This window comes from Streptomyces sp. SID12488, from assembly GCF_010548275.1.
GTDB lineage: Bacteria > Actinomycetota > Actinomycetes > Streptomycetales > Streptomycetaceae > Streptomyces.
The window spans coordinates 1-57671 of record NZ_JAAGLT010000024.1 but is presented as its reverse complement, the minus strand read 5'-3'; the positions used below and the strand labels follow the sequence as shown (position 1 = coordinate 57671).

General features: G+C 70.0%; 50 protein-coding genes and 1 riboswitch. Of the genes, 39 read left to right on the top strand and 11 right to left on the bottom strand.

What is annotated here, in order from left to right:
• Positions 1-101: 101 nt before the first annotated feature.
• Positions 102-1223: a glycine cleavage system aminomethyltransferase GcvT gene (gene gcvT, locus G3I56_RS30190; protein WP_164414462.1), complete on the bottom strand. Its 1122-nt coding sequence runs from the start codon at positions 1221-1223 to the stop codon at positions 102-104.
• 162 nt (positions 1224-1385) lie between these two features.
• Positions 1386-1486, bottom strand: a riboswitch (glycine riboswitch).
• Between the two features lie 213 nt (positions 1487-1699).
• On the opposite strand from gcvT, the gene G3I56_RS30185 reads away from it, so the two are divergent.
• The 10 genes from G3I56_RS30185 to G3I56_RS30140 all read left to right on the top strand — a co-directional run bounded on the left by G3I56_RS30185 (position 1700) and on the right by G3I56_RS30140 (position 13164).
• Complete coding sequence (locus G3I56_RS30185) at positions 1700-2386, top strand: AAA family ATPase (RefSeq protein ID WP_164414566.1); 687 nt, start codon at positions 1700-1702, stop codon at positions 2384-2386.
• Between the two features lie 93 nt (positions 2387-2479).
• A complete protein-coding gene (locus G3I56_RS30180) occupies positions 2480-3286 on the top strand; it encodes an enhanced serine sensitivity protein SseB (RefSeq protein ID WP_164414460.1) in 807 nt (268 codons plus the stop codon).
• A 193-nt stretch (positions 3287-3479) separates the two neighbouring features.
• Positions 3480-4292 (top strand): enhanced serine sensitivity protein SseB C-terminal domain-containing protein, encoded by an 813-nt coding sequence (locus G3I56_RS30175; protein ID WP_164414564.1) that lies wholly within the window; start codon positions 3480-3482, stop codon positions 4290-4292.
• Between the two features lie 421 nt (positions 4293-4713).
• Positions 4714-5712, top strand: coding sequence for an ABC transporter permease (locus tag G3I56_RS30170; protein WP_164414458.1), 999 nt, complete (start codon positions 4714-4716; stop codon positions 5710-5712).
• A 56-nt stretch (positions 5713-5768) separates the two neighbouring features.
• On the top strand, positions 5769-7520 hold the full coding sequence (locus G3I56_RS30165) for an ABC transporter substrate-binding protein (protein ID WP_239135192.1): 1752 nt from the start codon (positions 5769-5771) through the stop codon (positions 7518-7520).
• 71 nt (positions 7521-7591) lie between these two features.
• A complete protein-coding gene (locus tag G3I56_RS30160; protein WP_164414454.1) occupies positions 7592-8599 on the top strand; it encodes an ABC transporter permease in 1008 nt (335 codons plus the stop codon).
• 5 nt (positions 8600-8604) lie between these two features.
• A complete protein-coding gene (locus G3I56_RS30155; protein WP_164414562.1) occupies positions 8605-9696 on the top strand; it encodes an ABC transporter ATP-binding protein in 1092 nt (363 codons plus the stop codon).
• A complete protein-coding gene (locus G3I56_RS30150; RefSeq protein ID WP_164414452.1) occupies positions 9693-10931 on the top strand; it encodes a dipeptide ABC transporter ATP-binding protein in 1239 nt (412 codons plus the stop codon). The genes G3I56_RS30155 and G3I56_RS30150 overlap by 4 nt, the downstream gene beginning before the upstream one ends.
• A 101-nt stretch (positions 10932-11032) precedes the next feature.
• Positions 11033-12424 (top strand): M1 family metallopeptidase, encoded by a 1392-nt coding sequence (locus G3I56_RS30145; RefSeq protein WP_164414450.1) that lies wholly within the window; start codon positions 11033-11035, stop codon positions 12422-12424.
• 71 nt (positions 12425-12495) lie between these two features.
• Positions 12496-13164, top strand: a complete 669-nt coding sequence (locus G3I56_RS30140) for a trimeric intracellular cation channel family protein (protein ID WP_164414448.1) — start codon at positions 12496-12498, stop codon at positions 13162-13164.
• On the opposite strand, the gene G3I56_RS30135 is transcribed toward G3I56_RS30140, so the two are convergent.
• Positions 13061-14320 (bottom strand): alpha/beta hydrolase-fold protein, encoded by a 1260-nt coding sequence (locus G3I56_RS30135; RefSeq protein ID WP_164414446.1) that lies wholly within the window; start codon positions 14318-14320, stop codon positions 13061-13063. The genes G3I56_RS30140 and G3I56_RS30135 overlap by 104 nt on opposite strands.
• Positions 14321-14464: 144 nt before the next feature.
• On the opposite strand from G3I56_RS30135, the gene G3I56_RS30130 reads away from it, so the two are divergent.
• Entirely contained in the window at positions 14465-15325 is an 861-nt protein-coding gene (locus G3I56_RS30130) for a thioesterase family protein (RefSeq protein ID WP_164414444.1), read from the top strand.
• A 200-nt stretch (positions 15326-15525) separates the two neighbouring features.
• Positions 15526-15912: a hypothetical protein gene (locus tag G3I56_RS30125; protein ID WP_164414442.1), complete on the top strand. Its 387-nt coding sequence runs from the start codon at positions 15526-15528 to the stop codon at positions 15910-15912.
• Between the two features lie 95 nt (positions 15913-16007).
• Here G3I56_RS30125 and G3I56_RS30120 read toward each other — a convergent pair whose 3' ends face one another.
• Entirely contained in the window at positions 16008-16634 is a 627-nt protein-coding gene (locus G3I56_RS30120) for a TetR family transcriptional regulator (RefSeq protein ID WP_164414440.1), read from the bottom strand.
• 125 nt (positions 16635-16759) lie between these two features.
• On the opposite strand from G3I56_RS30120, the gene G3I56_RS43330 reads away from it, so the two are divergent.
• The 3 genes from G3I56_RS43330 (at position 16760) to G3I56_RS30110 (ending at position 18483) form a co-directional block, all read left to right on the top strand.
• Complete coding sequence (locus G3I56_RS43330) at positions 16760-16912, top strand: hypothetical protein (protein WP_203690980.1); 153 nt, start codon at positions 16760-16762, stop codon at positions 16910-16912.
• A 5-nt stretch (positions 16913-16917) separates the two neighbouring features.
• Positions 16918-17193, top strand: a complete 276-nt coding sequence (locus G3I56_RS30115) for a DUF4190 domain-containing protein (RefSeq protein WP_164315573.1) — start codon at positions 16918-16920, stop codon at positions 17191-17193.
• A gap of 126 nt (positions 17194-17319) precedes the next feature.
• Positions 17320-18483: a cysteine desulfurase family protein gene (locus tag G3I56_RS30110; RefSeq protein ID WP_164414438.1), complete on the top strand. Its 1164-nt coding sequence runs from the start codon at positions 17320-17322 to the stop codon at positions 18481-18483.
• Between the two features lie 181 nt (positions 18484-18664).
• Here G3I56_RS30110 and G3I56_RS30105 read toward each other — a convergent pair whose 3' ends face one another.
• Both G3I56_RS30105 and G3I56_RS30100 read right to left on the bottom strand, forming a co-directional pair.
• Positions 18665-20137 (bottom strand): multicopper oxidase domain-containing protein, encoded by a 1473-nt coding sequence (locus tag G3I56_RS30105; RefSeq protein ID WP_164414436.1) that lies wholly within the window; start codon positions 20135-20137, stop codon positions 18665-18667.
• Positions 20138-20372: 235 nt separating this feature from the next.
• Positions 20373-21038, bottom strand: a complete 666-nt coding sequence (locus G3I56_RS30100; protein WP_164414434.1) for an N-acetylmuramoyl-L-alanine amidase — start codon at positions 21036-21038, stop codon at positions 20373-20375.
• A gap of 60 nt (positions 21039-21098) precedes the next feature.
• Between G3I56_RS30100 and mnmA the strand changes: the two genes are divergently transcribed.
• Positions 21099-22223 carry a tRNA 2-thiouridine(34) synthase MnmA gene (gene mnmA, locus G3I56_RS30095; protein WP_164414432.1) on the top strand — a complete coding sequence of 375 codons (1125 nt, stop codon included), beginning with the start codon at positions 21099-21101 and terminating at the stop codon, positions 22221-22223.
• 104 nt (positions 22224-22327) lie between these two features.
• On the opposite strand, the gene G3I56_RS30090 is transcribed toward mnmA, so the two are convergent.
• The gene (locus G3I56_RS30090; protein ID WP_164414430.1) at positions 22328-22651 is read right to left on the bottom strand and encodes a DUF427 domain-containing protein; all 324 of its coding nucleotides are present in this window, start codon (positions 22649-22651) and stop codon (positions 22328-22330) included.
• Between the two features lie 77 nt (positions 22652-22728).
• Here G3I56_RS30090 and G3I56_RS30085 point away from each other — a divergent pair, with 77 nt between their 5' ends.
• From G3I56_RS30085 to gatB, 8 genes are all read left to right on the top strand, one after another.
• Complete coding sequence (locus tag G3I56_RS30085) at positions 22729-23427, top strand: SDR family oxidoreductase (RefSeq protein ID WP_164414428.1); 699 nt, start codon at positions 22729-22731, stop codon at positions 23425-23427.
• 221 nt (positions 23428-23648) lie between these two features.
• The gene (locus G3I56_RS30080) at positions 23649-24650 is read left to right on the top strand and encodes a methionine synthase (protein WP_164414426.1); all 1002 of its coding nucleotides are present in this window, start codon (positions 23649-23651) and stop codon (positions 24648-24650) included.
• A 14-nt stretch (positions 24651-24664) separates the two neighbouring features.
• Positions 24665-26860 carry an NAD-dependent DNA ligase LigA gene (ligA, locus tag G3I56_RS30075; protein WP_164414424.1) on the top strand — a complete coding sequence of 732 codons (2196 nt, stop codon included), beginning with the start codon at positions 24665-24667 and terminating at the stop codon, positions 26858-26860.
• Between the two features lie 218 nt (positions 26861-27078).
• Positions 27079-29421, top strand: coding sequence for a bifunctional diguanylate cyclase/phosphodiesterase (locus tag G3I56_RS30070; protein ID WP_164414422.1), 2343 nt, complete (start codon positions 27079-27081; stop codon positions 29419-29421).
• A gap of 180 nt (positions 29422-29601) precedes the next feature.
• Positions 29602-29898, top strand: coding sequence for an Asp-tRNA(Asn)/Glu-tRNA(Gln) amidotransferase subunit GatC (gene gatC, locus G3I56_RS30065; RefSeq protein WP_015036350.1), 297 nt, complete (start codon positions 29602-29604; stop codon positions 29896-29898).
• 5 nt (positions 29899-29903) lie between these two features.
• A complete protein-coding gene (gene gatA / locus G3I56_RS30060) occupies positions 29904-31412 on the top strand; it encodes an Asp-tRNA(Asn)/Glu-tRNA(Gln) amidotransferase subunit GatA (protein ID WP_164414420.1) in 1509 nt (502 codons plus the stop codon).
• The gene (locus G3I56_RS30055; RefSeq protein ID WP_164414418.1) at positions 31409-31651 is read left to right on the top strand and encodes a hypothetical protein; all 243 of its coding nucleotides are present in this window, start codon (positions 31409-31411) and stop codon (positions 31649-31651) included. Before gatA ends, G3I56_RS30055 begins: the two co-directional genes overlap by 4 nt.
• Positions 31652-31667: 16 nt before the next feature.
• Positions 31668-33185 (top strand): Asp-tRNA(Asn)/Glu-tRNA(Gln) amidotransferase subunit GatB, encoded by a 1518-nt coding sequence (gene gatB / locus G3I56_RS30050; protein WP_164414417.1) that lies wholly within the window; start codon positions 31668-31670, stop codon positions 33183-33185.
• 68 nt (positions 33186-33253) lie between these two features.
• Here gatB and G3I56_RS30045 read toward each other — a convergent pair whose 3' ends face one another.
• Positions 33254-34066, bottom strand: a complete 813-nt coding sequence (locus G3I56_RS30045) for a methyltransferase domain-containing protein (RefSeq protein WP_164414415.1) — start codon at positions 34064-34066, stop codon at positions 33254-33256.
• A 193-nt stretch (positions 34067-34259) separates the two neighbouring features.
• Here G3I56_RS30045 and G3I56_RS30040 point away from each other — a divergent pair, with 193 nt between their 5' ends.
• From G3I56_RS30040 to G3I56_RS30005, 8 genes are all read left to right on the top strand, one after another.
• A complete protein-coding gene (locus G3I56_RS30040) occupies positions 34260-34541 on the top strand; it encodes a hypothetical protein (protein WP_164414413.1) in 282 nt (93 codons plus the stop codon).
• A gap of 230 nt (positions 34542-34771) precedes the next feature.
• Entirely contained in the window at positions 34772-37063 is a 2292-nt protein-coding gene (locus tag G3I56_RS30035; RefSeq protein ID WP_164414411.1) for an MMPL family transporter, read from the top strand.
• The gene (locus G3I56_RS30030) at positions 37041-37616 is read left to right on the top strand and encodes a GNAT family protein (RefSeq protein WP_164414409.1); all 576 of its coding nucleotides are present in this window, start codon (positions 37041-37043) and stop codon (positions 37614-37616) included. The genes G3I56_RS30035 and G3I56_RS30030 overlap by 23 nt, the downstream gene beginning before the upstream one ends.
• Before the next feature lie 35 nt (positions 37617-37651).
• Positions 37652-38275 carry a hypothetical protein gene (locus tag G3I56_RS30025; RefSeq protein ID WP_164414407.1) on the top strand — a complete coding sequence of 208 codons (624 nt, stop codon included), beginning with the start codon at positions 37652-37654 and terminating at the stop codon, positions 38273-38275.
• Positions 38276-38488: 213 nt separating this feature from the next.
• A complete protein-coding gene (locus G3I56_RS30020; protein WP_164414405.1) occupies positions 38489-38674 on the top strand; it encodes a hypothetical protein in 186 nt (61 codons plus the stop codon).
• 182 nt (positions 38675-38856) lie between these two features.
• The gene (locus G3I56_RS30015) at positions 38857-41892 is read left to right on the top strand and encodes a LuxR family transcriptional regulator (protein ID WP_203690993.1); all 3036 of its coding nucleotides are present in this window, start codon (positions 38857-38859) and stop codon (positions 41890-41892) included.
• 45 nt (positions 41893-41937) lie between these two features.
• Positions 41938-42150, top strand: a complete 213-nt coding sequence (locus G3I56_RS30010) for a DUF6191 domain-containing protein (RefSeq protein WP_164414403.1) — start codon at positions 41938-41940, stop codon at positions 42148-42150.
• Between the two features lie 127 nt (positions 42151-42277).
• Positions 42278-42466 (top strand): hypothetical protein, encoded by a 189-nt coding sequence (locus tag G3I56_RS30005; RefSeq protein ID WP_239135191.1) that lies wholly within the window; start codon positions 42278-42280, stop codon positions 42464-42466.
• An 84-nt stretch (positions 42467-42550) separates the two neighbouring features.
• Here G3I56_RS30005 and G3I56_RS30000 read toward each other — a convergent pair whose 3' ends face one another.
• Both G3I56_RS30000 and G3I56_RS29995 read right to left on the bottom strand, forming a co-directional pair.
• On the bottom strand, positions 42551-43765 hold the full coding sequence (locus G3I56_RS30000) for a PQQ-dependent sugar dehydrogenase (protein WP_164414401.1): 1215 nt from the start codon (positions 43763-43765) through the stop codon (positions 42551-42553).
• Between the two features lie 64 nt (positions 43766-43829).
• Positions 43830-44828 carry an aldo/keto reductase gene (locus G3I56_RS29995; RefSeq protein ID WP_164414399.1) on the bottom strand — a complete coding sequence of 333 codons (999 nt, stop codon included), beginning with the start codon at positions 44826-44828 and terminating at the stop codon, positions 43830-43832.
• A 76-nt stretch (positions 44829-44904) separates the two neighbouring features.
• On the opposite strand from G3I56_RS29995, the gene G3I56_RS29990 reads away from it, so the two are divergent.
• The 6 genes from G3I56_RS29990 (at position 44905) to serA (ending at position 54854) form a co-directional block, all read left to right on the top strand.
• Positions 44905-45855 carry a 2-hydroxyacid dehydrogenase gene (locus G3I56_RS29990; RefSeq protein WP_164414397.1) on the top strand — a complete coding sequence of 317 codons (951 nt, stop codon included), beginning with the start codon at positions 44905-44907 and terminating at the stop codon, positions 45853-45855.
• Between the two features lie 402 nt (positions 45856-46257).
• A complete protein-coding gene (locus G3I56_RS29985; protein WP_343240092.1) occupies positions 46258-49242 on the top strand; it encodes an EAL domain-containing protein in 2985 nt (994 codons plus the stop codon).
• A 244-nt stretch (positions 49243-49486) separates the two neighbouring features.
• The gene (locus G3I56_RS29980) at positions 49487-51334 is read left to right on the top strand and encodes an acetolactate synthase large subunit (RefSeq protein WP_203690978.1); all 1848 of its coding nucleotides are present in this window, start codon (positions 49487-49489) and stop codon (positions 51332-51334) included.
• Positions 51335-51355: 21 nt separating this feature from the next.
• Positions 51356-51883, top strand: coding sequence for an acetolactate synthase small subunit (gene ilvN / locus G3I56_RS29975; RefSeq protein ID WP_164323015.1), 528 nt, complete (start codon positions 51356-51358; stop codon positions 51881-51883).
• 131 nt (positions 51884-52014) lie between these two features.
• Positions 52015-53013 (top strand): ketol-acid reductoisomerase, encoded by a 999-nt coding sequence (ilvC, locus tag G3I56_RS29970; protein ID WP_164414391.1) that lies wholly within the window; start codon positions 52015-52017, stop codon positions 53011-53013.
• Between the two features lie 251 nt (positions 53014-53264).
• Entirely contained in the window at positions 53265-54854 is a 1590-nt protein-coding gene (serA, locus tag G3I56_RS29965) for a phosphoglycerate dehydrogenase (RefSeq protein ID WP_164414389.1), read from the top strand.
• Between the two features lie 183 nt (positions 54855-55037).
• Here serA and G3I56_RS29960 read toward each other — a convergent pair whose 3' ends face one another.
• A complete protein-coding gene (locus G3I56_RS29960; protein WP_164414387.1) occupies positions 55038-56594 on the bottom strand; it encodes an MFS transporter in 1557 nt (518 codons plus the stop codon).
• Between the two features lie 96 nt (positions 56595-56690).
• Here G3I56_RS29960 and G3I56_RS29955 point away from each other — a divergent pair, with 96 nt between their 5' ends.
• Positions 56691-57272 carry a TetR/AcrR family transcriptional regulator gene (locus tag G3I56_RS29955; RefSeq protein WP_164414385.1) on the top strand — a complete coding sequence of 194 codons (582 nt, stop codon included), beginning with the start codon at positions 56691-56693 and terminating at the stop codon, positions 57270-57272.
• Here the strand turns inward: G3I56_RS29955 and G3I56_RS29950 are convergent.
• On the bottom strand, positions 57250-57671 hold a 422-nt coding region (locus tag G3I56_RS29950; protein ID WP_164414383.1), incomplete at its 5' end, for a helix-turn-helix domain-containing protein. The two genes, G3I56_RS29955 and G3I56_RS29950, sit on opposite strands and share 23 nt — an antisense overlap.

The following is a 57671-nucleotide window of genomic DNA, read 5'->3' as shown; positions in this document are numbered from 1 at the left end:
TCATGCATGGGGTACTACGCAGGGAAACTGCCTGCCCGTCAGCAGGCAGGACACGGGATACGGGATACCAGTTGTTTCTGACGCCCGAGTGACGGCCGGGGCTACTTCCGGCGCTTGTAGAAGGGCAGCGCCACGACCTCGTACGGCTCGTGGCTGCCCCGGATGTCCACGCCCACGCCCGCCGTACCCGGCGCCGAGTGCGTGGCGTCGACGTACGCCATCGCGATCGGCTTCCCGAGCGTGGGGGAGGGGGCGCCCGAGGTGACCTCGCCGATCACCCGGCCGCCGGCGACGACCGCGTACCCGGCGCGCGGGACGCGGCGACCCTCGGCGACCAGGCCGACGAGTACCCGCGGCGGCTCGTACGAAGCGCGCTCGGCGGCCTCGCGCAGGGCCGCGCGGCCCACGAAGTCGCCCGCCTTCTCGAACTTGACGACCCGGCCGAGGCCGGCGTCGAAGGGGGTGAGGGAGGTGGTCAGCTCGTGCCCGTACAGCGGCATGCCCGCCTCAAGGCGCAGGGTGTCCCGGCAGGACAGTCCGCAGGGGACAAGCCCGACGGGCGTGCCCGCATCGGTCAGCGCCTGCCACACCTTCTCTGCGTCACCCGGCGCCACGAACAGCTCGAAGCCGTCCTCGCCGGTGTATCCGGTGCGCGCGATCAGGGCGGGGACGCCGGCGACCGTGCCGGGCAGACCCGCGTAGTACTTCAGGCTGTCGAGATCGGCGTCGGTGAGTGCGGCGAGGATGCCCGGAGCCTCGGGGCCCTGGACGGCGATCAGCGCGTAGGCGTCCCGGTCGTCGCGGACCAGCGCGTCGAAGCCCTCGGCGCGCTCCAGCAGGGCGTCCAGCACCACCTGCGCGTTTCCGGCGTTGGCCACGACCAGGTACTCGGTCTCGGCCAGGCGGTAGACGATCAGGTCGTCGAGGATGCCGCCGTCGGCCCGGCAGATCATGGTGTAGCGGGCACGGCCCACGGCGACGGACCCGATGTTGCCGACGAGGGCGTGGTCGAGCAGGGCGGCGGCCTGCGCCCCTGTCACGGTGATCTCGCCCATGTGGGAGAGGTCGAAGAGGCCGGCCTTCGTGCGCACGGCCAGATGCTCGTCGCGCTCGGAGCCGTACCGCAGAGGCATGTCCCAGCCGGCGAAGTCGGTCATGGTGGCGCCGAGCGAACGATGCAGGGCATCGAGGGCGGTCGTACGCGGAAGTGGGCTACTGCTCATCGGTGGTGCTCCCAGGGCATGACGGCGAGGTCGTTCCTCCCCATCTGTCATCGGAACCTGAGAGGTTCGTCGTGACCGGAAGCGTGAAAACGCAGGTCACAGACTTGCACCTTGGGTGGAGCCACTGGTCGTGACGACCTGCGGCCCGCTTTTCAGATGTGCCTCGCCCGCGCGGTAACGGGGCCTGAGAGATTCAAGGGAGGGACTTGCTCCTTCGGCGCCCGGGTACCCATAGGTGCCCGGAACTCTCCCGCGCGGATTCAAGCGGCCGGTATGCAGTTGGCGGGCACATCATCGCACGCATTCCTTCGGCACGGCAGGGGGACCCTTCACAGAGGGGACACAGGCGCGTCCCGGATGCGCATACCGGCCTGTAGCAGGCCTGTTGCAGTAAGCGGACCCAATCGGGAGCCACCGCGTATTACCTTCTCTTTACACTCGACGGGGACGGTACTTCCCGACCCCATGGGAGGACGATCACGGTGAACAGGACCACGGCGTACGCGACGACCTCGGCCCTCGCGCTGACCGACGCGCTGCCCAAGCAGCCGGCCGCCCCTGCCCGGGAGGAGTTCGCCTCGCGCCCGGAACCCGTGATCCGTGACCTGCGGGAGCGCTCGGGCCACAGCCCGCACGGCCTCACCTTCGGCGCCCGCGACCTCGTCGTGGTCACCGGCCTGCCCGGCAGCGGCAAGTCCACGCTGATGCGCCGGGCGGTGCGCGCCACCGGCATCGACTCCCAGAACACCCGCGACCGCTGGGACGCCCGTACGCCCTCCTTCCTGCCCTACGCCGTCTACCGCCCTCTCGTCCGCCTCGCCCACTACGCCGGACTGCGCCGCGCCCTGCGCTCCGGCACCGGAGTCGTCGTGCACGACTGCGGTACGCAGGCCTGGGTGCGCGGCTGGCTGGTCCGCGAGGCCCGCCGCCGGGGCGGCACCCTGCATCTGCTCCTCCTCGACGTCACCCCGGACGAGGCCCTGGAGGGCCAGCGCGAACGCGGCCGGGGCGTCTCGCGGTACGCGTTCCTGCGCCACCGCCAGGCCGCCTCGCGGCTGCTGCGCTCGGTGGAGAAGGGGAATCTGCCGGAGGGCTGCGGCTCGGCGGTGCTGATCGACCGGGACGCGGCGGACATCCTGCGCAGGATCGACTTCGCGGACTGACCGCCGTGGTCGCCGGGGCCGGTTAGGGTTTTGCCCATTAAGGGACTCCCATCCAGGGACTCAGGGCAGCGGTTCACAGCAGGCGGTAGGCAGATGGACATGCCGGCGGACTTCCCCCCGGACTTTCCCGGGGGTTTCCCGGCGCAGGCACACCCGCACTCGCACGGCGGATGGCCCGGCAACGAGCTGGAGGAGGTGCTCTCGGCATCCCTCGGCGTCCCCGGCGCGGGCGCCCGCATCGTCGAGGTCCTCGGCCGAAGCTTCGTCTGGGTCCCCCTCCCGTCCGGCGGCGGCCCCTACACCGGCCCCCTCGACCTGCCCATGATGGACATCCAGGGCCAGGCGTACGTGCCGGTCTTCAGCTCGGAGGAACAGTTCCGGCAGGTCGTCGGCGGTCATGTGTCGTACACCGTGGCCCCCGCCGTCGAGTTCGCCCGGGGCCTGCCTCCCCAGGTCGGCATCGCCGTGAACCCGGACGGGACGGTCGGCGTCCCGCTGCCCCCGCAGGCCGTGGCCCAGCTCTGCCGCTCCGGCCGCACCATCCTCGACGGCGCCGGCGCCGGCGGCGGACGCGTCCGCCTCTACGAGCCCAACTGGCAGGAGGACCCGGTCGACTTCCTCACCGCCGCGGCGACGGAGTTCGCGGGCACGGGCGTGGTCCGGACGGCCCGCCGCTGCCTGGCGGCGATCGAGACGGCCGCCCCCGTCATGTTCGTCGGCGTCGAACTCTCCCCCTGGGACCCGCTGGCCCGCACCATCCCGATGGACGCCCTGGCCAGAGCGCTGGGCCGCACGCCCTCCCCCTGGCCGGTGAACCTGGTCTTCCTGGACATAGCCCAGGACCCGGTGACGGACTGGCTGCGGGAGAAGGTGCGTCCCTTCTATCAACACGGGTACTGAAAGCGCTCCCAAAGGGGCGCGGCGCTGTGACATGTTGTGGCTGCGCCACGGGGGCGCGACCGGCCACAATGGGCCAGCCGCCCAAACACGGCAGGTCCGGCCGCCGGGCGGCCTTCTCCCGGAGCGTCTCTGTCAGTGGCGCTGCTTAAACTGGAACGCACAACTCGGTCAGGGTTACGAAGGGTCGGTAATGGTGAGCGCGTCGGGCACGGCCGCGGCCGGTCAGGTCGAGCACATGCTGCGCCAGGTGACGCCCGGGCGTTACGACGCCTACGAGGCGCTCCTGCGCGCCCTCGCGACCCCCTCCTCCGGCCAGATCTGGATGCTGCTCTGGCACGGCCAGGCCGGCTCCCCCGACGCGCAGTACGGAAACATGCAGGTCGACGGGTACGGCTACGCGCCCTGTGTGACCTCCGCGCAGGAGCTGTCGGTCAGTGGCTGGAACAGGTCGTACGAGGTGGTCGACGGCCTCGACGTGGCCCGCACCCTCTACCCGGACCAGTACGGCCTCTGGCTCAACCCGCACTCCCCGGGCGGCGGCGTCGGCATCCCCTGGCTCGACCTGCGCCGGATCGCGGCGGGCCTGGAGCGCCAGCCCGCCGGCCCCCTGCGGCTGGCCGAACCCGGCATCGAGATCCCGCAGTTCTACGCCCTCCTCTCGCAGAACGCCCACCGCACCCCGGCGGTCCGCTCCCTGCGCCGCGCCTGGGTGCAGCCGGCGCTCGGCGCGCCGTATCTGGCCATCGGGCTGGACGTGTACGACACCTCGCCGCCCGCCGTGGACTCGGTGCGCGCGATGATGCAGCAGTCGATAGGGGCGGTTCCCGACGGACTGCCGGTGTCGACGGTCGCGATGTCGGACGAGCAGGACCCGGTCGTGATGTGGCTGCGCGCGAACGCCCGGCCGTTCTACGACCGGGAGGCCCACGCGATCGCCGCCCCGCCCCAAGCCCCGCAGTCCCCGGCCGGCGGATACGGGTATCCGCCCGCGCGGGGTCGTTACTGAGCGGAGCTTCACACGTACGGCCGAATTCACGCGCCACGGTCTTCGCGCGTAGATAGCGACGGATAGTCGCGATAGAGTCCAGATGTCCTTTCTGTACCAACTGCCCCGCGTCCGAGGGTCGTTACCCACTGTTCGGATAACGGAATCCACAGGACCGCATCACGGTTGCGCATACTTTCGCCGACAGACCTTTCACGTGATCGCCGAATCACTGAAGACTCGCCTGTCAGACGATGGGGTCATCGATCCTGCGGTCGGCGGCGCATGGCTAAGTCGACTAATCAGCACGGATCGTCAGCAGTAATGAACAGCCGGTTAACCGGGTCGCATCATCTGCGGCCCTGCCCGGCGAGCAAGTGAATCAAGCCGCAGACAGCGGCAGGCGTAGGCCGGTCACCACCGGCGAGAGGGGTCGGGTCCTGTGACCGCACCGATCGAGACCACCGCAGCGGCAGCCGAGGTACAGCCGGAGGCTGTGCTCGCCGGCGCCGGTAAGGGGCAGATCGAGGGCCGTTCCCTGGGGCAGATCGCCTGGTCCCGGTTCAAGAGGGACAAGGTGGCGGTCGCCGGCGGAGTCATCGTCATCCTGCTGGTCCTGGTCGCGGTCCTCTCCCGGCCCATCCAGGCGCTGTTCGGCCTCGACCCCAACGCCTTCAACCAGGATCTGATCGACCCCAACACCTCCCTCCCCAAGGGCGGCTTCGGCGGCATGAGCTGGGACCACCCGCTCGGTGTCGAACCGAAGTTCGGGCGCGACATCGCCACCCGCATCCTGGAGGGTTCCTGGGTCTCGCTGGTCGTCGCCTTCGGCGCCACGGTCCTGTCCAACGTGATCGGCACGATCCTCGGTGTGATCGCCGGCTACTACGGCGGCCGGGTCGACACGATCATCAGCCGGCTGATGGACACCTTCCTCGCCTTCCCCCTCCTGCTGTTCGCCATCGCCATCTCCGCCACGCTGCAGGGCGGCGCGTTCGGTCTGGAAGGGCTCCCGCTCCACATCAGCGTGCTGATCTTCGTCATCGGCTTCTTCAACTGGCCCTACCTGGGACGCATCGTCCGCGGCCAGACGCTGGCCCTGCGTGAGCGCGAGTTCGTGGACGCCTCCCGGGGAATGGGCGCCAGGGGGCCGTACATCCTCTTCCGGGAGCTGCTGCCGAACCTGGTCGGCCCGATCATCGTCTACTCGACGCTGCTCATCCCGACCAACATCCTCTTCGAGGCGTCCCTGAGCTTCCTCGGCGTCGGTATCCAGCCCCCGCAGGCTTCCTGGGGCGGCATGCTCAACCAGGCCGTCGACTTCTACCAGGTCGACCCGCAGTACATGATCGTGCCCGGCCTCGCCATCTTCGTGACCGTCCTGGCGTTCAACCTGCTCGGCGACGGTCTCCGGGACGCACTCGACCCGCGCAGCCGCTGATGCGGCCGCAACGGGAGTTCAGCAAGTTTCCACTAATGGAGGAGAAGCAGACCATCATGCGAAGGTCAGCGCTGGCCGCGGTTGCGGCGATCGGATCTGCGAGCCTGTTGCTCGCGGGCTGCAGTAAAGCCGATGACGGAAAGACGGACGACGGTACCAAGGCGGCTGGGGCCAACGCGGCGACCAAGGGCGTCGTCAACGCTTCCACCCAGAAGGGGGGCACGGTCACGTACGAGTACTCGGACGTCCCGGACTCCTTCGACCCCGGCAACACGTACTACGGGTACATGTTCAACTTCAGCCGGCTGTACGCCCGCCCGCTGATGACCTTCAAGCCCGGTCCTGGTGACAAGGGCAACGAGCTGGTCCCGGACCTCGCCGAGAGCGCCGGTGTGCCGAGTGACGGCGGCAAGACCTGGACGTACAAGCTCCGTTCGGGGCTGAAGTACCAGGACGGCACCGCGATCACCTCGAAGGACGTCAAGTACGCCGTCGAGCGCTCCAACTTCGCGCGTGACGTGCTCTCCCTCGGCCCGAACTACTTCCAGCAGTTCCTCGACGGCGGCGACAAGTACAAGGGTCCGTACAAGGACAAGAGCGCCGGCGGCCTCGCGTCCATCCAGACGCCGGACGACACCACGGTCGTCTTCAAGCTCAACCGCGCCTTCCAGGAGTTCGACTACCTGGCCGCGCAGCCTCAGACGGCGCCGGTGCCCCAGTCCAAGGACAAGGGCATCGACTACGTCAAGAGCATCGTGTCCTCGGGCTCGTACAAGTTCCAGAGCTACGACGAGGGCAAGCAGGCCGTCCTCGTCCGCAACGAGAACTGGGACGCCGCGACCGACCCGCTGCGCAAGCAGTACCCGGACAAGATCGTGGTCAACCTGAAGGTCAACGCGGAGACCATCGACCAGGACGTCCAGGCCGGTAACGCGATCGACCTGGGTGGTACGGGTGTCCAGGCCGCGACCCAGGCCGACGTCGTCAACAACGCCGACAAGAAGGCCAGCACCGACAACACCTTCGGTGGCCGTCTCGTCTACATGGCGATCAACACCAAGCTGAAGCCGTTCGACAACGTCGAGTGCCGCAAGGCCGTGCAGTACGCGATCGACAAGGTCTCGGTGCAGACCGCCGAGGGCGGCCCGATCCGTGGTGAGATCGCCACGACCGTCCTCCCGCCGGACATCCCCGGTTACGCGAAGGCGGACGTCTACGCCACCGACGGCAACAAGGGTGACGTGACCAAGGCCAAGGCGGCCCTCAAGGCCTGTGGCCAGACCACGATCAACACCAGCATCACCGCGCGCAGCGACCGTCCGGCGGAGATCGACGCGGCCACCGCGATCATCAACTCGCTCAAGGCCGCCGGCATCAACGCCAGCCTGAAGCAGTTCCCGTCGGGCAAGTACTTCACCGACTACGCGGGTGTCCCGAAGTGGGACGCGGAGAACAACGTCGGTCTGATGATGATGCAGTGGGGTGCCGACTGGCCGTCCGGCTACGGCTTCCTCCAGCAGATCCTGCACGGCGACGCCATCGGCGCCTCGGGCAACACCAACCTCTCGCAGTTCGACGACAAGAGCGTCAACGAGCTGCTGGGCAAGGCGATCGGCACCGAGGACAAGGCCGCGCGTGACGCCATGTACACCGAGGTCGACGCGAAGACGATGGACGCGGCTGCCCTCGTCCCGCTGACGTACTTCAAGGTCCTGCTGTACCGCCCGGACAACTTCACCAACCTGGTCTCCACGGCGGCCTTCAGCGGTCAGTACGACTACCTCAACATCGGCACCACGAAGAAGTAGCAGCCCCGGAAGGCAGGTGAAGGCATTGGTGCCCGCGGGCTTCGCAGCCCGCGGGCACCAGGCCGATCCCCGTGATCTCGTACATCCTCCGTCGGACGTTCGCGGCAGTGATCCTGCTGCTCGTCGTCACCGCGGTGACCTTCGCCATCTTCTTCCTGCTGCCACGGCTCGCCGGCCAGACCGCCGACCAGCTGGCCCAGCAGTACATCGGGAAGAGCCCGTCGGCGGCGGACATCGCTGCGGTCAAGCGCAACCTCGGTCTGGACGACCCCCTTTATCTCCAGTACTGGCACTTCATCAAGGGGATCGTGTCCGGTGCCACCTATGACCTGGGGCCCACGACGGCGCAGTGCAACGCGCCGTGCTTCGGCTACTCCTTCAAGACCCACGTCGAGGTCTGGCCGCAGCTCACCTCCCGCCTTCCGGTGACGATCTCGCTCGCCGCCGGCGCTGCCGTGATGTGGCTGGTGGCCGGTGTGTCGATCGGTGTCGTCTCCGCCCTGAAGCCGGGATCGTTCTTCGACCGGTCCTTCATGGGCGTCGCCCTCGCCGGTGTCTCGCTGCCCATGTTCTTCACGGGCAACCTGGCACTGCTGCTCTTCACCTACCAGTGGCCGATCTTCGGCCGCACCTATGTGCCGTTCACCGAGAACCCGGCACAGTGGGCCAACACGCTGTTCCCGGCGTGGTGTTCGCTCGCCCTTCTCTACTCCGCCATCTACGCGCGGCTCACTCGCTCGGGGATGCTGGAGACGATGAACGAGGACTTCATCCGTACGGCCCGCGCCAAGGGCCTGCGGGAGCGCAAGGTCGTCGTCCGGCACGGTCTGCGGGCCGCGCTGACCCCGATCATCACCGTGTTCGGCATGGACCTCGGTCTGTTGCTCGGCGGCGCGCTGATCACCGAGACGGTGTTCTCGCTGCACGGTGTCGGTGAGTACGCGGTGAAGGCGATCCAGGACAATGACCTGCCGCCGATCCTCGGCGTCACCCTGCTCGCCGCTCTCTTCGTCGTGATCGCAAATCTTCTGGTGGACCTGCTCTACGCAGCCGCCGACCCGCGGGTGAGGCTCTCGTGACCGAACTGACTCCTTTGCCCGCGAACGGCACGGCGGTGGGCGAACCCTCGCCCTCGAACGCGCCCACTGCCTTCCTCGAGGTCCGCGACCTCAAGGTCCACTTCCCGACCGACGACGGCCTGGTCAAGTCCGTCGACGGACTCAGCTTCCAGCTGGAGAAGGGCAAGACCCTCTCCATCGTGGGCGAGTCCGGCTCCGGCAAGTCCGTCACCTCGCTGGCCATCATGGGCCTGCACCGGCTCGGCGCACGCGGCAAGAACGTGCAGATGTCCGGGGAGATCTGGCTCGACGGCAAGGAACTGGTCGGCGCCGCCCCGGACGAGGTGCGCAAGCTGCGGGGCCGCGAGATGGCGATGATCTTCCAGGATCCCCTGTCCGCGATGCACCCGTACTACACGATCGGCAACCAGATCGTGGAGGCGTACCGCGTCCACCACGACGTCAGCAAGAAGGTGGCCCGCACCCGGGCGATCGAGATGCTCGACCGGGTCGGCATCCCCGAGCCCGGCAAGCGCGTGGACGGATATCCGCACGAGTTCTCCGGCGGTATGCGCCAGCGCGCGATGATCGCGATGGCGCTGGTCAACAACCCCGAACTGCTCATCGCGGACGAGCCGACCACCGCCCTCGACGTGACTGTCCAGGCGCAGATCCTCGACCTGATCCGGGACCTGCAGAAGGAGTTCGGCTCCGCGGTCGTCCTCATCACGCACGACCTCGGTGTGGTCGCCGAGATCGCCGACGAGGTCCTGGTGATGTACGGCGGCCGGTGCGTGGAGCGCGGTCCGGTCGACGAGATCTTCGAGCAGCCGCAGCACCCGTACACCTGGGGTCTGCTCGGTTCCATGCCCCGCATCGACCGGGAGACCTCCGAGCGGCTCATCCCCGTCAAGGGTCAGCCGCCGAGCCTCATCAACGTTCCCTCGGGCTGCGCCTTCCATCCGCGCTGCCCGTACGCGGACATCCCCAAGGGCGACGTCACCCGTACCGTGCGCCCGGAGCTCCAGCAGGTCGTCGGCGGGCACTTCTCCGCCTGCCACCTCTCGCCGGAGGACCGTACGCGGATCTGGACCGAAGAGATTGCGCCGAAGCTGTGAGCGAGACGAAGAAACCTGAGGCGGCGACCGCTGCGGCGGCTTCCGACGAGCGTGAGGTACTGCTCAAGGTCGAGGGCCTGGTCAAGCACTTCCCCATCAAGAAGGGGATCCTGCAGCGCCAGGTCGCCGCGGTGAAGGCCGTCGACGGCATCGACTTCGAGGTGCGCAAGGGCGAGACCCTCGGCGTGGTCGGTGAGTCGGGCTGCGGCAAGTCGACCATGGGCCGGGTCATCACCCGTCTCCAGGAGCCGACCGCCGGCTCGATCCATTTCGAGGGCCAGGACATCACACGGCTGAACTCGGCCGGGATGCGTCCGCTGCGGCGGGACATCCAGATGATCTTCCAGGACCCGTACGGCTCCCTGAACCCGCGTCACACCATCGGCTCGATCGTCTCGGCGCCCTTCCGGCTCCAGGGTGTCGCGCCGGAGGGCGGGGTGAAGAAGGAGGTCCAGCGCCTCCTGGAGCTGGTGGGCCTCAGCCCCGAGCACTTCAACCGCTATCCGCACGAGTTCTCCGGCGGCCAGCGCCAGCGCATCGGCATCGCCCGCGCGCTCGCCCTGAAGCCGAAGCTGGTCGTGGCGGACGAGCCGGTGTCCGCGCTGGACGTGTCGATCCAGGCGCAGGTCGTGAACCTGATGGACGACCTCCAGAAGGAACTCGGCCTGACCTACGTGATCATCGCGCACGACCTGTCCGTCGTACGCCATGTCTCGGACCGGATCGCCGTGATGTACCTCGGCAAGATCGTCGAACTCGCCGACCGGTCCTCCCTGTACGAGGCGCCGATGCACCCGTACACCAAGGCCCTGATGTCGGCGGTGCCGGTACCGGACCCCAAGCGCCGGGGCGCCAAGAGCGAGCGCATCCTGCTCAAGGGCGATGTTCCGTCGCCGATCGCACCGCCGAGCGGCTGCCGCTTCCACACCCGGTGCTGGAAGGCGACGGAGATCTGCAGGACGACCGAGCCGCCGCTCCTGGAGCTGAAGCCCGGCCAGCAGGTCGCCTGCCACCACCCCGAGAACGCGGCGGACCAGGCCCCACAGGACACCGAACTGCTGACGGCGGCCCGCGAGGCGGTGGTGCTGGTACCGGACTCGGTGGCAGCGAAGCCGACAGCGAAGTCGACAGAGAAGCCGGTGGAGCAGCCCTTGGCGAAGCAGGCGGAGACGCCGGTTGCCGAGGCCCCCGCCGACACCGCTCCGAGTGATCCTCAGGAGTCAACTGACAAGTAGGCATGACGAGTTGGCAAAGGCATGCACATGCCTGAACGGGAGAGCGCAGAGTCGTACGTGTCCGTCTTATTTGACTGGTACACGCTCGAAAGGGACGACTCATGGCACTCTCCCGTTCGGCACGTCTAGGGGCCGTCGCCACCGCGGCGGCCTCTTTCCTTGTCATCGCCGCTTCCTCCGCCCCGGCCCCCGGTGCCGACGGCATCGGTGACTCCTATTTCCCGCAGCTCGGCAACGGCGGCTTCGATGCCCGCCACTACGCCCTCGACCTCGCGTACAACCCGGACACCGACCGTCTCGACGGCCGTACGACCATCACCGCCCGCGCCACCCAGAACCTCTCCTCCTTCGATCTGGACCTCCAGAAGCTGGAGGTCACCCGGGTCGAAGTGAACGGCAGACGCGCCAAGTTCACGCGTGAGGGCGACGAGATCCGCATCACGCCCCGCGGGCACCTGTCCAAGGGGCGGGACTTCAGGGTCGCTGTCACCTACGGCGGGGTGCCCGAACCGCTGGGCGGGCCCATCGTCTTCGGCTCCAGCTACGGGTGGATGAAGACAGGCGACGGCGTCTTCGTCGCCTGCGAGCCCAACGCCGCCTCCACCTGGTTCCCGTCCAGCGACCACCCTTCCGACAAGGCCGCCTTCGACATCCGGATCAAGGCGCCGAAGGGGCTGACCGCCGTCTCCAACGGCCGGCTGGTCTCGACGTACGACAAGGGCGGCTCGACGTACACCCACTGGCGCGAGAAGAAGCAGATGGCGACCTACCTCGCCACCGCGACCATCGGGAAGTTCGACGTGAAGACGGGTGTCACACCCGGCGGGACGCCGATCTACGTGGCCATCGACCCGGTGCTCGCGGGCAGCAACAGCGTCGACGTGTACGCGGTGACGGCCGAGGCCACCGACTACTGGTCGAAGGTCTTCGGGCCCTATCCGTTCGAGGAGACCGGCGCGATCGTCGACGACATGCCGGCGGCCGGGTTCTCGCTGGAGACGCAGACGAAACCGGTCTACTCGGCCGTGCGCAACGAGACGACCATCGTGCACGAGCTGGCCCACCAGTGGTTCGGCGACTCCGTGTCGACCGAGCGCTGGAAGGACATCTGGCTCAACGAGGGCTTCGCGACCTACGCCCAGTGGCTGTGGGCCGAGTACAAGGGCACCCGCTCGGCGCACGACTCCTTCCTCGCCGGGTACAACGCCCGCCCCGCCACGAGCACCTTCTGGCAGACCGTCGTCGGCGACCCGCAGCGCGACACCATGTTCGCCTCGGCCGTCTACCAGCGCGGCGCGATGACCCTCCAGATGCTCCGCGAACGCATCGGCGACCCCGCCTTCTTCAAGCTCCTGCCCACCTGGACCAGGCTCCACCGGTACGGCAACGCGAACACGGACGACTTCGTCCGGCTCGCGGAGAAGATCAGCGGGAACGAGCTCGACGACCTCTTCCAGACCTGGCTCTTCACGACCGGCAAGCCTGTCATCTGAGCGGTCAGGTCATCTGGCCTTCTGGCCTTGTTTTGTAAGGTGTTCGCCAGGTTCTGAGTAAGAATATGGGGGTGATTCAGCAGCTCTTCAGTCCCTCCGTCCAGCACACCCTGGACCTCGTCGGCATCTTCGTCTTCGCGATCTCCGGCGCCCTGCTCGCCGTCCGGAAGAACTTCGACGTCTTCGGGATCGCCGTACTCGCCGAGGTCACCGCGCTGGGCGGCGGGCTGCTGCGGGATCTGGTCATCGGGGCGGTGCCCCCGGCGGCGTTCACGGATCTCGGGTACTTCCTGACGCCGCTGCTCGCCGCCGCGCTCGTCTTCTTCCTCCACCCGGAGGTGGAGCGCATCCAGGCGGGCGTGAACGTGTTCGACGCGGCAGGGCTCGGGCTGTTCTGTGTCACGGGCACCGTGAAGGCGTACGACCACGGTCTCGGCCTCACCGCCTCCGCCGCCCTCGGTCTCGCGACCGCCGTGGGCGGCGGAGTGCTGCGTGACGTGCTCGCCAACGAGGTTCCCTCGCTGCTGCGCTGGGACCGTGACCTGTACGCGGTCCCGGCGATCGTCGGCTCAGCGCTGGTCGTCCTCTGCATCCGCTACGACGTGCTCAACTCGTTCACCAGCGGGTTCGCGGTCGTCACGGCTTTCGTACTGCGGTTGCTCGCGATGCGGTTCCACTGGCGAGCTCCGCGCGCGTGGCACCGGCGGTCGACGGCTCGTGACGAGGAGCCCGCCGGGTAGAGCCGGTCGCGGAGCCGCCGTCGGTCTTCCGGTCGCCCGCGTCGAACCGCTGGGTCAGCCAGCGGAACACCGTGGTGATCTGGGGCCGCCACAGCGCCATGTTGTGCCCGCCGTCGCTGCGCGGCAGATACACCACGTCCACCGTGGTCGGCGCCTTCGCCACCTTCTGCAGGGCCAGACCGGCCTCGTAGCCGTCGCCCGACTCGCCGGAGAAGTAGAGCGCGATCGCGGGCGGGACGCGGTCGTGCCTGAGGATCAGGTACGGGTTGTTCGCGGCCCTCAGCTGTGGGGTCCGGGCGGCCAGCGAGAGGGACTCCCCGGCCGGGTCGTTGTAGCCGGACATGGACACCGCGGCCCGGTAGCGGTCGGGGTGCGCGACGGCGAGCTTGGCCGCGCAGTGCGCTCCGGCCGAGTACCCGGCGACGGCCCAGCCGCCCGGCCCGCTCTCGGCGCGGAAGTTGTCCGTGACCATCTTCGGTACGTCGACACTGAGCCAGCTGTCCGCGTTGACCCTGCCTGGAATGTTGGCGCATCCGGTGTCCGCGTCGGCGATGAGGGTCGTGCGCGGTGACACCAGGATGAAGGGCGTGATCTGGCCGCTCCTCATCAGCGGCAGCAGTTGCTGGGGCGCGTGCAGCGAGCCGAACCAGGCCTTCGCCGAGCCCGGGTAGCCCGGCAGCAGCTCGACGACCGGGAACCTGCGGTGCCGGTAGGCGGCCTCGTGGTACTGCGGGGGCAGCCAGACGTAGACCTCGGCGTCGACGCCCGAGACCTGGCCCTTGAGGTCGGTGACGTCGACGCCGCCGGCCGCGTGCATGCCCGGCCCGTCGGCCTCGCGGAACCTCTGCTTCACCTTCGGCAGCTCACGCAGCGAGATACCGCCGGTGCCGTCGGGACCGAGGGCGGCGGCGGCCTGGACGTGGTCGCCCGTGCCGAGGAGGTCGCCCCAGTTGTCGTACAGGTTGTTGGAGTTGTTCACCAGCAGGAACACCAGGGTGACCGCCGTGGCCTGGGCGAACAGCACCATCAGCAGCCGGGCGGCGCCACGCGCGAGCGCGGGCCCGCGCACCCGGGACCAGAGGGCGAGGGGCAGCAGCACGGCGACGGCGACGAGCGCGATCGTCGTGAGGAGGAACGGCGTACCGGTGAGGCTCATGTCTGGGAGGAGGACGATCCGGCGCGGGAGGTCACGGCTGCGGACGAACCCTTACCCAAGACATTCCGGGCACTTACCAAGCGGCGATTTCGCCCGTCCAGAAATAAGCTACCGCTTAGTATTCTCTTACTGTACCGTTCACCTATGCCAGAAGCAGCTTCCGCGCAGACAGCGCGGGCCATCATCGGCGACAGCGAGTTCGACCGCGACACCGCCGTCATCCGCCGCGCGCCCGGTGTCTACGACATCGAACTCTCCGCAGGCTGGACCGTCCTCGGCGCCGTCAACGGCGGCTATCTGCTGGCGGTGCTGGGCCGCGCCCTCGCCGACACCCTCCCGCACGGCGATCCGTTCAGTGTCTCCGCGCACTACCTCACCGCGTCCCGCCCGGGTCCGGCCGTCGTGCGCACGGACGTGGTCCGCGGTGGACGCTCGCTGTCGACCGGCACGGCCTCGCTCTTCCAGTACGACGACCAGGGTCAGGAGGTCGAGCGGATCCGCGTCCTCGCCTCCTACGGCGACCTGGACGCCCTCCCCGACGACGTCCGCACGACCGCCGAGCCGCCCGCGCTGCCGCCCATGGACCAGTGTTTCGGCCCGGAGGACGCTCCCGGCCCGGTCCCCGGCGGCTCCGCCATCACCGACCGGCTGATGCTCAAGCTCGACCCGGCCACCCTCGGCTGGGCGCTCGGCGCGCCCTCCGGCAAGGGGGAGATGCGGTCCTGGTTCGGGCTCGCCGACGGCCGCGACGCCGACCCGCTCGCGCTGCTCCTCGCCGTCGACGCGCTGCCGCCGACCGCGTTCGACATCGGCCTGTCCGGCTGGGTCCCGACGGTGGAACTGACCGTGCACGTGCGCTGCCGGCCCGCCCCGGGTCCGCTGCGGGTGTCGATAACGACCCGCAACCTGGCCGGTGGCTTCCTGGAGGAGGACGCCGAGGTCTGGGACAGCGCGGACCGACTCGTCGCCCAGTCACGGCAGTTGGCGAGCGTACGGCTCGGATGAGGGCGGCGCGGCGGGTTCTGTCACGGACCTGTATCAGCGGGTAGTTGGCTCTTCGGAGAGAAAGACCAGGTCAGGCGCGTTCGTATAGACGCGCTTTACCTGACGCACAGGCAGAGAACAGGGCGTGCTCAAGGAAGCACCAGGTGGCGTTGATTCGATGCCCGCCTCGAAACTCTTTCATCTTCCTGGAGTTGTTTCTCATGAAGCGTGTGCGTCTCGTCCCCGCCGTGGCCCTGCTGGCGCTGTCCCCGCTGCTCGCCGCCTGCGGTTCCGGTGACTCGTCGTCCTCGAACAGCGGCAACTCCGGTACCTCCGGGCAGAGTTGCCAGGCCCCCACCGGTGCTGCCTCGGGTGCGCCCAGCGGCGCCCCGTCAGGTGCGCCGACCGACGGTGCCTCAGGGGCTCCATCGGGTCGGCCGACCGGCGCGGCTCCGTCCGGCGCGCCCTCGGGCATGCCGTCCGGCGGCCCCGGTGGCGGTGGTGGCCAGGGTGGCGGTGGCGGCCAGGGCGGCGGCGGTGGCTGTGGTGGTGGCCCCGGCGGCGGCCAGGGTGGCGGGCAGGGTCAGCAGGCTCAGCAGCAGGGCTGACGACGGGTCCCAGGGGCCTCACGAGTACGGCATGGGCGGCGCGCTCGACGGACGGGCGCGCCGCCCACGTGTGTTCCGGGAGTGTTCCGCCGGGGTCAGGCGAGCCAGTGTCCGCGGCCGATGGCGATCAGGCGCATCCGGCGGGTTGCCAGGTGGGCCACCTGCTCGCGCCGCGCCGCCGGGGCGTCCAGCGTCTCCAGGAACTGGGAGGCCGTCACCAGCATCTGGTCGACGTACAGGCCCGCGAGCATCAGCAGGTCCTCCTCCGTCCAGCCCGCGGACTCGGGTTGTTCGGCGAGCGCGTCCCGCACCTCCTCGGCGAACCGGGCCAGTTGGTCCCGGATGGCCTCGCGGACCGGCAGGACCCCGCCGTGCCGCTCGCGCGCGATGAAGCGGACATGGGCGGGCTGTGCCTGGACATGACCGGCGATCAGTTCGACCGCGCGGACTATGCGGTCCTCGCTGTCGCCGGCCCCGGACACCGTCGTACCGATCATCGGGTGGAGGCTGCCGAGCGCCTCCTCGACGAGGGCGATGCCGAGGTCGGCGGTGGAGCGGAAATGCCGGTAGAAGGCGGTCGGGGCGACGCCCACGGCACGGGTGACCTCACGCAGACCGAGGCTGCTCAGGCTCTGGTCCTCCAACAGGCCGAGCGCCGCGTCCAGGAGCGCCTGGCGGGTCTTCTGCTTCTGGACCTGTCGGATGCCGAGAGTGTGACTCATGCCATGCAGTTAACAACTGTTCTCCGTAATTGAAAAGCCGGGAGACGCGCTAGACTCGGGAGTCAGTGAACAAATGTTACTACAAGCGTTCACTGAACTGTAACGAACGAAAGGGAACTCCTCCCATGTTCTTCCTCGTGGCCGCCCTTCTGCTGCTGGGCATGGTGCTGGGCACCGTCGCCCATCTCCCGTTCTCGTTCACCGTCCTGGCCGCCGCCGGCATCGCCGCCTGGCTCGGCATCTTCGCGCTCCGTGAGCGCCTCGCCCGTCGGAGCTGATCACCATGCAACTCACCGCATCGGCCACCGGCCGCACCGAGCGCACCGCCCCCCGCGACGCCGACGGCATGGCCGTCGCGTCCTTCGTCCTCGGCCTGCTGGGCCTGCTGGTCCTCAACATCTTCCTCGGCCCCGTCGCCATCGCGCTGGCCGTCGTCGCCCTCTGGCGCGGCACCAAGAGGCCCGGCCGGGCCTGGCTCGGCCTCGGTCTCGGCATCGCCGACCTGGTAGTACTGGTCACCCTCATGCAGGTGGACAACACCGTCTCGTGGAGCTTCTGACCGGCGTACGGGCATGTCGGGCATGTCTCGCGCGACCCTGGGGCGGGCCGGAGCGCGCCTGTCGTAGCGCCCCAGGGGCTACGCGCCCCCGGTCCCGTCACCGGGGCGCCGTAGAATCACGGCACCATGGCATACCTCGACCACGCCGCGACCACCCCGATGCTCCCGGAGGCGGTCGAGGCAATGACCGCGCAGCTGGGCGTCACCGGCAACGCCTCCTCACTCCACGCGGCCGGCCGCAGGGCCAGGCGCACGGTCGAGGAGGCCCGGGAGACGCTCGCCGAGTCGCTCGGCGCCCGGCCCAGTGAGGTCGTGTTCACCTCCGGCGGCACCGAGGCCGACAACCTCGCCGTCAAGGGGCTGTACTGGTCCCGGCGGGACGCCGATCCGGCCCGCGTCCGCGTCCTCGCCAGCCCCGTCGAGCACCACGCCGTCCTCGACGCCGTGCACTGGCTCGGCGAGCACGAGGGCGCCGTCGTCGAGTACCTGCCGGTCGACCCGCACGGCCGGGTCCATCCCGACGTCCTGCGCGAGGCCATCGCCCGCGACCCCGGCAGTGTGGCCCTGGCCACCGTGATGTGGGCCAACAACGAGATCGGCACGATCACGCCGGTCCGTGAACTCGCCGACGTGGCAAGTGAGTTCGACGTTCCCCTGCATGCCGACGCCGTGCAGGCCTTCGGTCAGGTGCCCGTCTCCTTCGCCGACTCCGGGCTTGCCGCGATGACCGTCTCCGGCCACAAGATCGGCGGCCCGTACGGCATCGGCGCGCTGTTGCTGGGCCGCGAGTACAGCCCCGTACCCGTGCTGCACGGCGGCGGGCAGGAGCGGCACGTACGCTCCGGGACCCTCGATGTGCCGGCCGTCGCCTCCTTCGCGGTGGCCGGGCGGATCGCCGCCGAGCAGCAGGAGTGGTTCGCGCACGAGATCGGCGCCCTGCGCGACTCCCTGATCGAGGAGGTGCGCAGGGTGGTGCCGGACGCCGTCCTGGGCGGCGACCCGGCCGACCGGCTGCCCGCCAACGCCCACTTCACCTTCCCTGGCTGCGAGGGCGACTCCCTGCTGCTCCTCCTGGACGCCCAGGGCATCGAGTGCTCGACGGGCTCCGCCTGCACGGCCGGTGTCGCCCAGCCCAGCCATGTCCTCCTGGCCACCGGTGTCGCCCCCGACCTGGCCCGCGGCACCCTCCGCTTCTCCTTCGGCCACACCTCCACACAGGCGGACGTGGAGGCGGTCACGAAGGCGATCGGCCCCGTGGTGGAACGGGCGCGGGCGGCCGGGCTGAGTTAGCCGAGGGGCGACTTCGGCGGCGGGTCCGTCAGGCGGCGCCGCCTGGGTGGCCGGGCGGATCGACGGGCTCCCACTGCGGGCCGAAGCCCTGGACGTGGCGCTCGGTGACGGCATACGCGTGGCTGCCGCCGGCACTTCCACCGCCGGCGGCACCCGTCCTTCGCCGGGCCGTCGGCGGGCGTCAGCTGTCCAGCACCATGAGGGCGGCCATCATGCCCTCGTCCTCGTGTTGCAGCAGATGGCAGTGGAGCATGTACATGTACGTGTCGTCGGTGAAGTCGGTGAACTTCATCGCGATCTTGATGGAGCCGCCGCCGACCACCTCGTAGGTGTCGAACCAGCCCAGATCGGTGCCGGTGGGCGCGACTCCGTTGATCTCGATCAGCTGGAACGGCACGTCGTGCAGATGGAAGGAGTGTTCCAGCTGGGTGGAGTTGGTGACCGTCCAGATCTCCTCGGCGTCGAGGGTGGTCGAGATCATCGCCATCGAGGCCATGCTGGTGCCGGCCGAGCCGTTGATGAGCATCGTCGTGCCCCGCTGCCCGAGAGTGATCGTGCGGGCGGTGAAGTCGGTCGTGTCGTAACGGGTGATCGTGTTGAGCGCGCTCGGCAGGTCGGCGGGGGTGTCGGAGGCGTCCGGCGTGACGGTCAGGAAGTCGTACGTGCCGCTGCCGCCGCGCACCCAGCCGGTGGTGACGACGGTCTGCAGGGTCACCGCGTCGCTGAGGTCGAGGACGAACTCGGCGCGGGCGCCCGCCACCAGCCGGATGGAGGTCACCTCGGCGGCCGTGGTCAGGTAGCCCTGGTCGGTGGCGATCTGGGTGAGGGTCCCGCCGTCGCTGCGCTGGACGGTCATGATGTCGGAGGGGGAGGCGTTGAGCACCCGGAATCGTGTACGGGTCTTGGTTGCCGTGAAGCCGAGGGTGGTCGCGTCGACGTTGGTGCCGTTGCACAGCACCGGATAGACCAGGCCGGAGGAGAGGTAACCGGTCAGGTCGTACTTGACGTCACCCGAGGTGCTGGAGGCCAGGCACTGCAGGATCAGTGGGATGTCGTCGACGCCGTACTCGCTGGGCAGCGCGGCCGAGGCATCCGATTCGTCCTCGACGATGATCATCCCGGCCAGGCCGTGGACGACCTGCTCGGCCGTGGTGCCCAGGGCGTGCGGGTGGTACCAGAGGGTCTTGGCCTCGTCCTTGATCTCGAACGTGGGCGACCAGGTCGTGCCGTCGGCGAAGGCGTTCTGCGGGCCGCCGTCCATCTTGGGCGGGATGTGGGCGCCGTGGAAGTGGACGCTGGTGTCGGCGCCCAGGGTGTTGGTGATGTTCAGCAGGACGGTGCTGCCGTTGGTCCACTTCATGGTCGGGCCGAGGTAGGACCCGTTGTAGCCGGCCGTCGTACTGGTGACGCCGCTGACCACCTCGCCCGTCCCGGTCTTCGCGGTCAGGGTGAACGTCGTGGTGCCGTCGGAGGTGGTGCCCTCCAGCAGGTCCGGGATGTTCAGGGTGTTGTCGGCCGCCGCGGCCTTGGAGGTGTTGCCGTCGGTCAGCAGGGCGAAGGTCGCCCCCGCCGCGCCGACCGCCGCCAGCCCCGCCCCGGCCATTCCGCCGAGGAACTTCCGCCGGTGCAGCCCCTTGCTCTTCTTTTCGCTCATGGCAGCGGAGCTTTGGGCTAAGCACTGTGTAAAGACTGGGCCGAACTTTTGAACTCCCGCAAGAACCTGTGGAAACCGGAAGCCTCGATCCGATCCTCAACTCCATGAGAGGGCGGGCGAGTTGCGGGCGAGTCGGTGTCGCGCAGGTCGGGATCGGCGGACGGGACACTTCGGGCGGCCGGCGCTCATCGATCGCTCACGATCTCAGTGACTGTGATATGCGTCACAATGATCTTCAGGTAGCGGTGGTGGAGGCCGCTTCGACGAGCCGCAGGTACTTCTTCCAGTCCCATCCCTTACCGGGGTCCGTGTGGTCCGTGCCCGGTACCTCAACATGCCCGATGATGTGCTCCCGGTCGACGGGTATGCCGTACCGCGCGCAGACCCGGGCCGTCAGCCGCGCCGAGGCGGTGTACATCGCGTCCGTGAAGTCCTCCGGCTTCTCCACGAAGCCCTCGTGCTCGATGCCGACGCTCCGCTCGTTGTACTCCCGGTTGCCCGCGTGGAACGCCACGTCCAGCTCCCGGATCATCTGCGTGACCTGCCCGTTCCTGCGGACTATGTAGTGCGCCGCGGCTCCGTGCCCCGGGTCCTGGAAGACCTTCTCCGCGCTGGCGTAGCTGCCCTGTGTGACATGGATGACCACCCGGTCCACGTCATAGTCGTCGGGCCGGTCCGCCATCCGCCAGTTCGCCGTCGAGGCCGCCACCCAGCGCGCCCCCGCGTAGTCGACCTCGCCCTCCTTGCGCGGCTTCGCCACCCCGGGCACCCGCCACCACATCCGAGCCAGTTCGTCCCGTGCGAGCACGCCTGTGGCGACGGCGGCCACCGCCCCGCCGATGAGCAGGGTGCGCCGCCCGATCCGCCGGTCGCCGTCCCGCGGGGCCTGTGTTTCCCTCATGTGATCGTGAACGGATACTCGCGCGTCCCGGTTCCCGGCGCCCCGTACCCTTGAGGGGTTATGACTCACACCTCGCAGCAGCCCCTCCGCGTACTGGCCGCCATGTCCGGCGGCGTGGACTCCGCCGTAGCCGCCGCCCGCGCGGCGGAAGCCGGCCACGACGTCACAGGCGTCCACCTCGCCCTGTCGGCGAACCCGCAGTCGTTCCGCACGGGCGCCCGTGGCTGTTGCACCATCGAGGACTCCCGCGACGCCCGCCGCGCGGCCGACGTCATCGGCATCCCCTTCTACGTGTGGGACCTCGCCGAGCGCTTCCGCGAGGACGTGGTGGACGACTTCGTCGCCGAGTACGAGGCGGGGCGCACCCCGAACCCGTGCCTGCGCTGCAACGAGAAGATCAAGTTCGCCGCACTCCTCGACAAGGCCCTCGCCCTCGGCTTCGACGCGGTCTGCACCGGCCACTACGCGCAGGTGATCGTCCACGAGGACGGCACGCGCGAGCTGCACCGCGCCTCCGACATGGCCAAGGATCAGTCGTACGTCCTCGGGGTGCTCGACGACCGTCAGCTCGCCCACGCGATGTTCCCCCTCGGCGACACCCTCACCACCAAGGACGAGATCCGCGCGGAGGCCGAGCGGCGGGGCCTCGCGGTCGCCAAGAAGCCCGACTCGCACGACATCTGTTTCATCGCCGACGGCGACACCCAGGGCTTCCTGGCGGGCCGCCTGGGCCGCGCCGAGGGCGACATCGTCGACGAGTCCGGCGCGAAGATCGGCTCGCACGAGGGCGCGTACGGCTTCACCATCGGCCAGCGCAAGGGCCTGCGCATCGGCACCCCGGCCGCCGACGGCAAGCCGCGCTACGTCCTCGACATCTCCCCGGTCGACAACACGGTGACGGTCGGCCCGGCCGCCGCCCTCGACGTCGACGCCCTCACCGCCATCAGGCCCCGCTGGTGCGGAGCCGCCCCCACCGGCCCCGGCACCTACACCGCCCAGCTGCGTGCCCACGGCGGCGAGACCGAGGTGACCGCCGAACTGGTCGACGGCCGCCTGGAGGTCACGTTCACCGAGCCCGTGCGCGGGGTGGCGCCGGGCCAGGCGATCGTCCTGTACGACGGCACCCGCGTCGTCGGTTCGGCGACGATCGCCACGACGAACCGGGCCGCGGCGGTTGTGGGCTGAGCCGTCGTCGGCCCCTGGCCGTTCCACTCATCGTCGGAGCGAAAAGTCGGCGGCGGAGGGCGCGGTTCGTGACGGAACCGGTGGAGCAGGACGACCCGGGAGGTCTACGGGGTCTCGACCTCGTAGAAGCAGAAGTGGTCCTTGATCAGGGCCACTTCCGGCTTCGGCTCGGGGTATCCCCAGACGAGGTCGGCGGCGTCCGGGAGGGACCAGTAGGACGCCGTGCCCTTGAAGGGGCAGTACGTGTGGGTCTCGGAGGGCGTCAGCAGGTCGAGGCGGACGTCGTCCGCGGGGAGGTAGTAGCGCGGGGGACAGCCTGTCTCGTGCAGGACGAGGGCGCGTGTGCTCTCGGCGAGCACCTGGCCGTCGTGGACGGCCCGTACGCGGTCGGCGGTCTGCTCGATGGTGATCGTGTGTCCTTCAGCCATACCTGAAGAGCGTTCGGGGCGCCGGGGTTGTTCCCACCGGGGGAGTGGGAGCGGCTGGAGACCCCGATGATGCGAGCATGGCGGGCATGGCTACTCATGTGATCACCGGGGCGGGTTCGGGCATCGGCGCGGCGGTCGCGAGGCGGCTGCACGCGCGCGGGGACGAACTCGTGCTGCACGCGCGTGACGCGGGCCGCGCGAAGGAGCTGGCGGCACAGTTCCCGGGGGCGAGGACACTCGTGGGCGACCTGGCCGACCCCGACCGGCTGTCCTGGGCGTTCTCCCACCAGACGCTGCCGGACCGGGTGGACTCCCTGCTGCACATCGCGGGCGTGGTCGACCTGGGCCCGGTCGGTGACCTGACGCCCAAGACCTGGCGCCACCAGCTGAACGTCAACCTGATCGCGCCCGCCGAACTGACCCGGCACTTCCTGCCCCAACTCCGGCTCGCCCAGGGCCAGGTGGTCTTCGTCAACTCCGGCGCGGGCCTGAATGCCCATGCCAACTGGTCCGCGTACGCCGCCTCCAAGCACGGCCTCAAGGCCCTGGCGGACTCGTTGCGCCAGGAGGAACACGGGGCGGGGGTGCGGGTGACGACGGTGTATCCGGGGCGGACGGCGAGTCCGATGCAGGCGAAGGTGCACCAGCAGGAGGGCAAGGAGTACGACCCGTCGAAGTGGATCGACCCTGAGTCGGTCGCGACGACGATCCTGCTGACCCTGGACCTGCCCCGGGACGCGGAGATCAACGACGTGACGGTACGCCCGGGCCGCTGACGCCGGGTTCTCGCCCCCGCCGCCCCTACCCGTCCCATCCCTGGGGGCTGCGCCCCCAGACCCCCGCTGTCGGCCCTGAAGGGGCCTCGTCCTCAAACGCCGCACGGGCTGGCAATCCAGCCCCTCCGGCGATTGAGGAGCGGGGGTGCGGAGGCAGTGCCCCGAGGACGGGACGGGGACGGGTAGGGGCGGCGGGGGCGAAGAAACATAGGCTGCCTCACGTGAACGCGAACCCCACCTTCGGCCCCGCCACCGGCATCGGTTCCCTGCCCGGCGGCGACGCCCGGGAAGCCGTCAAGGCGGCCACCGGGACCTTCGACGACTTCCCCTTCCTGCCCGAACTCCCCGCCCGAGGCCCCGGCGCCGACATGATCGGCCGCACCGCCGGAATGCTCGTCGAGATGTACGCGCGCGTGGAGCCCAGCGGCTGGCGCCTCGGCGACCGCCCTGGCCGGGACACCAAGCGGGCCCGCTCCTGGCTCGGCGAGGACCTCGACGCGCTGGAGGAGTTCACGCAGGGGTACGAGGGGCAGGTCAAGGTGCAGGCCGTGGGCCCCTGGACGCTGGCAGCCGCCCTCGAACTCAGGAACGGCGAACTCGCCCTCTCCGACCTCGGCGCCTGCCGCGACCTCGCCGGCTCCCTCGCCGAGGGCATCCGCCTGCACCTCGACGAACTGCGCCGCCGCATCCCCGGTGCCCAACTCGTCCTGCAACTCGACGAACCGTCCCTCATGGCCGTACTGCGCGGCCAGGTGCGGACCGCCAGCGGCTACCGCACCCACCGGATCCCCGACCGCCAGATCGCCGAGGCGACCCTCCGGGAGGTCATCGGCGTGCACGGCGACGGGCCCGTCGTCGTCCATTCCTGCGCGCCGGACGTGCCGTTCGCCTTCCTCCGCAGGGCAGGCGCCGACGCCGTCTCCTTCGACTTCTCGCTCCTCACCGAGCGTGACGACGACGCGATCGGTGAGGCGGTGGAAGGCGGTACGCGGCTCTTCGCCGGTGTCGTGCCAGGCACGGACGGCCCGTTGTCAGACCCTGCCGGTAGCGTCAGTGGTGTCAGAACGCTGTGGCGCAGGCTGGGGCTGCATCCGGGGCTTCTCGCGGAGGCGGTCACGATCACTCCGTCGTGCGGACTCGCGGGCGCTTCCCCGCGGTACGCATGGGAGGCGCTCGCCCACTGCGTCCAGGCGGCGAGATCACTCGCAGACAACCCAGAGTAACGGAGGACGACACGGTGGCCGGCGAACTGCACGCACAGACCACATCGGTGCCCGCCGAGGCGCGCGACAGGCACGCCCAGCTCGCCGAGCGCATCGAGGAGCACCGCTTCCGGTACTACGTGAACGACGCTCCCGTCGTCAGCGACGCGGAGTTCGACAAGCTCCTGCGCACCCTGGAGGCACTGGAGGAGGAGTATCCGGAGCTGCGCACACCCGACTCCCCGACCCAGAAGGTCTCGGGGGCGTACGAGACGGAGTTCACCTCCGTGGAGCACCGCTCACGCATGCTCTCCCTCGACAACGCCTTCGACGACCTGGAGCTGGCGGCGTGGGCGGAGCGCGTCCACAAGGACGTCGGTGCCTCCGAGCACCACTTCCTGTGCGAGCTGAAGGTCGACGGCCTGGCCGTCAACCTGACGTACGAGCACGGGCGTCTCACGCGCGCGGCGACCCGTGGCGACGGCCGCACCGGCGAGGACATCACGCCCAACGTGCGCACGATCGCGGAGATCCCGGACCGGCTGACGGGCGACCGCGTCCCGGACCTGGTGGAGATCCGCGGCGAGGTCTACTTCCCGATGGAGAAGTTCGAGGAGCTGAACGCCCGTCTGGTGGAGGGCGGCGACAAGCCGTTCGCCAACCCGCGCAACGCGGCGGCCGGTTCGCTCCGCCAGAAGGACCCACGCGTCACCGCCACCCGCCCCCTGCACATGGTGGTCCACGGCATCGGCGCCCTGGAGGGCTACGACCCGCTCACCCGTCTCTCCGAGGCGTACACGCTCCTGCACGAGTGGGGCCTGCCGACCACGCGGTACGCGAAGCAGGTCGACGACCTCGACGGCGTACGGGAGTTCATCGCGTTCTACGGCGAGAACCGGCACTCCGTGGAACACGAGATCGACGGGGTCGTCGTCAAGCTCGACGAGATCCCGCTTCAGGGCCGCCTCGGCTCGACCTCGCGCGCCCCGCGCTGGGCGATCGCCTGGAAGTACGCGCCCGAGGAGGTCAACACCAAGCTCATCAACATCCGCGTGGGTGTGGGGCGTACGGGTCGCGTCACGCCCTACGCCCAGGTCGAACCGGTCACCGTCGCCGGCTCGGAGGTCGAGTTCGCCACCCTGCACAACCAGGACGTCGTCAAGGCGAAGGGCGTGCTCATCGGCGACACCGTGGTGCTGCGCAAGGCCGGTGACGTGATTCCGGAGATCCTCGGCCCGGTCGCCGACCTGCGCGACGGCACGGAGAAGCCCTTCGAGATGCCGGCCGAGTGCCCCGAGTGCGGTACACCGCTGCGGCCCATGAAGGAGGCCGACGTCGATCTGCGCTGCCCCAACGGGCAGAGCTGCCCCGCCCAGTTGAGGGAGCGGCTGTTCTATCTCGGCGGGCGCAAGTGCCTGGACATCGAGAACTTCGGTTATGTGGCCGCCGCCGCGCTCACCAAGCCGCTGGAGCCGTCCGAGCCGCCGCTCCTCGACGAGGGCGACCTCTTCGACCTCACCATTGAGCGCCTGCTGCCCATCAGGGCGTACGTCCTCGACCAGGACAGCGGGCTGCCCAAGCGGGACCCGAAGACGGGCGAGGAGAAGATCGCCACGGTCTTCGCCAACCAGGAGGGCGAGCCCAGGAAGAACGCGGTCTCGATGCTCGCGAACATCGCCGCCGCCAAGGACCGTCCGCTGGCCCGGATCATCACCGGTCTGTCGATCCGGCATGTCGGTCCGGTCGCCGCCGAGGCGCTGGCCCGGGAATTCCGCTCGATCGAGCGCATTGAGCAGGCCTCCGAGGAGGAGCTGGCGACCACGGACGGGGTCGGCCCGATCATCGCGGCCTCGCTCAAGCAGTGGTTCGCGGTGGACTGGCACCAGGAGATCCTGCGCAAGTGGCGGGCCGCCGGAGTCCGTATGGAGGAGGAAGGCTCCGGTGAGGACGAGGGGCCGCGCCCGCTCGAAGGGCTCACCGTGGTCGTGACCGGCACGCTCGAACATCACACCCGGGACGGCGCGAAGGACGCATTGCAGAGCCGTGGAGCAAAAGTGACCGGTTCTGTTTCGAAGAAGACGTCTTTCGTGGTTGTGGGTGACAATCCTGGTTCGAAGTTCGACAAGGCCATGCAGCTGAAGGTCCCTGTTCTGAACGAGGACGGCTTTGCCGTACTGCTCGAACAGGGAGCCGAGGCAGCGGCCGAAGCGGCGCTTCCGAACGAGGAGTAGGGGTTGAAGACCACCCGATCGGCGCATACCAGATGCATACGGGTGGCCGGGTCGCATTCGGGCAACCGTCGACGACCGCTGCCCGTGGAAGCCTTCTGCGGCCTACTGTTGACGTATGCGCCTGCCGTGCCCGGATGCGGTTTCGGACGCGGTGTCGTTGACGATTGACGGACATCGGACCGCGTGGCGTGGGCACCGCCGGCTGTGAGAGGGACGGAATGGAACCGACCGAAAGCGCCGCCCCTCCCGCACGGCTGCGCAGACGCCGGATATCCGGCGTCCGGCGCTGGGGCGCCGCCCTTTTCACGGGCACTCCCGAGCCCGCCCGGGAACCGGGCGCGGGCCGCCGGACGGCACGGTTCCTGGAACGCGCGGGCGTCGGCATCCGTACGACCGGACCGGGGAGCAGGACAGGCGCGGCGGGCGGCACCGGACGGCGCATCGTCGCCGACAGCAGGGTGTCGACCCAGCTCACAGCCCACCTCACTGCCGAGGAACGCGTCGCCCACCTCCACGCACACGACCCCGCCCGCCAACTGTCCTGGCCCGCACTGCCCGCGGCGGTCATCGCGTCGGCCGGGTTCGTCCTCGGTGCCGGCTTCTACCGCGGCTTCACCGGCCACAGCGCGCTCTTCCCCTCGGGCAGAGTCGGCTGGGCCCTCGCCGTGCTCACCGGAGTCATCGTCGGCCACCTCGTCGCCCTCGGCCGCGCCCGCTGGTGGGGCGGCACCGGCTCGGGCTCGGCCCTCACCCTCTCCGTACTCCTGCTGTTCGGGTGGGTGCCGGCCGGCATGGTCAGCCTCACCGTCGTCGTCCTGGTCGGCGTGGCCCGGCGCCACCGCTGGCGGCAGGGCATCCTGCACGGCGCGGTGGACATCCTCGGCATCGGCGCCGGCGCGCTGGTGCTCGCCGCGTTCGGTCGGGTCCCGTCCGTCGAGACGCCATGGGACCCGCAGACCTGGAGCGTCTACACGGCGCCCGAGGTGACGCTGATCGCGGTCACCTACCTCGCGCTCACCCGCACCCTGCTCTGGTATCTGCACACCCCGCGCGGCGGACTGCCCACCGCCGCCCGCTCCGCCCTGGTCAGACAGGGCCTGGTCGCGGTCGCGCTGCTCGCCATCGCGCCGCTGATCTGCGTCGTCGCCGTCGCCCTGCCGGTCCTGCTGCCGCTGTTCGCCATCCCCCTCATCGCCCTCGACTCCACCCTGTGGATAGCCAGGGCCCGGGCCGAGGAACAACTGCGCGACCCGCTGACCGGGCTGCCCAACAGACAGTGGCTCCTGGAACGGACCTGGACGGCCCTCGACGATGCCGAACGCATCGACGCGCGGGCCGCGTTGATGCTCATAGACCTCGACCGCTTCCGGTCCGTGAACGACACGCTGGGCCACCTCGCCGGTGACCGTCTCCTCCTCCAGATAGCCGATCGGCTGCGCCTCGCACTTCCGCGCGGCGCGGAGGCCGCACGGCTCGGCGGCGACGAGTTCGCCGTTTTACTGCCGGTCGTCGACTCCACGACGTCGGCCACCCGCGTCGCCCGCAACCTGGTCACCGTGCTCGGCTCCCCGCTCGACCTCGACGGACTCACCCTCGTCCTGGAGGCCAGCGCCGGCCTGGCCGTCTTCCCCGACCACGCGCTGGACGCGGAGGGACTGCTGCGGCGCGCCGACGTCGCGATGTACCAGGCGAAGCGGGACCGCACAGGCGTCGAGGTGTACGAGTCCAAGCGGGACTCGAACACCCCGGACCGGCTCGGCCTGCTGGGTGACCTGCGGCGCGCGCTCGACGCGCACGAGGTGGAACTGCACTACCAGCCCAAGGTGCGCTTCGACGGACAGGTCGTCGGCCTGGAGGCGCTGGTGCGGTGGGTGCACCCGGAGCGCGGGAGGGTGCCGCCCGACGAGTTCATAGCGATCGCCGAGTCGTCCGGGCTGATGCCCCACCTCACGGAGTACGTGCTGGAGTCGGCGCTCGAACAGGTCGCGAAGTGGCGCTCCCAGGGGCTGTTCGTCCCGGTCGCCGTCAACGTCTCCCCGCGCGACGTCCACACCCCCGGCTTCGCCGGTTCCGTCGCAGCGCGGCTGGCCAGGCACGGGGTCCCGGCGGCGGCTCTCCAGCTGGAGATAACGGAACACGTGCTCCTGGAGGATCCGCAGCGGGCCGCGGACACGCTCGCCGCGCTGACCGGGCACGGCGTGAAGATGTCCCTGGACGACTTCGGGACGGGGTACTCGTCGCTGGTGCATCTGCGGCGGCTGCCGGTGAGCGAGCTGAAGATCGACCGGTCGTTCGTGGCGCGGCTGGCGGTGGACACGGAGGACGCGGAGATCGTGCGGTGCACGGTGGATCTCGCGCATTCCCTGGGGCTGCTCGTGGTCGCCGAGGGCGTCGAGGACGACGAGACGTGGGAGCGGTTGCGGGACATGGGGTGTGACGCGGTGCAGGGGTGGCTTGTCGCCGCCGCGATGCCACCGGAGGAGGCCACGGCCTGGTTGCTGGCGCGGGGGACCCGTGGGTGGCAGCGGCCCCGGGCGGCCCTGCCCGCCGCGGAATCGTAGGGAGATCTCCCACCCTCGCACCGCCCGTTTACCGCCCGTTTCAGAGCTGAGCTCTCCTGTGGGGGCTCGGCCGCGTCGGCGGCTGCGGGTGCGTGGAAGCAAACCCGTGCGTGGGTTGGGTCGTCCGCCCCCTAGGATTGGGGCCAAAACCCACACGCACTCACCCCAGAGGATCGCTGCATGCCTGGCATCACGCGCGAGGAGGTCGCCCACCTCGCACGGCTGGCGCGTCTGGAGCTGAAGGGCGAAGAGCTCGACCACTTCGCAGGCCAGCTCGACGACATCATCGGCGCGGTCGCCCGCGTCAGCGAGGTCGCCGACCAAGACGTACCGCCGACCTCGCACCCGCTGCCGCTGACGAACGTCATGCGCGCGGACGAGGTCCGTCCGTCGCTCACCCCCGAGCAGGCGCTCTCCGGCGCCCCCGCCCAGGAGCAGCAGCGTTTCAAGGTGCCGCAGATCCTGGGGGAGGATTAATCACCATGTCGGACAACATCAACGTCAACATCATCCGGCTCACCGCCGCCGAGACCGCCGCGAAGATCGCTTCCGGCGAGCTGACGGCCGTACAGGTCACCGAGGCCCACCTCGCCCGCATCGAGGCCGTCGACGAGAAGGTGCACGCCTTCCTCCACGTCGACCGGGAGGGCGCTCTCGCCCAGGCCCGTGCCGTCGACGCCAAGCGCGAACGCGGGGAGACGCTGGGCCCGCTGGCCGGCGTACCCCTCGCGCTCAAGGACATCTTCACCACCGAGGGGATTCCGACCACCGTCGGATCCAAGATGCTCGAAGGGTGGATCCCGCCGTACGACGCGACCGTCACCAAGCGGCTGAAGGCCGCCGACGTCGTCATCCTCGGCAAGACCAACATGGACGAGTTCGCCATGGGGTCGAGCACCGAGAACAGCGCGTACGGGCCCACCGGCAACCCGTGGGACCTCACCCGCATCCCCGGCGGCTCCGGTGGTGGGTCCTCCGCCGCCCTTGCCTCCTTCCAGGCGCCGCTGGCCATCGGTACGGACACAGGCGGTTCCATCCGCCAGCCCGCCTCCGTCACCGGCACGGTCGGCGTCAAGCCGACGTACGGTGCCGTGTCGCGGTACGGCATGGTCGCCTTCTCGTCCTCCCTCGACCAGGGCGGGCCCTGCGCCCGTACGGTCCTGGACGCCGCGCTCCTCCACGAGGTCATCGCCGGGCACGACCCGCTCGACTCCACCTCCATCGACGCGCCGGTCCCGCCGGTCGTCGAGGCCGCCCGCAACGGCAGCGTCGAGGGCATGCGCGTCGGCGTCGTCAAGCAGTTCCGCGGCGAGGGCTACCAGGCCGGCGTCATCCAGCGCTTCGACGAGTCCGTCACCCTGCTCAAGGAGCTGGGCGCCGAGATCGTCGAGCTGGACTGTCCGTCCTTCGACCTGGCGCTCTCCGCCTACTACCTGATCGCGCCGAGCGAGTGCTCGTCGAACCTCGCCCGCTTCGACGGGCTCCGCTACGGCCTGCGCAGCGGCGACGACGGCACGCACTCCGCCGAAGAGGTCACCTCGCTCACCCGCGCGGAGGGCTTCGGCCCCGAGGTCAAGCGCCGCATCATGCTCGGCACGTACGCGCTCAGCTCCGGCTACTACGACGCGTACTACGGCAGCGCCCAGAAGGTCCGTACGCTCATCACGCGGGACTTCGAGAAGGCGTTCGAGTCTGTTGACGTGATCGTGTCGCCCACGACCCCGACCACCGCCTTCCCGATCGGCGAGCGTGCCGACGACCCGATGGCGATGTACCTCGCGGACCTCTGCACCATCCCGACCAACCTGGCCGGAAACTCGGCCATGTCCCTGCCCTGCGGTCTCGCACCGGAGGACGGACTGCCGGTCGGGCTCCAGATCATCGCCCCGGCGCTCAAGGACGACCGCCTCTACAAGGTCGGCGCAGCCGTCGAGGCCGCCTTCGTGGAAAAGTGGGGGCACCCGCTGCTCGAGGAGGCACCGTCGCTGTGAGCAAAACTCTTTCGAAGGCCAAGGGCTTCAAGAAGTCCAAGTCCGGCACGTACCTGTCCATCGCGACCACCGCGTTCGGTGCGGTCAGCGTCGTCAAGCAGGCCAGGAAGGCCCGCTCCGAGAGCGACACGCTGCGCCTCATCGACGCGGCCGTGTCCGCCGCCGCCGTCGTCACCGGCCTCGCCATCCTCTACCGCGAGCTGAAGCGGCTGGGCGACGACGACGTCCTGCTGGGCTGAGAGGGAACTTTTCACCGTGACCACCACGACCGACGAGTTGGTGTCGTACGACGACGCCCTGGCGACGTACGACCCCGTCATGGGCCTCGAAGTCCATGTCGAACTCGGTACCAAGACCAAGATGTTCTGCGGCTGTTCGACCGAGCTGGGCGGCGAGCCCAACTCGCAGACCTGCCCGACCTGCCTCGGCATGCCGGGCGCGCTTCCGGTCGTCAACGCGATCGGCATCGAGTCCGCCATCAAGATCGGCCTCGCGCTGCACTGCGAGATCGCCGAGTGGTGCCGCTTCGCCCGGAAGAACTACTTCTATCCGGACATGCCGAAGAACTTCCAGACCTCCCAGTACGACGAGCCGATCGCCTTCAACGGCTACCTCGACGTCCAGCTGGAGGACGGCGAGACCTTCCGCGTGGAGATCGAGCGCGCCCACATGGAGGAGGACACCGGCAAGTCGCTGCACGTCGGTGGCGCGACGGGCCGTATCCACGGCGCCTCGCACTCGCTCCTCGACTACAACCGCGCCGGCATCCCCCTCATCGAGATCGTCACCAAGCCGATCGAGGGCGCCGGCGAGCGCGCTCCCGAGGTCGCCAAGGCGTACGTCGCCGAACTGCGCGAACTCATCAAGGCGCTCGGTGTCTCGGAAGCCCGTATGGACCAGGGGCAGATGCGCTGCGACGTGAACCTGTCGCTGCGCCCGCACGGCCGCGAGAAGTTCGGCACCCGGAGCGAGACGAAGAACGTCAACTCGCTGCGTTCCGTGGAGCGTGCCGCCCGCTTCGAGATCCAGCGGCATGCCGCCGTACTGAACTCCGGCGGGACGATCATCCAGGAGACCCGGCACTTCCACGAGGACACCGGGTCGACGACCTCGGGCCGCGTGAAGGAGGAGGCCGAGGACTACCGGTACTTCCCCGAGCCGGACCTGGTGCCGGTGGCACCCTCCCGTGAGTGGGTCGAGGAGATCCGCGCCGGGCTGCCCGAACTGCCGCTGACCCGCCGCAACCGGCTCCTCGCGGAGTGGGGCGTCACCGCGACCGACATGCAGTCGATGCTCAACGCCGGTGCCATCGACCTGATCGTCAGCACCATCGACGCAGGCGCTGACGCCGCCTCCGCCCGCAAGTGGTGGATGGGTGAACTCGCGCGCAGCGCCAACGAGTCGGGCACCCCGCTCGACGCGCTGGCCATCACGTCCGAGCAGGTCGCCCGGGTCGCCGCGCTGGTCACCTCGGGCGATCTGAACGACAAGCTGGCCCGCCAGGTCATCGAGGGCGTTCTCGCGGGCGAGGGCACCCCGGACGAGGTCGTCGAGAAGCGCGGTCTGAAGGTCGTCTCCGACGACGGCGCGCTCAACACGGCCGTCCAGGAGGCCATCGCCGGCAACCCGGGCATCGCCGACAAGATCCGCGGCGGCAAGGTGGCCGCAGTCGGCGCTCTGGTCGGCGCGGTCATGAAGGCGACCCGCGGTCAGGCCGACGCGGCCCGCGTCAAGGAACTGATCCTTGAGCAGCTGGGCGTCAGCGAGGGCTGAGCCAAGCAGTACGAGCAGCACCTGAGGGGCGCATCGGAAACCCGATGCGCCCCTCAGCTGTTGTCAGGTTACGTACGACGCCCCACGACCCGTACGAAGCCCAGGGACCGGCCCTGGTCGGCACGCACCAGCTCCACCGAGTCGCGGGCCATGCCCGCCATGAACTCCTCGGTGCTCTCCTCGGCGCAGACCTCGCTCCACAGCAGCCAGTCGCGCCAGCCGTCCGGCAGCCAGTCGGCGGCCTCCACCGTCACGGCACCGCTGCGCGTCCACTGCCGCCGCCACCAGTCGGCGGTGTGGAACGACCAGAACCCCGGGTCCCAGAACGGCTTGAGGTGCTCCGGCGGCTCCACGCCGACCAACTCCTCGCGCAGCGCCGGTACGACGACTCCGATCCGCCCGCCCGGCTTCAGCAGCCGGGTGAGGCTGGGCAGATACAGGTCGTTCGTGCCGAAGTACTGGTACGCGTCGATGCTCACGATCGCATCGAACGACCCGTCGCCGAACGGCAGTCGGTGAGCCTCGGCGAACACGGGCAGCACCCGGTCGGTGACGCCCGCCTCATTGATGCGGCGCGCGTTCTTGGCGGGCTCGATCCACAGGTCGGCGGCGGTGACCTGGACGTCGTACTCCTTGGCGAGGAAGACGGACGTCATGGCCTTGCCGCAGCCCAGGTCGAGCACGCGGGCGCCCGGCGGGAGGGTGTCGAGGCCGAGCGCGGGGGCCAGCCACTCCAGCAGCCACAGGGCGTGCGGGCCCATCTGGTTGTCGATGGTCCAGCGGGCGTCGTACCGGCTGCTGCGCGGGTAGTCGGGGTGGTTCAGCCGCTCAGCCAGCGGGTCGGGACGGTCGTTCGAGGTCCTGGATGTGATGTCGGACATCGGTGAACGGGCTCCTCGGGTTCTGTGATGAGAAAGAACGGAAGGCGTCGGAGCTCGGTCGGACCTTCAAACAACGCACCTGCTCGGGGAGACGGCGAAAAGCCGGATACGGACAGTCGACGGCCGGACGCTAGCAGTGGGCATCCTGCGTCCGCATCCGAATTCTCAGGCAGACGCGCTACGCTCCCGCGCCATGGACGAGAACGCGGAGGAGTACGAGGAGGAGTACGAAGACGCGCGGCGCGCCCGCTGGACGGCGACCGGGACCGGGGCACTGCTGGCCCTCGTGGGGCTCGCGGCCTCGACGCTCCGTCTCACGGGCTCCGCGCCCGTGCTCGTACCCGGCGCGTACGCCTTCGGCGCCGCCGTCTGCGGGCTCGCGTCGGTGCTGGGGGCGCGGGGGCGCACCCGACGGGCCCTGTGGCTGCTGATCATCGGTGTGATGGTGATGGCGCTCGGCGACCAGTTCGACTGAGCCATGCGTTCAGACGCATTCAGACGTATTCAGACGACAAAGTTCATGTGATTGTCCTGTGATGTGACTCGCAGTCTTGTGAGTAAAGGCACTAACGCCATAAACGATCACCATCGCCTGCGACAGTGGTTCGGCATCTCTCTTGCCTTTGTTCGTTTCTTTGCGGGCCGTTCTGTTCATTCACGACTGCTCCCGGTCAAAGATCCACCTTTCGTTCAGGGAGCACGTCTGTGGCAGTCCTCGCACGCTGGTGTGTCAGGCACCGCCTCGTCGTCGTTCTGATCTGGCTCGCCGCCTTCGCCGGGGTGACCGCCGCCGCAGCCGTCGTGGGCTCGGCGTACTCGAACGACTACGAAGTCCCCGGCACCGAGTCGGGCCGCGCCACCCAGCTCCTGGAGAAAGGTTTCCCCGGTCTGGGCGGCGACACCGACACCGTCGTCTGGCACACGGCCTCCGGCTCCGGCACGGTCCGCGCCGCCGACGTCGAGCAGACGATGACCCGCACCCTGGACCGCATCGCCGACCTGCCCGGAGTGGCCTCGGTCGTCAGCCCCTACGAGGGCCGCGGCGGGAGCCGGATCAGCGCCGACGGGCATACCGCCTACGCCACCGTCACCTTCGACAAGTCCGCCGACGACATCGGCGAGAGCGAGGCGCGGGGCGTCGTGGGCGCGGCCGAGGCGGCGCGGGCCGACGGGCTCCAGGTGGAGCTGGGCGGCAGCGCCATCGCGCTCACCGAGTCGTCCGGCGGGCACCTCGCCGAGGCCGTCGGCGTGGTCGTCGCGGCCCTCGTGCTGTTCCTGGCCTTCGGCTCGCTCGCCGCCTCCCTGCTGCCCATCGCCACCGCCCTGGTCAGTGTCGGCACGGCGTACGCCGGGATCGTGCTGCTCGGACACACGATGACCGTCGCCGACTTCGCGCCGATGCTCGGCATGCTGATCGGGCTCGGCGTGGGCATCGACTACGCGCTGTTCATCGTCACCAGGCACCGGCGCGGTCTCAAGCGCGGCCTGTCCGTCACCGAAGCCGCCATCAACGCCGTCACGACCACCGGACGAGCCGTCGTCTTCGCGGGTGCGACCGTTTGCATCGCGCTGCTCGGGATGCTGATCCTGCGGCTGGGCTTCCTCAACGGGGTCGCGATCGCGGCCTCCCTGACGGTGATCCTGACCGTCGCGGCCTCTGTGACCCTGCTCCCCGCCCTGCTGTCGTTCACCGGGCCGCGCGCCCTCAGCCGGCGAGAGCGGCGCAGGCTGGCCGAGCGCGGGCCCGAGCCGGAGCTGCCCACCGGGTTCGCCGCCCGCTGGTCCGTGTTCGTCGAGCGCCACCCCAAGGCGCTCGGCGCCGCCGCACTGGTTGTCATCGCACTGCTCGCCCTGCCCACGCTCTCGCTCCACCTCGGTACCTCCGACCAGGGGAACAACCCGAAGGCGACGACCACACGCCAGGCCTACGACCTCCTCGCCGACGGCTTCGGGCCCGGCGTCAACGGCCCGCTCACCCTCGTGACGCCCGTCTCCGACGCCGAGGACAAGCTCGTCCTCGACAACCTCGCCGCGACCCTCCGGACCACCGAGGGCGTCGCGTCGTCCTCGCCGGTCACCTACAGCGCGGACGGCTCCACCGGCTACCTCACCGTCGTACCGGAGTCCGCCCCGCAGTCCGCGCGGACCAGTGACCTGGTGGAGCGGCTGCGCGGGACGGTCCTCCCGCGCGCGGAGACCGGCACCTCGCTCGACCTGCATGTCGGCGGGGTCACGGCGAGCTACGACGACTTCGCGGATGTGATCGTCGGCAAGTTGCCGCTGTTCGTCGGTGTCGTGATCGGCCTGGGCTGTCTGCTGCTCCTGCTCGCGTTCCGCTCGATCGGCATCCCGCTCAAGGCCGCCGTGATGAACGTCGCCGCCGTCGCCTCCGCGTTCGGAGTCGTCGTCGCGATCTTCCAGTGGGGCTGGGGCAGCGAACTGCTGGGCCTCGGCAGCGCGGGCCCGATCGAGCCGTTCCTGCCGGTCATCATGGTGTCGGTCCTCTTCGGGCTCTCCATGGACTACCAGGTCTTCCTGGTCAGCCGGATGTACGAGGAGTGGCTGGAGACCGGCGACAACCGGCGGGCCGTCCGGGTCGGCCTCGCCGAGACCAGCCGCGTGATCAACTCCGCGGCCGTCATCATGATCTCCGTCTTCCTCGCCTTCGTCCTCTCCGGCGACCGCGTGATCGCCATGTTCGGCATCGCCCTGGCCGCCGCCGTCGCCCTCGATGCCTTCGTCCTGCGTACGCTCCTGGTGCCCGCGCTGATGCACCTGCTCGGCGGCGCCAACTGGTGGCTGCCCCGCTGGCTGGACCGGCGCCTGCCGCGCATCAGCATCGAGCCGCCCGAGTGCCGGAGCGCAGCCGCGCAAATGCCGGGCCTCGGGGAGCCCGCCCGTGCGAGCATTCCGGACGTACTCGACGCACTCGACATGGACGCCATGGACGTACTGGTGAAGGAGCGACCGCAGGATGTACGCGATATCCCTGGGTGACGACGGCGCGGAACTTCGGCCCCTGGAGCCCTGGCACGCCGAGGAGTTCCTCGCCCACCTCGACCGGGGGCGGGACTTCATCACCCGGCACATCCCCTTCGGCATGAAGTCCACGGACCTCGACTCCGCGCGGGAGCAACTCCAGCGGTACGCCGATCAGCGCGCCGCCGACACCGGGTCGCTGCACGGGATCTGGCTGGACGGGAAGCTCGTCGGCGGAGTGCTGTTCCTCAACTTCAGCGCGGAACACGGCAACTGCGAGGTCGGCTGCTGGCTGGAACCGGCAGGCACCGGACGCGGACTGATCACGCGCGCGATACGTGTCCTCATCGACTGGGCGATTGACGAACGTGGCATGCACCGTGTGGAGTGGCACGCGTCGTCCGTCAACGAATCGAGCATCAACGTGGCGCGGCGACTGGGCATGAGCCGTGAGGCCCTGCTGCGGGAGAACTACCCGCACCGGGGTGTCCGCGCGGACACCGAGATCTGGTCGGTACTCGCGCCCGAGTGGCACGACGCACGCGCGCGTGCCGCTCACAAGGATCATTAAGGAACTTCTCAGACGACGTCCGTACGGTGCGAGGCATGGGAACCAAGACAGCAGACGAGACCGGCGCCGAGACCGGTACCGAGGCGAAGAGCGATGACGTGAAGAGCGGTGCGGAGACGGTGGACATCACCAAGGACGAGCAGCCGGCGGAGGCCGCGGCCGAGACCGAGGCCGAGACCGAAGTTCTGGGCGACGCGGACGAGTACGAGGGCGACGACCTCGCGGAACTGGAGGCGGCGGCCCTCGCGGCCGAGCAGGAAGGTCCCTCCGGCGTGGGCCAGGGCGCTGCCGCCGTCGCGTCCGCCGTGCTCGGCTTCGTCTCCCTGACCGGCAGCTGGCTGGGCACGGTGGCCGGTGCGCGCGAGACGCTCGTCGGCCAGCTGCAGACCGCGTCGTCCGCGAGCGTCGCCACCCAGATCAAGGAGGTCTACGGCGACGCCTGGCAGACCACCGCGCTGTGGGGCGGCATCTTCGCTCTGCTCGGACTGCTCGTCGGTGTCGCGGCCCTCGCCCGGCCCGCGTTCGGCACCCCGGCGAAGCCGCAGGCCGCCTGGATCAAGTCGGTCTCCTGGGCGGGAGTCGCCCTCGGCATCCTCGGACTGCTCCTCGCGGTCCTGAAGTACACCGACGTACTGCTGAGCCTGCCGTCGGCACCCTGACACGGGAGCGGAATCACCGCAGGTCATGAGGGGCCTTAGGCCGGTCGTAAGCACCTTACGGCCCGCCTGGGGCCCTTCTTCTGTTTCTAAGGCCCCCACCCCCTCGGAAGATGCGGAACTCTCCCGATGTGGCGGACCCCCCTGGGAGACGAAGGTTGAGACATCGCAGAAAGCGATGACCGACCGAACTCGCCAGGACCCGAGGGGCATCACATGTTCGAGTACGAACTCCACCAGATCCGTTCCGCCGAACTGCGCCGCGAGGCCGCGGACGAGCGCCTGGCCCGCGAAGCGGTCCGCAGCGCCCGTGCCGCCCGCCGCGAGGCAGTCGGCCGGGCCGCCGAGGGCGAGGTGCATACCGACCGCACGCGCCGGCACTGGTTCACCCGGGCCGCGTGAGCACCGGGGGACGGGCGGACGGTTCTCCCACGGCGGCGCTCCTCCCCGCGCCCGCCGCGGCCGTCCACCCCACGACCCGCAACGGGCCGGTCGCCGTCACGGTGACCGGCCCGTCCGGCACGTCGCCCACCGCCGCGTCCATCGGCTCGATAACCAGTCCCGCGATGTCAGAGCCCTGTGCGATGCTCTGGCCCGTGGAGACCAGGTCCGTCTGTCCGGTGTTCGTCGGTCGCGCCGATGAGTTGGGGGTGTTGCACGACGCGCTCGCCCGCGCCGCCGCCGGTGAGCCGCAGGCGTTGCTGCTCGGCGGAGAGGCCGGAGTCGGCAAGACACGGCTGGTCGAGGAGTTCGCCGACGCGGCCTCCGGCCGGGGCGCCGTCGTCGCGCTCGGCGGCTGCGTCGAGATAGGCGCCGACGGGCTGCCCTTCGCGCCCTTCTCCACCGCCCTGCGCGCCCTGCTGCGCGCGCTGCCCGACGAGTTGGCCGCCGCCGCTGCCGGGCAGGAGGAGGAACTGGCCCGGCTGCTGCCCGAGTTGGGCGAGACCGGCGCCGGACGGCACGACGAGGAGGGCATGGCCCGCCTCTTCGAACTCACCGCGCGCCTCCTGGAACGCGTCGCCGCCGACCGCACGGTCGTCGTCGCCCTCGAAGACCTCCACTGGGCCGACGCCTCCACCCGCCACCTCCTCGCCTACCTCTTCCGCACCCTGCGCACCGGCCGCCTCGTCGTCCTCGCCACCTACCGCGCCGACGACATCCACCGCCGCCACCCGCTGCGCCCCCTGCTCGCCGAACTGGACCGGCTGCGCACCGTCCGCCGGATCGAGCTGAGCCGGTTCAACCGCGCCGAAGTGGGCCGCCAGATCGCCGGTATCCTCGCCGCCGAACCCGAACCGGCCCAGGTCGACGAGATCTTCGACCGCTCCGACGGCAACGCCTTCTTCGTCGAGGAACTCGCCGTCGCCGCCCACGAGGGCTGCCGCACCCGGCTCACCGACACCCTCCGCGACCTTCTCCTCGTCCGCGTCGAGAGCCTGCCCGAGAGCGCCCAGCGGGTCGCCCGGATCGTCGCCGAGGGCGGCTCCACCGTCGAGTACCGGCTGCTCGCCGCCGTCGCCGGGCTCGCCGAGGACGACCTCATCGAGGCGCTGCGCTCGGCCGTCGGCGCCAACATCCTGCTCGCCACCCCGGCTGGCGACGGCTACCGCTTCCGCCACTCCCTGGTCCGCGAGGCCGTCGCCGACGACCTGCTCCCCGGCGAACGCTCCCGCCTCAACCGCCGCTACGCCGAGGCCCTGGAAGCCGACCCGACGCTGGTCCCCGCCGCCGAACGCACGATGCGCCTGGCCAGCTACTGGTACCACGCCCACGACCCGGCCAAGGCCCTCCCCGCCGTCCTGGACGCCTCGGTCACCGCCCGCCGCCGGTACGCGTACTCCGAGCAACTACGGCTCCTGGAAAGGGCGATGGAGCTGTGGGACGCCGTCCCCGAGGCCGTACGGACCACACTCCGTCCCGTCGACTACACCGAGGTCTACCCGCCCTGCGGCTGCGACCCGGAGACCACCCCCCTGCGCTATCTCGACCTCATGGCCGAGGCCGCCGTCGCAGGCCGGCTGTGCGGGGAGCGCGAACGCGCCCTGAAGATCATCAAGCGCGCCCTGCACCTCCTGGAGGAGGACGGCGACCCCCTGCGCGCGGCCTGGTTCTGGTGCCAGCGCTCCCGCCTGGTCCAGGCCCAGTCGCGAGGCGACGGCTGGAAGGAACTCGGCACCGCCCAGGAACTCGTACGCGGCCTGCCGCCCTCGGAGGTGCACGCCGAGGTCCTGGCCAACGTCGCCGCCTGGTCGATGCTGCACTCACCCGGCCCCGACGCCCTCGCCGCCGCCGAGCAGGCGGTCGAGTACGCCCGCATGGTGGGCGCTCACGAGACCGAACTGCACGCCCGGCTCACCCACGGCGGCCTCCTGATCGACGCCGGTGCCACGGAGGCCGGGTTCGCGGAGATGCGCGCGGTCAAGGAACAGTCGGTCGCGGAGAACATCTTCTTCGTCGCCGGACGCGCCTACGTGAACCTCCCCAGCGGACTTGAAGCGGTCGGCCGCTCCCGGGACTCCGTCCCCATCCTGGAGGAGGGCATCGAGTACACCCGTAGGTTCGGCCTGCTGGACTCCGAGGCCTGGGTGTGGGGCAACCTCTCCCAATCGCTGTACTCGCTCGGCCGCTGGGACGCCGCCGCCGACGCCGCGACCAACGCGCTGCGGCGCGGCCACAGCACCAAGCCGCAGGGCGGCGGCGCCGTCTGCCTGGCCCAGCTCGCCCTGGACCGGGGCGACCTGCCCGAGGCCGCGCGCCAACTGGCCATCGCGCACGAGCACTTCGGCACCCACGACCCCATGCCCCAGCACGACCTGCTGCTCGCCCTGGTCACCATCGGTCTCGCTGCCGCAGAGGGCCGCCTCGCCGACGCCCGCACTGCACTGGGCCACGTCCTGGACACCGGCTTCCCGCCCGGCACCCACCGCTACGGCTGGCCGTTGCTCCTGGCCGCCGCCACCGCCGACGCCGACGCCCGCGCCCTGCCCACCGCCGCGCACGGCCGCCCCGAGACCCTGGCCCGCATCCTCGACACCGCCAAGAAGCTCACCACGGGCGCCCCGGTCTGGCTCGCCCACGAGCAGTGGGTCCGCGCCGAACTCCAGCGCGCCGACGACACCGCCACCCCCGACACCTGGTCACCGCTCGTCACCGCCTTCGAGGCCCTGGACCGCCCCCACGACCTCGCCCGGGTCCGCCACCGCCTCGCCGAGGCACTGCTGACGGACGGCGCCGCGCCCGACGACCGCGACCGGGCGACCGAACTCCTCCGGCTGTCCGTCACCGTCGCCGAACACCTGGGCGCCCGCCCCCTCGCCGACGCCGTCACCCGCCTCGCCCAACGCGCCCGCCTCACCCCGGGCCGGGCCCGTCCCACGGCGGACCCCGTGGAGTCCCTGGGCCTGACCAGCCGCGAACGGGACGTCCTGCGCCTGGTCTCCGCCGGCCGCACCAACCGCCAGATCGCCGGGGAACTCTTCATCTCCCCCAAGACGGCGAGCGTCCACGTCTCCAACATTCTGGCCAAGCTGGGCGTCTCGGGCCGGGGAGAGGCGGCGGCGCTGGCCCACCGGCTGGAGCTGTTCCCACCGGGGGCGATCCCTGCCCGGACGGTCGGGTGAGGGGGAGAGCTACGCTGCAAGGGACCATGGCCCCTGGGAGGCCCCGTGTTCAACATGTTCGAGGAGCTCTTCGCCCCGGGACGCAAGCACACCCGCGACGAGCAGAACCGCCTGGAGCTGACCCGCACGGACGTCGGTGACGGCGACCCCGGACGCGGCCCGATAGACCTCGCATCCGGAAAGGTCGTCGTACGCCCGTCCGACCAGCCGGAAGAACCGGAGCAACCTGAGCGACCGGATGCTTCTCAGGAACTCTGACCGGGCGTCTCGGGCCGGGGATTGGCCGCGGCGGTGGCACACCGGCTGGGGCCGGCTGTTCCCGGTTGGTGCACGCTGACCGTTGCGACGCGGGATGCTGACAGCAGGACAACTCCGCGGAGGAGCCGTGTTGTACCAGATCGAGTTCACCGAGCGTGCCGCCGCACAGCGCGACACGCTTCCCGAAGACCGACGCAAGCTCCTGGAGCGCGGGCTGCTGAAGCTGGCCGAGGATCCCTTCACGCCCGTGTCTCAGGCCGTCAGCGGCGAGGACATCCGTGTAGTGTCCGTCGCCCCGGGGCTGACCGTCGGCTAAATGGTCCACCGGGCGTTCCTGATCCTGGTCTCGGTGGCGATCCTCGACCAGTCGTTGATAGACGAATAGGCCACTGCCGGACAGCTACGTCACCTGAAGCTCCAGGATCCGGTCGTCCCCGCCCTCCGGAGACCCTCTCCCGTCCGTCTCGCTCGTCACCAGCCACAGCTTGTCGCCGCCCGCCGACACGACCGTACGGAGCCTGCCGTACTCGCCCTCCAGGAACGCCTGCGGGTCGGCCGCGGTCTCCGTCCCCTTCAGCGGGACGCGCCACAGGCGCTGGCCCTTCAGCCCCGCCATCCATATGGAGCCCTCGGCGTACGCGATGCCGCTGGGGGACGCGTCGTCCGTGTGCCACTGGGCGACGGGGTTCTGGAAGGCCGTGTCGGCGCCCTTGCCCTCCGCCTCGGGCCAGCCGTAGTTGGCGCCCGGCTTGATCTGGTTGAGCTCGTCCCAGGTGTCCTGGCCGAACTCCGAGGCGAACAGCCGCTGCTTCGAGTCCCAGGCGAGGCCCTGCACATTGCGGTGGCCGTAGGAGTACACCGGGGAGTCGGGGAAGGGGTTGCCCGGCGCCGGTTCGCCCTCCGGGGTCAGGCGCAGGATCTTGCCGCCCAGGGAGGCCTTGTCCTGGGCCAGCCCGGTGTCACCGCTCTCGCCCGTGCCCGCGTACAGCATCTTGTCCGGGCCGAAGGCGATCCGGCCGCCGTTGTGGATGTAGCCCTTCGGGATGCCCCGGAAGACCGTGTTCGGGGCACCCAGCTGCTCACCGGCCGGTTTCTCCTCCTCGTAAAGCATCCGGGCGACACGGTTGTCCGACTCCGTCGTGAAGTACGCGTAGACCATGTGGTCCGACGCGAAGTCAGGAGACAGTGCCAGGCCCAGCAGACCGCCCTCGCCGGCCGCCGAGACGCCCGGCACCTCGCCCACCTCGGTCTTCTTGCCCGTCTCCGTGTCGACCCGGGTGATCGTGCCCTCGTCACGGGAGGAGACCAGCAGATCGCCGTCCGGCAGCGGGGCCAGGCCCCAGGGCGTCTTCAGGCCCTCGGTGACCGTGCGCACCACCTTCACCGAGCCCTTGGCCGGCGGGGCCTCCTCGGTGGCCTGCGCGGAGGGCGACGAGTCCGGACTCGTACGATCCGGCGACGCGCTGCCGCTGCTGCCGCCCGGGTCGCCGCCGGCTCCTCCCTCGTCGGAGGAGCAGCCGGCCGTGAGCAGGAGCGTGGCCGCGGCCAGTACGGCCGTCACAGCTCTACGTTGCACGATCATGGTCCCTTCGACGCGACGGGTTCTCCTTGTCATACACCGCTCGCGCCCCACGAGTTCCCGATCACGGGTTCCCGATGCCTGCGGCCTGATTTCGGCGTCAGTCCCACGACCCCTGCGCCCGGGGCAGTCCCGCCACCTCGGCCAGGTCCGCCGCCGAGAGCCGCAGCGACGCGGCCCCCGCGTTCTGGGCCACCCACCGTTCCTGCTTCGTCCCCGGTACGGGCACCACGTGCCGGCCCTGCGCGAGCACCCACGCCAGCGCCACCTGGGCGGGGACGACGTCCGGACCGATCCGGCGCGCCACCCGGCGCAGGCCCGCCACGATCGGCTGGTTCGCGGCCATCATGTCGGCCGTGAAACGGGGATGGCGGGCGCGGATGTCCTCCGGTTCGAAGCCCTCGCCCGGGGTCAGCGTCCCGGTCAGGAAGCCGTTGCCCAGGGGCATCGCCGCCAGGAAGCCGATCCCGCGCGCCGCGCACCACGGCAGCAGCGCGTCCAGCGCCTCCCTCGACCACACCGACAGCTCGGCCTGCACGGCGCTGACCGGGAACACCTGCTGCACCCGCTCCAGTTGGCGGATCGTCGCGTCGTGCAGCCGCGCCCCCGGCCGGCGCCCGGACCGCGCGCCCATCGCGGACAGCCCCAACGCCCGTACCTTTCCCGCCTGTACGAGTTCCGCCAGCGCGCCCCAGGTCTCCTCGACAGGTACCTCCGGGTCCGCGCGGTGCAGTTGGTAGAGATCGATGACGTCCGTCTGCAGGCGTCGCAGCGAGGCGTCGCACGCCCGTTTCACGTATCCAGGGCGGCCGTTGGCCACGATGTGCTGATCGCCGACCAGCAGACCGACCTTCGTCGACACGAAGGCGTCCCGGCGCCGTTCCCTCAACACCCGCCCCACCAGCAGTTCGTTGGTGAACGGGCCGTACATGTCGGCGGTGTCCAGGAGCGTCGAGCCCTCGTCCAGGGCCCGGTGCACGGCCCGCAGCGACTCCTCGCCCCGCCGCCGAGAGGCGCTGTACGCCCAGCTCATCGGCATGCACCCGAGGCCAACGGCCCCCACTTCGAGCGCCGCCGCGCCGATCGTCCTGCGCTCCACCTGGTCGTGAACCTCTCTCTCCTTGCCCCCCAAACCTAACCTCTGTACGCACAGGGGTTCGCCTACGCTCGTGACCATGACTGCTGACGTGTGGCTCCCCATCCCGCCGGAGGAGATCGAGGGCCTGCCCGAAGGGCCCGGCTACCTCTTCTGGAACGGCGATCACGACTACCCCGGGGACCCGGCCGACTGCGCGTTCTACGTCGTGCCGTACATGAAGTCCGTCGAGGTCTGTGTACGTCCCCTGCCGGAGATGACCGGCGTCCAGGTGCTGCAGACGCTGTCCGCGGGCGTCGACAACATCCAGCCCGGGCTCGGACAACTGCGCCCGGGTGTACGGCTGTGCAACGCGCGTGGTGTGCACGAGGCGAGCACCGGTGAGCTGGCCCTCGCCCTGATCCTGGCCTCGCTGCGCGGCATCCCCGACTTCGTGCGGGCCCAGGACAAGGGGGAGTGGCGGGGCGGGTTCCGGCCGGCGCTCGCCGACAAGAGCGCCCTCATCGTCGGCTACGGATCGATCGGCGCCGCCATCGAGGACCGGCTCGCGCCCTTCGAGCTCGCGCGGGTGGCGCGCGTCGCGCGCTCTGAGCGCACCACGGCGCGCGGACCGGTGCATCCGCTCACCGAACTGCCCGCCCTGTTGCCCGAGGCGGACATCGTGATCCTCGCCACGCCCCTCACCGATCAGACAAGAGGGCTGGTGAACGCCGAGTTCCTGGCCCGGATGAAGGACGGCGCACTGCTCGTGAACGTGGCCCGGGGGCCCGTCGTCGACACCAAGGCGCTGCTCGCCGAGCTGGAGTCCGGGCGTCTCACGGCCGCCCTCGACGTCACCGATCCGGAGCCGCTGCCTCCGGGGCACCCCTTGTGGCAGGCGCCCGGCGTCCTCATCAGCCCGCACGTCGGCGGCCCGACGTCCGCGTTCCGGCCGCGCGCCGAGAGGCTGCTGGTGGACCAGTTGAGTCGTTTCATGAACCAGGAGCCGCTGCGGAACGTGATCCTTACGACAGGGGCGGTCGACGCGTAGTCCGGTTCGGGCACCCTCCGCATTCCCCCGTATGCGGGGTGTGTCGGCATCGCGTCCGGCCGTTACGGAGAGTAGAGGAACTATGTCCCTGAGTGACGAGACTGGTGTATCGTCCCGACAGGGGCTGCGCCGCGAACCCTTCGGCGCCGGGGATGGACATTGCAGACTGTGAGGGGGGCGACGGGCGATGCACGGCCTATGGACGAACGATCCGACGCGGCGGGGCCGCCGACGGCGACCCTGGTGCACGGCCGCGCGCAGACGCGGCCACAGCATCCATCATCAGCACCGCCGGCACAGCGGTCGCCGGAGGCACGCCCACACCGCGCCTCCGACCCCCGGCGCGCACCCGGCGCAGTGGGTCGCGCGGGACACGGTCGCGGTGCGGGCCCGGAGTGTCCGGTGAGTTCCCCCGGGGCACTGCTGGCCCGCCGACCGGTCCTCGGCGGCGGGACGAGCCTGGTCTCGCAGCTCGTACTGGCGCTGGTGTGCGCGGGATACGCCGTCGGTTCCGCGCTCGGCTGGGGTTCCCCCCGGCTCGCCCTGATCATGGGTGACTTCGGGCTGAGTGCCGCGGCGGGCGCCGCGGCCGTGTCCTGTTTCCTCTATGCGCGCCGCCGGATCCGCTTCCGGCCCGCCTGGCTGCTGTTCGCGCTGTCGTCCGCCATGGCCTGCCTGGGCAACCTCGTCTGGGGCTGGTACGAGGTCGTGCTCGGCCAGGCCGTGCCCAGCCCCAGCTTCGCCGACCTGTTCTTCCTGTGCTTCGCCCCGCCCGCCATCGTGGGACTCCTGGTCCTCGCCAAGCGGCCGGTGACGAGGGCCGGCTGGGTCTGCATGGTCCTCGACGCCTGGCTGATCGGCGGCTCGCTGCTCACTCTGTCCTGGAGTCTCGCGCTGGCGCAGGCCGCGAAGGCCGACGGGCCGAGCGTCGCGCGCACCGCGTTGTCGCTGGCCTACCCGCTGCTCGACATCGCCCTCGTCAGCATGGCCCTCGCGCTGCACTTCCGGCGCTCCTCCACGAACCGCTCCGCCGCGAACACCGCGATCGGCGCGCTCGCCCTGACCGTGGGCTGCGACGCCCTGTTCACCTCGCCCCTGCTGCACAGCAACTACCACTCGGGCCAACTGCTCGACGCGGGCTGGTTCGCGGGCTCGCTGCTGCTGGCGTACGCCCCATGGGTCGGCTCCGGGCACGGCGACCCGGGCGAGTCCGACGGGCACACGCGCGTGGTGCACGAACACCGCCCCGGGCGGCAGCACCCGGGCAGGCCCGGGGGGTACCGGCCCGTACCCCGCCAGGGCCAGGTGCCCGCCCCCAGGCAGGGGCATCCGCCCGCGCCGGGAGGCGATCACGGCCGGTATCCGTTCACCCGGCCCATCACCGGCTCCCTGGCCGCGCTCACGCCGTATCTGGCCGCCGCCGTGTGCACGCTGGGCGTCCTCTACAACGTTCTCAACGGCCGCAGCCCCGACCGCGTGGTGCTCATCACCGCGGGCGGCGTCGTCCTCGCGCTGGTCGTGCGCCAGGGCATCATGCTGCTCGACAACATCACCCTCACCCAGGAACTGGCCCAGAAGGAGAACCACTTCCGCTCCCTGGTGCAGGGCTCGAGCGACGTCATCATGATCGCCGCTCCGAACGGGATGCTGCGGTACGTCAGCCCGGCCGCCGCCGGGGTCTACGGGCGGTCCGCGGAGGAACTCGTGGGCACCGAACTGGCCCATCTCATCCACCCGGAGGATCTGGGCTGCGTGGTGCACGAAGTGCGCCGCTTCCTCGCCGCCAGCCCCGGCGAGGAACCCACCACCCGCATCGAGTGCCGCTTCAAGTCCGGCGACGGAGGCTGGCTCAACGTCGAGTCCACCGTCAACCGGCACCACGGCGGCCTCATCTTCAACAGCCGGGACGTCACCGAACGGGTACGGCTCCAGGCCCAGTTGCAGCACAACGCCGAACACGACCCGCTCACCGACCTGCCCAACCGCGCCCTGTTCACCCAGCGCGTGCAGCAGGCCCTGTCCGGCCGTCGCTCCACCGACCGCGGCACGGCCGTCCTCTTCATCGACCTCGACGGCTTCAAGGCCGTCAACGACACGATCGGACACCAGGCCGGCGACGAACTGCTCGTCCAGGCCGCCCGCAGGCTCCAGGACTCGGTCCGCCACGGGGACACCGCCTCCCGGCTCGGCGGTGACGAGTTCGCCGCCCTGATCGTCGGCGACGGCACCCGGGACCGTGCCGCGCGCGAACGCCAGATAGGGGAACTGGCCGACAGGCTGAGGCTCACCCTCTCGCAGCCCTACGACATCGACGGCAATGATGTCCGCGTCAACGCCTCGATCGGCGTCGCCTTCGCCGAGCCAGGCCTCGGCGCGGGCGAGCTGCTGCGCAACGCCGACCTGGCGATGTACCGGGCCAAGGCCTCCGGCAAGGGCCGCGTCGAGCTCTACGCGCCCCAGATGCAGCAGGACGTCGTACGGAAGGCGGAGCTGGCCACGCGACTGCGTGCCGCGCTGCACGACGGCGAGTTCGTGCTGCTGCACCAGCCCGTGGTGGCGCTGGACAGTGGCCGGATCACCTCGGTCTCCGCCCAGGCACGCTGGCGCTCCTCGCAGGGAGTGCTCTTCACGCCCGCCGAGTTCCTGCGCGTCACCGAGGACAGCGACAAGACCGCCGAGCTGGACCGCTGGATGCTGGAGGAGGCCGTCGAACAGGCCGCCGAACGCGCCGCGACCGGGCTCTCCGTACCCGTCGCCGTCCGGATGAGCGCCCGGCGGATCCTCGACCGCTCCCTGCCCCTCGGGTCGATCGAGACCCTGCTGACCCGCCACGGGCTGCCCACTGGCGCCCTGGAGATCGAACTGACGGACACCGACCCCCGGGTCTCCCTTGACGAGCTGGAGCGTCGGCTGAACGCCTTCAGGTGCCTCGGTGTACGGATCGCGCTGGACGGCTTCGGCAGCGGCTACGCGCCGATCACGGCACTGCGACGGCTCCCCGTCGACGTGCTGAAACTCGACCGCGGCCTGGTCGACGGTGTCGTCGAGTCCCCGCGGCTGCACAAGATCACCAGCGGGCTGCTCAGAATCGCGGGCGACCTCGGGCTCCAGTCCGTGGCCGAAGGCGTGGACCTGCCGGAGCAGGTGACCGCCCTGCGCGCGATGGGCTGCACGCACGGGCAGGGAATGGCCTTCTCCGGGCCGCTGGACGAGTACCGGCTGCGCCGGGCACTGTCCACCGGCCGCTATCCGGTGCCGAACGGCCCGGCCGAACCCGCGTTCGCGGGCGGCGGTTCCGGGGTGTACACAAGTACAGGTGTGCCCGCTGTTTTCGGAGGCGGAACGGCCCTCCGCTCACATAATGAGACTCCCGTCCCACCCACTTGACAGTCGGTGCGTGCCGGGGGGAGGGTCGACCCCATGCGCACCCGAATTCTCGTACTTGGAAAGCGCGTCGGCTGACGCTGGTGATGGTTTCGGACGGACCCGGAACTTCCAGCGACCGCACCCGGCGCGCTCCCCTCGCTTGCCTCACGGCACGAGGGGTTTTTTGTTGCACCGGCGCAGGTCGGACCGCAACGCACACCGTACAAAACTCGCAAAAACCCTCAGCATCGAGAAGAGAATGCCGATGACCGAGCAGGCCACCGGGGCCCATCATCCGCAGCCGCGGCCCCGTTCCGGAGGACAGCAGTCCGCCCCCGAGCACGTCACGGGTGCGAAGTCCCTCATCCGCTCGCTTGAGGAGGTCGGGGCCGAGACGGTATTCGGCATTCCCGGGGGCACCATCCTGCCGGCGTACGACCCGATGATGGACTCCACGCGGGTGCGCCACGTGCTGGTCCGCCACGAACAGGGCGCCGGCCACGCGGCCACCGGTTACGCGCAGGCCACCGGCAAGGTCGGCGTCTGTATGGCGACCAGCGGACCCGGTGCCACCAACCTGGTGACCCCGATCGCCGACGCGCACATGGACTCGGTGCCGCTCGTGGCGATCACCGGACAGGTCGTGTCCAAGGCGATCGGTACGGACGCCTTCCAGGAGGCGGACATCGTCGGCATCACCATGCCGATCACCAAGCACAGCTTCCTGGTCACCAAGGCGGAGGACATCCCCCGGGCGATCGCGGAGGCGTTCCACATCGCCTCCACCGGCCGCCCCGGCCCGGTCCTGGTCGACATCCCCAAGGACATCCTCCAGGCCCAGACCGTCTTCCAGTGGCCGCCGGTCACCGACCTGCCCGGCTACCGCCCGGTGACCAAGCCGCACGCCAAGCAGATCCGTGAGGCCGCGAAGCTGATCACCGCCGCCAGGCGGCCGGTCCTCTACGTCGGCGGCGGCGTCCTCAAGGCCGGTGCCACCGCCGAGCTGAAGGTCCTCGCAGAACTCACCGGAGCGCCCGTCACCACCACCCTGATGGCGCTCGGCGCATTCCCCGACAGCCACCCGCTGCACGTGGGAATGCCGGGCATGCACGGTGCGGTCACCGCCGTCACCGCGCTGCAGAAGGCCGACCTGATCGTCGCCCTCGGAGCCCGCTTCGACGACCGTGTCACCGGCAAGCTGTCCAGCTTCGCCCCGCACGCCAAGATCGTCCACGCCGACATCGACCCGGCGGAGATCGGCAAGAACCGCGCCGCCGACGTCCCGATCGTCGGGGACGCCCGCGAGGTCATCGCCGACCTGGTGCAGGCGGTGCAGAAGGAGCACAGCGAGGGTCACGCCGGCGACTACACCGCTTGGTGGAAGGACCTCAACCGCTGGCGCGAGACCTACCCGCTGGGTTACGAGCAGCCCGACAACGGCTCGCTCTCCCCGCAGCAGGTCATCGAGCGCATCGGACAGCTCGCCCCCGAGGGCACGATCTTCACGGCGGGCGTCGGCCAGCACCAGATGTGGGCCGCGCACTACATCAAGTACGAGAAGCCCTCGACCTGGCTGAACTCCGGCGGCGCCGGAACGATGGGGTACGCGGTCCCGGCCGCGATGGGCGCCAAGGCCGGGCAGCCGGACCGTACGGTCTGGGCGATCGACGGCGACGGCTGCTTCCAGATGACCAACCAGGAACTCACCACCTGCGCGCTCAACAACATCCCGATCAAGGTCGCCATCATCAACAACGGCGCCCTCGGGATGGTCCGCCAGTGGCAGACCCTGTTCTACAACCAGCGCTACTCCAACACCGTGCTGCACTCCGGGCCCGACGACGTCAATCCGGCGGCCAGGGGCACGCGGGTGCCCGACTTCGTGAAGCTGTCCGAGGCGATGGGCTGCTACGCGATCCGCTGCGAGTCCCCCGACGACCTCGACAAGGTCATCGAGGAGGCGAACTCGGTCAACGACCGCCCCGTCGTGATCGACTTCATCGTCCACGAGGACGCCATGGTGTGGCCGATGGTCGCCGCAGGCACCTCCAACGACGAGATCATGGCCGCCCGGGACGTCCGCCCCGACTTCGGCGACAACGAAGACGACTGAGCGAGAGAGACGTAAAGAGACATGTCCAAGCACACCCTCTCCGTCCTCGTCGAGAACAAGCCAGGTGTCCTCGCCCGGATCACGGCTCTGTTCTCCCGGCGCGGATTCAACATCGACTCGCTCGCCGTCGGCGTCACCGAGCACCCCGAGATCTCCCGCATCACCATCGTGGTCAACGTGATCGAGGCGCTTCCTCTCGAACAGGTCACCAAGCAGCTCAACAAGCTCGTCAACGTGCTGAAGATCGTCGAACTGGAATCCGGCTCGGCGGTTCAGCGTGAACTCGTTCTGGTGAAGGTGCGCGCGGACAACGAGACGCGCTCCCAGATCGTCGAGATCGTCCAGCTCTTCCGTGCGAAGACGGTCGACGTCTCGCCGGAGGCCGTCACCATCGAGGCCACCGGCAGCACCGACAAGCTGTCCGCGATGCTCAAGATGCTGGAGCCGTACGGCATCAAGGAACTGGTGCAGTCCGGCACCATCGCGATCGGCCGCGGCGCGCGCTCGATCACGGACCGGTCGCTGCGTGCCCTCGACCGGTCGGCATAACCAGCGTCAAGGTCGGCGGATTCGGGCGGTCGGGTGATACCGGCCGCCCGTATACCGAGACCCCCGAACCTCACTTCCGCCCGCCGTCATACGGTGGGACGCAACACCTGCACCCAAGGAGAGAACCCAAAGTGGCCGAGCTGTTCTACGACGCCGACGCCGACCTGTCCATCATCCAGGGCCGCAAGGTCGCGGTCATCGGTTACGGCAGCCAGGGCCACGCCCACGCGCTGTCGCTCCGCGACTCGGGTGTCGACGTCCGCGTCGGTCTGCACGAGGGCTCCAAGTCGAAGGCGAAGGCCGAGGAGCAGGGCCTGCGCGTGGTGACCCCCGCCGAGGCCGCCGCCGAGGCCGACGTCATCATGATTCTCGTCCCGGACCCGATCCAGGCCCAGGTCTACGAGGAGTCCATCAAGGACAACCTCAACCAGGGCGACGCGCTGTTCTTCGGCCACGGCCTGAACATCCGCTTCGACTTCATCAAGCCCCCGGCCGGCATCGACGTCTGCATGGTCGCCCCCAAGGGCCCGGGTCACCTCGTGCGCCGCCAGTACGAGGAGGGCCGCGGCGTTCCGTGTATCGCGGCCGTCGAGCAGGACGCGACCGGCAACGCCTTCGCGCTGGCCCTGTCGTACGCCAAGGGCATCGGCGGCACCCGCGCCGGCGTCATCAAGACGACGTTCACCGAGGAGACCGAGACCGACCTGTTCGGTGAGCAGGCCGTTCTCTGCGGTGGTACGGCCGCGCTGGTGAAGGCCGGTTTCGAGACGCTGACCGAGGCCGGCTACCAGCCCGAGATCGCGTACTTCGAGTGCCTGCACGAGCTGAAGCTGATCGTCGACCTCATGTACGAGGGCGGCCTGGAGAAGATGCGCTGGTCGGTCTCCGAGACCGCCGAGTGGGGCGACTACGTCACCGGCCCGCGGATCATCACCGACGCCACCAAGGCCGAGATGAAGAAGATCCTCGCCGAGATCCAGGACGGCACGTTCGCGCGTGAGTGGATGGCCGAGTACCACGGCGGTCTGAAGAAGTACAACGAGTACAAGTCCCAGGACGAGAAGAGCCTCCTGGAGACCACGGGCAAGGAGCTGCGCAAGCTCATGTCCTGGGTCGACGACGAGGCGTAGGTCTTGAGGGATGGGGCCGCGGCGCATGCTGCGGCCCCATCGCCGAACCCCCGGTAAGGCCTTGTCCGGGCTGACCCGTCACGGACGAGTGATCCTTCCGCAGGGGCGGGAGCCGCCCTTCGCCGCGCCACTAGACTGCCGTACTACCAACGCGTCAGGCCCACAGCGTCGTGCGTCTTCCACGCGGTAGCACCTCCACCGCCTGCGGCCGTCGGGACGGCCGTCCGCATAGGACTGAGTGAGGACCTCACGTGAGCTCGAAACCTGTCGTACTCATCGCTGAAGAGCTGTCGCCCGCGACTGTCGACGCGCTCGGCCCGGATTTCGAGATCCGGCACTGCAACGGAGGGGACCGAGCCGAACTGCTCCCCGCCATCGCCGACGTCGACGCGATCCTGATCCGCTCGGCCACCAAGGTCGACGCCGAGGCGGTCGCCGCCGCCCGCAAGCTGAAGGTCGTCGCACGAGCCGGCGTCGGCCTGGACAACGTGGACGTCTCCGCCGCCACCAAGGCCGGCGTGATGGTCGTCAACGCCCCCACCTCGAACATCGTCACCGCCGCCGAGCTGGCCTGCGGTCTGCTGCTGGCGACCGCACGCCACATCCCGCAGGCCAACACCGCGCTCAAGAACGGCGAGTGGAAGCGCAGCAAGTACACGGGCGTCGAGCTCGCGGAGAAGACCCTCGGCGTCGTCGGCCTCGGCCGCATCGGTGCGCTGGTCGCGCAGCGCATGTCCGCGTTCGGCATGAAGGTCGTCGCCTACGACCCCTACATCCAGCCCGCGCGGGCCGCCCAGATGGGCGTCAAGATCCTTTCGCTGGACGAACTCCTCGAAGTCTCCGACTTCATCACCGTGCACCTGCCGAAGACCCCCGAGACCCTCGGTCTCATCGGTGACGAGGCGCTGCACAAGGTCAAGCCGAGCGTGCGCATCGTGAACGCCGCGCGTGGCGGGATCGTCGACGAGGAGGCGCTGTACTCGGCGCTCAAGGAGGGCCGCGTCGCCGGCGCCGGTCTCGACGTGTACGCGAAGGAGCCCTGCACGGACTCCCCGCTGTTCGAGCTGGACCAGGTCGTCTGCACCCCGCACCTCGGCGCGTCCACGGACGAGGCGCAGGAGAAGGCCGGTATCGCCGTCGCCCGCTCGGTGCGCCTCGCGCTCGCCGGTGAGCTGGTCCCGGACGCGGTGAACGTCCAGGGCGGAGTCATCGCCGAGGACGTCAAGCCGGGTCTGCCGCTCGCCGAGAAGCTCGGCCGCATCTTCACCGCGCTCGCGGGCGAGGTCGCGGTCCGCCTCGATGTCGAGGTGTACGGCGAGATCACCCAGCACGACGTGAAGGTCCTCGAACTCTCCGCGCTCAAGGGCGTGTTCGAGGACGTCGTCGACGAGACCGTGTCGTACGTCAACGCCCCGCTGTTCGCCCAGGAGCGTGGCGTCGAGGTGCGGCTGACGACCAGCTCGGAGTCGGCGGACCACCGTAACGTCGTGACCGTGCGCGGCACGCTCAGCAGCGGCGAGGAGGTGTCGGTCTCCGGCACCCTGGCCGGCCCCAAGAACCACCAGAAGATCGTCGCGGTCGGCGACTACGACGTCGACCTCGCGCTCGCCGACCACATGGTCGTGTACCGCTACGCGGACCGGCCGGGCGTCGTCGGCACGGTCGGCCGGATCTTCGGCGAGGCGGGGATCAACATCGCCGGGATGCAGGTTTCCCGGTCGGTGGCGGGTGGCGAGGCGCTGGCCGTGCTGACCGTCGACGACACGGTTGCCCCCGGCGTGCTTGCGGAAGTCGCCGAGGAGATCGGGGCGACGTCTGCTCGCTCGGTGAACCTGGTCTGAGGTGAGCGTCTGTCTGGGGGCTGCCGCCCCCAGGCCCCCGCTTCGGCCCTGAAGGGGCCTCGTCCTCAATCGCCGGACGGGCTGAGATTGCCCGGGCGGCGCTGAAGAGTGGTCGTCGGCCAGGTTCGAACGCGAACGCCGGGTGGACTGGTTATCCCAGTCCACCCGGCGTTTTCCGTCGCCCTAGACGCAGCAGTCCTCCGCCGCCTCCACAGCCGTCTCCCGCACGGTCACCCCGCGGAGCGACCGCACCGCCAGCACCGCCGCCCCCAGCAGCAGTACCACCCCTGCGATCGCAGCCGCCTGCATTCCGTGGGCGTACGCCTCCCTGGCCGTCGTGACCAGCGCGTCTCCCGTGCGCGCCGGGAGCCGCTGGGCCACTGCCAGCGCGCCGCCGAGGGTCTCCTGGGCCGGGGCGGGCGCCGAGGCCGGGATGTCGTGGCGGTAGACCGCCGTACCGATCGAGCCCAGCACGGCCATGCCCAGCGCGCCGCCGAACTCCGCGCCCGTCTCCAGCAGGGAGGCGGCGGCGCCCGCCCTGTCGAGGGGGGCGGTGCTCAGGCCCAGGTCCATCATCTGGGACATCACGACGACGATGCCGGCCGCGAGGACACCCGCCCCGGCCAGCACCAGCCACAGCGAGTCCGTGCCGACCAGGGCCAGCAGCCCGTATCCGCCCGCCGCTGTCACGAAGCCGCCGGCGACGACATGGGCGCGCTGCACGCCCCGCTGTACGAGGGCGGCGGCGACGGGGGCCGCGATACCGACCAGGACCGTCGGCAGCAGGCCCCACAGCGCTGCCTCGATGGAGCTCTTGCCGAGCACCGACTGGAGGTACTGCGTGGTGAAGTACGCCGAGCCCATCATCGCGAACGCCGAGAGCAGGTTCAGGGTGACGGCCGGGCCGAAGCCGCGGCCCCGGAACAGCGCGGGGGAGATGAGGGGCGAGGCCGTCGTGCGCTGGCGCTGGACGAAGAGGTACGCGAAGAACAGGCCGACGGTGACGGACAGCACGTACTCCGTGTGCCAGCCCTCCGACGCGATCTCCTTGAGGCCGTAGATCACGGGGAGGACGGCGGCCATCGACAGGGGGACGCTGAGGAGGTCGAAGCGGCCCGGGTCAGGGTTCTTCGACTCGGGGAGCAGGACCGGGCCGAGGACCAGCAGCAGTGCCATCGCGGGCAGGTTGACCAGGAAGACCGAGCCCCACCAGAAGTACTCGACCAGCAGTCCGCTCATCACCGAGCCGAGGGCGATGCCGCCGGTCATCACGCCGGACCACATGCCGATCGCCTTGGCGCGCTGGCCGGGGTCGCGGAACATCGTGCGGACCAGGGCCATCGTGGACGGCATCAGGGTCGCGCCGCCGATGCCGAGGACCGCGCGGGCCGCGATCAGGGTCTCGGCGCTGTTCGCGTAGGCGGCGAGCAGCGAGCCCGCGCCGAAGGCGGCGGCGCCGATGAGAAGGAGCCGACGGCGGCCGATGCGGTCGCCGAGCGAGCCCATCGTCATCAGCAGTCCGGCCAGGACGAAGGCGTAGATGTCGAAGATCCACAGCTGCTGGGTGCCGGTCGGCTCCAGGTCCGCGCTGATCGCGGGAACGGCGAAGTAGAGGACGGAGACGTCCATCGAGACCAGCAGCAGCGGCAGCATCAGCACGCCCAGCGCGGTCCATTCGCGGCGGCCGGCACGGGTGCCGGGGGACGCGGTCGTGCTCGTCGGGTTCGTCGGGTTCGTCATGCCAGGGAATATACGGCTGTATTAAACGAGTGTCTAGAACGATCGTGTAATTCGTTTGTCTAGGACGATCGTATGGATCGCGGGTAGGGTGGCCGCATGGGACACCGTGAGGATCTGCTCGAAGGCGCCAAGCGCTGCCTGCTGGAGAAGGGCTTCGTGCGCACGACCGCGCGCGACATCGTCAAGGAGTCGGGGACCAACCTGGCGTCGATCGGCTACCACTACGGCTCGAAGGACAAGCTCCTCGCGGAGGCGTACATCTCCCTGGTGGAGGGGCTCTCCGACGACTTCACCCCCGCCGTGGAGACGGCCGGCGGCACCGGACCCGGCTCGCTCGACCGGTTCCAGGAGGTCTGGTCGAACATCATCGCCACCATGCGGCAGCCGGGTTCGCTGTGGCGCCTCAGCGTGGAGATCGTGGCCATGGGTGACCAACTGCCCACCGTCCGGGATCACTTGGCGCAGGCGCAGCGCGAGGCGGGGCGCGGCATCATCCCGCTGTTCCTCGGGGGCAAGGAGGAGGACGTGTCGGAGGACGACGTCGACTCCGTCGGCCAGTTCTACAACGTCCTGATGACCGGGCTCATCTGCCAGTACGTCTTCGACCCGACGACGGCACCGAGCGCGGAACAGCTCACCGAGGGGTTCCGCCGGGTCATGGGCGCAGCTCAGGCCTAGCCTGGGGGCCGCCCTGGAGCCGGGCACCCTTCAGCGCCATGTGCAGCAGCAGGCGGTCCTCGCCGTCGTCCAGGTCCAGGCCCGTCAGCTGCTCCACCCGGGACAGGCGGTAGTACAGCGTCTGGCGGTGGATGCCCAGCTCGGCCGCGGTGCGGCCCGCCTGGCCGGCCCGGTCGAGGTAGACCTCGGCGGTGCGGGCCAGTTCCTGGTGGGCGGGGGCGAGCAGGGTGTGTACGGCGGGGTCCTGGGCCGTGTCCGGGGGCAGCGCCGTGAGCAGGCGGTACGGGCCGATCGCGCCCCACTCCGCGACCGGCCCGAGACGCGGTTCCGCCAGGGCCGCGCGGGCCGCCGCCGAGGCCTCCTGCCAGCCGGCGCCCAGACCGGCGAGGCCGGTGCGCG

Coding starts and splice junctions, on each gene's coding strand:
- G3I56_RS43330 (WP_203690980.1), top strand. CDS start 16,760: ATGTTCTTCCTCGTGGCCGCCCTTCTGCTGCTGGGCATGGTGCTGGGC.
- G3I56_RS30090 (WP_164414430.1), bottom strand. CDS start 22,651: ATGGCTGAAGGACACACGATCACCATCGAGCAGACCGCCGACCGCGTA.
- G3I56_RS30025 (WP_164414407.1), top strand. CDS start 37,652: ATGGGAACCAAGACAGCAGACGAGACCGGCGCCGAGACCGGTACCGAG.
- G3I56_RS30165 (WP_239135192.1), top strand. CDS start 5,769: ATGCGAAGGTCAGCGCTGGCCGCGGTTGCGGCGATCGGATCTGCGAGC.
- G3I56_RS30120 (WP_164414440.1), bottom strand. CDS start 16,634: ATGAGTCACACTCTCGGCATCCGACAGGTCCAGAAGCAGAAGACCCGC.
- G3I56_RS30040 (WP_164414413.1), top strand. CDS start 34,260: ATGGACGAGAACGCGGAGGAGTACGAGGAGGAGTACGAAGACGCGCGG.
- G3I56_RS30145 (WP_164414450.1), top strand. CDS start 11,033: ATGGCACTCTCCCGTTCGGCACGTCTAGGGGCCGTCGCCACCGCGGCG.
- G3I56_RS30130 (WP_164414444.1), top strand. CDS start 14,465: ATGCCAGAAGCAGCTTCCGCGCAGACAGCGCGGGCCATCATCGGCGAC.
- G3I56_RS30115 (WP_164315573.1), top strand. CDS start 16,918: ATGCAACTCACCGCATCGGCCACCGGCCGCACCGAGCGCACCGCCCCC.
- G3I56_RS29960 (WP_164414387.1), bottom strand. CDS start 56,594: ATGACGAACCCGACGAACCCGACGAGCACGACCGCGTCCCCCGGCACC.
- gcvT (WP_164414462.1), bottom strand. CDS start 1,223: ATGAGCAGTAGCCCACTTCCGCGTACGACCGCCCTCGATGCCCTGCAT.
- G3I56_RS30105 (WP_164414436.1), bottom strand. CDS start 20,137: ATGAGCGAAAAGAAGAGCAAGGGGCTGCACCGGCGGAAGTTCCTCGGC.
- G3I56_RS30070 (WP_164414422.1), top strand. CDS start 27,079: ATGGAACCGACCGAAAGCGCCGCCCCTCCCGCACGGCTGCGCAGACGC.
- G3I56_RS30100 (WP_164414434.1), bottom strand. CDS start 21,038: ATGAGGGAAACACAGGCCCCGCGGGACGGCGACCGGCGGATCGGGCGG.
- G3I56_RS30135 (WP_164414446.1), bottom strand. CDS start 14,320: ATGAGCCTCACCGGTACGCCGTTCCTCCTCACGACGATCGCGCTCGTC.
- gatC (WP_015036350.1), top strand. CDS start 29,602: ATGCCTGGCATCACGCGCGAGGAGGTCGCCCACCTCGCACGGCTGGCG.
- mnmA (WP_164414432.1), top strand. CDS start 21,099: ATGACTCACACCTCGCAGCAGCCCCTCCGCGTACTGGCCGCCATGTCC.
- G3I56_RS30030 (WP_164414409.1), top strand. CDS start 37,041: ATGTACGCGATATCCCTGGGTGACGACGGCGCGGAACTTCGGCCCCTG.
- G3I56_RS29990 (WP_164414397.1), top strand. CDS start 44,905: ATGACTGCTGACGTGTGGCTCCCCATCCCGCCGGAGGAGATCGAGGGC.
- ilvN (WP_164323015.1), top strand. CDS start 51,356: ATGTCCAAGCACACCCTCTCCGTCCTCGTCGAGAACAAGCCAGGTGTC.
- G3I56_RS30180 (WP_164414460.1), top strand. CDS start 2,480: ATGGACATGCCGGCGGACTTCCCCCCGGACTTTCCCGGGGGTTTCCCG.
- G3I56_RS29980 (WP_203690978.1), top strand. CDS start 49,487: ATGACCGAGCAGGCCACCGGGGCCCATCATCCGCAGCCGCGGCCCCGT.
- G3I56_RS30045 (WP_164414415.1), bottom strand. CDS start 34,066: ATGTCCGACATCACATCCAGGACCTCGAACGACCGTCCCGACCCGCTG.
- G3I56_RS30085 (WP_164414428.1), top strand. CDS start 22,729: ATGGCGGGCATGGCTACTCATGTGATCACCGGGGCGGGTTCGGGCATC.
- gatA (WP_164414420.1), top strand. CDS start 29,904: ATGTCGGACAACATCAACGTCAACATCATCCGGCTCACCGCCGCCGAG.
- G3I56_RS30015 (WP_203690993.1), top strand. CDS start 38,857: ATGCTCTGGCCCGTGGAGACCAGGTCCGTCTGTCCGGTGTTCGTCGGT.
- G3I56_RS30000 (WP_164414401.1), bottom strand. CDS start 43,765: ATGACAAGGAGAACCCGTCGCGTCGAAGGGACCATGATCGTGCAACGT.
- G3I56_RS30110 (WP_164414438.1), top strand. CDS start 17,320: ATGGCATACCTCGACCACGCCGCGACCACCCCGATGCTCCCGGAGGCG.
- G3I56_RS30125 (WP_164414442.1), top strand. CDS start 15,526: ATGAAGCGTGTGCGTCTCGTCCCCGCCGTGGCCCTGCTGGCGCTGTCC.
- G3I56_RS30020 (WP_164414405.1), top strand. CDS start 38,489: ATGTTCGAGTACGAACTCCACCAGATCCGTTCCGCCGAACTGCGCCGC.
- G3I56_RS29955 (WP_164414385.1), top strand. CDS start 56,691: ATGGGACACCGTGAGGATCTGCTCGAAGGCGCCAAGCGCTGCCTGCTG.